This window comes from uncultured Mediterranea sp. (genome assembly GCF_902493215.1).
GTDB lineage: Bacteria > Bacteroidota > Bacteroidia > Bacteroidales > Bacteroidaceae > Bacteroides.
This window is the reverse complement of record NZ_CABUOL010000011.1, coordinates 57672-98617: the sequence shown is the minus strand read 5'-3', so window position 1 is coordinate 98617 and position 40946 is coordinate 57672. Positions and strand designations below refer to the sequence as shown.

Annotated in this window: 35 protein-coding genes, 2 tRNA genes and 1 pseudogene (1 of these 38 only partly in view); 21 read left to right on the top strand and 17 right to left on the bottom strand. The window is 52.6% G+C overall.

Features of this window, described 5'->3' with window-relative positions; all coding sequences use genetic code 11:
* Nucleotides 1-64: 64 nt before the first annotated feature.
* Nucleotides 65-388 (bottom strand): BACON domain-containing protein, encoded by a 324-nt coding sequence (locus RDO88_RS08495; RefSeq protein ID WP_307758961.1) that lies wholly within the window; start codon nucleotides 386-388, stop codon nucleotides 65-67.
* Between the two features lie 625 nt (nucleotides 389-1013).
* Here RDO88_RS08495 and RDO88_RS08490 point away from each other — a divergent pair.
* The 3 genes from RDO88_RS08490 (at nucleotide 1014) to RDO88_RS08480 (ending at nucleotide 3454) form a co-directional block, all read left to right on the top strand.
* Complete coding sequence (locus RDO88_RS08490; RefSeq protein ID WP_307758960.1) at nucleotides 1014-1943, top strand: LD-carboxypeptidase; 930 nt, start codon at nucleotides 1014-1016, stop codon at nucleotides 1941-1943.
* Between the two features lie 61 nt (nucleotides 1944-2004).
* Nucleotides 2005-3012, top strand: a complete 1008-nt coding sequence (locus tag RDO88_RS08485) for a M28 family peptidase (protein ID WP_307758965.1) — start codon at nucleotides 2005-2007, stop codon at nucleotides 3010-3012.
* Between the two features lie 19 nt (nucleotides 3013-3031).
* The gene (locus RDO88_RS08480; RefSeq protein ID WP_307758959.1) at nucleotides 3032-3454 is read left to right on the top strand and encodes a SufE family protein; all 423 of its coding nucleotides are present in this window, start codon (nucleotides 3032-3034) and stop codon (nucleotides 3452-3454) included.
* Between the two features lie 63 nt (nucleotides 3455-3517).
* Here RDO88_RS08480 and RDO88_RS08475 read toward each other — a convergent pair whose 3' ends face one another.
* Genes RDO88_RS08475 through RDO88_RS08450 form a run of 6 tightly spaced genes read right to left on the bottom strand, consistent with a single transcriptional unit; the run spans nucleotide 3518 to nucleotide 6396 of the window.
* Nucleotides 3518-3730: a helix-turn-helix domain-containing protein gene (locus tag RDO88_RS08475; RefSeq protein WP_307758958.1), complete on the bottom strand. Its 213-nt coding sequence runs from the start codon at nucleotides 3728-3730 to the stop codon at nucleotides 3518-3520.
* 11 nt (nucleotides 3731-3741) lie between these two features.
* On the bottom strand, nucleotides 3742-4188 hold the full coding sequence (locus RDO88_RS08470) for a DUF2975 domain-containing protein (RefSeq protein WP_307758957.1): 447 nt from the start codon (nucleotides 4186-4188) through the stop codon (nucleotides 3742-3744).
* A 20-nt stretch (nucleotides 4189-4208) separates the two neighbouring features.
* Nucleotides 4209-4436, bottom strand: a complete 228-nt coding sequence (locus tag RDO88_RS08465) for a hypothetical protein (RefSeq protein ID WP_307758956.1) — start codon at nucleotides 4434-4436, stop codon at nucleotides 4209-4211.
* 14 nt (nucleotides 4437-4450) lie between these two features.
* Nucleotides 4451-4918 carry a DUF2975 domain-containing protein gene (locus RDO88_RS08460; protein WP_307758955.1) on the bottom strand — a complete coding sequence of 156 codons (468 nt, stop codon included), beginning with the start codon at nucleotides 4916-4918 and terminating at the stop codon, nucleotides 4451-4453.
* A 12-nt stretch (nucleotides 4919-4930) separates the two neighbouring features.
* Nucleotides 4931-5614: a DUF2975 domain-containing protein gene (locus RDO88_RS08455; protein WP_307758954.1), complete on the bottom strand. Its 684-nt coding sequence runs from the start codon at nucleotides 5612-5614 to the stop codon at nucleotides 4931-4933.
* Nucleotides 5611-6396 (bottom strand): type II CAAX prenyl endopeptidase Rce1 family protein, encoded by a 786-nt coding sequence (locus RDO88_RS08450; RefSeq protein ID WP_307758953.1) that lies wholly within the window; start codon nucleotides 6394-6396, stop codon nucleotides 5611-5613. Before RDO88_RS08450 ends, RDO88_RS08455 begins: the two co-directional genes overlap by 4 nt.
* Before the next feature lie 576 nt (nucleotides 6397-6972).
* Here RDO88_RS08450 and RDO88_RS08445 point away from each other — a divergent pair.
* Complete coding sequence (locus RDO88_RS08445) at nucleotides 6973-9333, top strand: glycoside hydrolase family 3 N-terminal domain-containing protein (protein WP_374043927.1); 2361 nt, start codon at nucleotides 6973-6975, stop codon at nucleotides 9331-9333.
* A gap of 63 nt (nucleotides 9334-9396) precedes the next feature.
* Here the strand turns inward: RDO88_RS08445 and RDO88_RS08440 are convergent, their stop codons facing one another.
* Nucleotides 9397-10086 carry a cyclic nucleotide-binding domain-containing protein gene (locus RDO88_RS08440; RefSeq protein ID WP_307758952.1) on the bottom strand — a complete coding sequence of 230 codons (690 nt, stop codon included), beginning with the start codon at nucleotides 10084-10086 and terminating at the stop codon, nucleotides 9397-9399.
* A gap of 285 nt (nucleotides 10087-10371) precedes the next feature.
* On the opposite strand from RDO88_RS08440, the gene RDO88_RS08435 reads away from it, so the two are divergent.
* Both RDO88_RS08435 and RDO88_RS08430 read left to right on the top strand, forming a co-directional pair.
* Nucleotides 10372-10887 (top strand): pyridoxamine 5'-phosphate oxidase family protein, encoded by a 516-nt coding sequence (locus RDO88_RS08435; RefSeq protein WP_307758951.1) that lies wholly within the window; start codon nucleotides 10372-10374, stop codon nucleotides 10885-10887.
* A gap of 66 nt (nucleotides 10888-10953) precedes the next feature.
* Nucleotides 10954-12132 (top strand): aminotransferase class III-fold pyridoxal phosphate-dependent enzyme, encoded by a 1179-nt coding sequence (locus RDO88_RS08430; RefSeq protein WP_307758950.1) that lies wholly within the window; start codon nucleotides 10954-10956, stop codon nucleotides 12130-12132.
* Here the strand turns inward: RDO88_RS08430 and ribF are convergent.
* The 3 genes and pseudogenes from ribF to RDO88_RS08415 form a co-directional block, all read right to left on the bottom strand.
* Complete coding sequence (ribF, locus tag RDO88_RS08425; RefSeq protein WP_307758949.1) at nucleotides 12084-13043, bottom strand: riboflavin biosynthesis protein RibF; 960 nt, start codon at nucleotides 13041-13043, stop codon at nucleotides 12084-12086. The two genes, RDO88_RS08430 and ribF, sit on opposite strands and share 49 nt — an antisense overlap.
* An 8-nt stretch (nucleotides 13044-13051) precedes the next feature.
* Nucleotides 13052-13672 carry an HAD-IA family hydrolase gene (locus tag RDO88_RS08420; protein WP_307758948.1) on the bottom strand — a complete coding sequence of 207 codons (621 nt, stop codon included), beginning with the start codon at nucleotides 13670-13672 and terminating at the stop codon, nucleotides 13052-13054.
* A gap of 15 nt (nucleotides 13673-13687) precedes the next feature.
* Nucleotides 13688-16362: pseudogene (locus tag RDO88_RS08415) on the bottom strand (calcium-translocating P-type ATPase, PMCA-type).
* A gap of 192 nt (nucleotides 16363-16554) precedes the next feature.
* On the opposite strand from RDO88_RS08415, the gene rd reads away from it, so the two are divergent.
* A complete protein-coding gene (gene rd, locus RDO88_RS08410; protein WP_204969526.1) occupies nucleotides 16555-16716 on the top strand; it encodes a rubredoxin in 162 nt (53 codons plus the stop codon).
* A 30-nt stretch (nucleotides 16717-16746) separates the two neighbouring features.
* Here the strand turns inward: rd and RDO88_RS08405 are convergent, their stop codons facing one another.
* A complete protein-coding gene (locus tag RDO88_RS08405) occupies nucleotides 16747-18444 on the bottom strand; it encodes a Na/Pi symporter (protein WP_307758947.1) in 1698 nt (565 codons plus the stop codon).
* 81 nt (nucleotides 18445-18525) lie between these two features.
* Between RDO88_RS08405 and RDO88_RS08400 the strand changes: the two genes are divergently transcribed.
* Nucleotides 18526-20199 carry a nucleoside kinase gene (locus RDO88_RS08400; RefSeq protein WP_307758946.1) on the top strand — a complete coding sequence of 558 codons (1674 nt, stop codon included), beginning with the start codon at nucleotides 18526-18528 and terminating at the stop codon, nucleotides 20197-20199.
* A 98-nt stretch (nucleotides 20200-20297) separates the two neighbouring features.
* On the opposite strand, the gene RDO88_RS08395 is transcribed toward RDO88_RS08400, so the two are convergent.
* The 3 genes from RDO88_RS08395 to RDO88_RS08385 all read right to left on the bottom strand — a co-directional run bounded on the left by RDO88_RS08395 (nucleotide 20298) and on the right by RDO88_RS08385 (nucleotide 25588).
* The gene (locus RDO88_RS08395) at nucleotides 20298-21467 is read right to left on the bottom strand and encodes a DUF418 domain-containing protein (protein WP_307758945.1); all 1170 of its coding nucleotides are present in this window, start codon (nucleotides 21465-21467) and stop codon (nucleotides 20298-20300) included.
* A 40-nt stretch (nucleotides 21468-21507) separates the two neighbouring features.
* Entirely contained in the window at nucleotides 21508-23610 is a 2103-nt protein-coding gene (locus RDO88_RS08390; RefSeq protein WP_307758963.1) for a M3 family metallopeptidase, read from the bottom strand.
* Between the two features lie 604 nt (nucleotides 23611-24214).
* Nucleotides 24215-25588 (bottom strand): aminopeptidase P N-terminal domain-containing protein, encoded by a 1374-nt coding sequence (locus RDO88_RS08385; protein ID WP_307758944.1) that lies wholly within the window; start codon nucleotides 25586-25588, stop codon nucleotides 24215-24217.
* A 128-nt stretch (nucleotides 25589-25716) separates the two neighbouring features.
* Between RDO88_RS08385 and rpoN the strand changes: the two genes are divergently transcribed.
* The 6 genes from rpoN to RDO88_RS08355 all read left to right on the top strand — a co-directional run bounded on the left by rpoN (nucleotide 25717) and on the right by RDO88_RS08355 (nucleotide 32300).
* Entirely contained in the window at nucleotides 25717-27216 is a 1500-nt protein-coding gene (gene rpoN / locus RDO88_RS08380) for an RNA polymerase factor sigma-54 (protein ID WP_307758943.1), read from the top strand.
* 38 nt (nucleotides 27217-27254) lie between these two features.
* The gene (locus tag RDO88_RS08375; RefSeq protein WP_307758942.1) at nucleotides 27255-27932 is read left to right on the top strand and encodes a hypothetical protein; all 678 of its coding nucleotides are present in this window, start codon (nucleotides 27255-27257) and stop codon (nucleotides 27930-27932) included.
* Between the two features lie 52 nt (nucleotides 27933-27984).
* Complete coding sequence (gcvH, locus tag RDO88_RS08370; protein WP_307758941.1) at nucleotides 27985-28365, top strand: glycine cleavage system protein GcvH; 381 nt, start codon at nucleotides 27985-27987, stop codon at nucleotides 28363-28365.
* Nucleotides 28366-28477: 112 nt separating this feature from the next.
* The gene (purE, locus tag RDO88_RS08365; protein WP_021848852.1) at nucleotides 28478-28987 is read left to right on the top strand and encodes a 5-(carboxyamino)imidazole ribonucleotide mutase; all 510 of its coding nucleotides are present in this window, start codon (nucleotides 28478-28480) and stop codon (nucleotides 28985-28987) included.
* Nucleotides 28988-29296: 309 nt separating this feature from the next.
* A complete protein-coding gene (locus RDO88_RS08360) occupies nucleotides 29297-31132 on the top strand; it encodes a 4-hydroxy-3-methylbut-2-en-1-yl diphosphate synthase (RefSeq protein WP_307758940.1) in 1836 nt (611 codons plus the stop codon).
* A 154-nt stretch (nucleotides 31133-31286) separates the two neighbouring features.
* On the top strand, nucleotides 31287-32300 hold the full coding sequence (locus tag RDO88_RS08355) for a hypothetical protein (RefSeq protein ID WP_307758939.1): 1014 nt from the start codon (nucleotides 31287-31289) through the stop codon (nucleotides 32298-32300).
* An 86-nt stretch (nucleotides 32301-32386) separates the two neighbouring features.
* Here RDO88_RS08355 and RDO88_RS08350 read toward each other — a convergent pair whose 3' ends face one another.
* Both RDO88_RS08350 and RDO88_RS08345 read right to left on the bottom strand, forming a co-directional pair.
* Complete coding sequence (locus RDO88_RS08350) at nucleotides 32387-34069, bottom strand: S41 family peptidase (RefSeq protein WP_307758938.1); 1683 nt, start codon at nucleotides 34067-34069, stop codon at nucleotides 32387-32389.
* 28 nt (nucleotides 34070-34097) lie between these two features.
* Complete coding sequence (locus RDO88_RS08345) at nucleotides 34098-35081, bottom strand: PfkB family carbohydrate kinase (protein ID WP_307758937.1); 984 nt, start codon at nucleotides 35079-35081, stop codon at nucleotides 34098-34100.
* 81 nt (nucleotides 35082-35162) lie between these two features.
* On the opposite strand from RDO88_RS08345, the gene RDO88_RS08340 reads away from it, so the two are divergent.
* The 7 genes from RDO88_RS08340 to RDO88_RS08310 form a co-directional block, all read left to right on the top strand.
* Nucleotides 35163-35236, top strand: a tRNA-Asn gene (locus RDO88_RS08340).
* A 25-nt stretch (nucleotides 35237-35261) separates the two neighbouring features.
* Nucleotides 35262-35335: transfer RNA gene (locus RDO88_RS08335), tRNA-Asn, on the top strand.
* A 724-nt stretch (nucleotides 35336-36059) separates the two neighbouring features.
* Nucleotides 36060-37535: a VapE domain-containing protein gene (locus RDO88_RS08330; RefSeq protein WP_307758936.1), complete on the top strand. Its 1476-nt coding sequence runs from the start codon at nucleotides 36060-36062 to the stop codon at nucleotides 37533-37535.
* A 94-nt stretch (nucleotides 37536-37629) separates the two neighbouring features.
* Complete coding sequence (locus RDO88_RS08325) at nucleotides 37630-38901, top strand: glycosyltransferase (protein ID WP_307758935.1); 1272 nt, start codon at nucleotides 37630-37632, stop codon at nucleotides 38899-38901.
* A gap of 31 nt (nucleotides 38902-38932) precedes the next feature.
* The gene (locus RDO88_RS08320) at nucleotides 38933-39511 is read left to right on the top strand and encodes a hypothetical protein (RefSeq protein WP_307758934.1); all 579 of its coding nucleotides are present in this window, start codon (nucleotides 38933-38935) and stop codon (nucleotides 39509-39511) included.
* 518 nt (nucleotides 39512-40029) lie between these two features.
* Nucleotides 40030-40275, top strand: coding sequence for a TIGR04149 family rSAM-modified RiPP (locus tag RDO88_RS08315; protein WP_307758933.1), 246 nt, complete (start codon nucleotides 40030-40032; stop codon nucleotides 40273-40275).
* 156 nt (nucleotides 40276-40431) lie between these two features.
* Nucleotides 40432-40946, top strand: the 5' portion of a protein-coding gene (locus RDO88_RS08310) for a 6-bladed beta-propeller (protein ID WP_307758932.1). 808 nt of this gene lie beyond the right edge of the window; only the first 515 of its 1323 coding nucleotides appear in the window; it begins with the start codon at nucleotides 40432-40434; its stop codon lies off the right edge, out of view.

The following is a 40946-nucleotide window of genomic DNA, read 5'->3' as shown; positions in this document are numbered from 1 at the left end:
TACTTATAAAGTTACGAAAAATATTTCAATTAACCTACTGATTTTTAATTAATTACAAAGAAATTTAAACAGCTTCTTTATATTCTATATTAATTATAGCACTTCGCTCAGCATCATAGTTTTCGGCTGCAGTAAAGGAGATCGTGCCAGAGGTTGGTTCAACGCTAATGTCAGACAACCAAGTTGCATCAGAAGCAGCCGTTACCTCTGCTCCCTGCACACGGTTCTGAATTTTGTAGTTAATACTATATTTTCCTTGCGAAGATTCGATATTAACAGATTCTTCACCATCGAAATTCAATGACGGCGAAATATCCTCATCGGATTCGCAACCTACAACACTTATTGCAAAGGCAAGTAGTACAAATTTCAAAAAACGATTTTTCATGTTTTTAAAAATAATAAATATAAACATCATTTAAACTATAAGTCAAAAGTAGAAAATCACTATTTAAAGAATGCATAATAAAAAATATAAGAAAATATTTACCGATAATTACAAACTCCCCAAAAATCAGTCATATTACTTAGCAAAAGTATAAATTAAATCAATAAAACTAATAACCAGATTTCTTTTTAAACTAGTTTAACGGAACGAAAACGGTTTCACTTTTTGCATTTGAATTTACAAATTCAGTCAGATTGAGTTAACCATTGGTATAGTAAGTATCGTCAAACACCCCAAAACGATATCATTGAGTGATGAAATCTATATTTAATTCCCGCTAAACTAACATTATTTCAGCCATGGTTCAATGGATACCAACAGAATGGAGTGGCAATAGAATTGCCTACATATCTATTCAGCAAACTGCATCAAAAACAAATTGACCAATATGAAACAAACTCAGACAATTCACATCACCCTTGGGGAATCCATCCGTAATCGGACAACTTCCGTGTTTGAATAAGATTAGGGCATAGGATAAAAAAACAACTGAAACAAGTTTCAATATTTTGTTCTCCTCTCACCTTTCACTATTTTTGCAGCAACATAGATTTGATGAACGCATATGGACAAGCTGATTATTCCCCCTTACCTGCACGAAGGCGACAAGGTTGTCATCCTCTCGCCCTCCGGCAAGATAGACAAGTCGTTCCTGAAGGGAGCCGTCAAGCGGCTGGCCTCATGGGGCCTGCATCCCGTGTTGTCACGCCACGCAGGCAGTTCCAACGGTGTCTATGCAGGCACCATCAGCCAACGGCTGGAAGACTTGCAGGAAGCGATGGACGATGCTGACACACGGGCCATCTTATGCAGCCGCGGCGGATATGGTGCAGTACATCTGGTAGACAAGCTGGACTTCAGCCGCTTCAAGGAGTCACCCAAGTGGCTCATCGGTTTCAGCGACATCACCGCCCTGCACAACCTGTGGCAGAAGGAAGGTTTCGCTTCGCTGCATGCGCCCATGGCACGCCACCTCACCGTGGAACCCGAAGATGATTTCTGTACGCAGGCTCTGCGAGACATACTGACCGGAGCCATCGTCGCGCCCGAAGGAAGCTTCAGTTATACCTGCGACGTCCACAAGCTGAACCGCCGTGGTACAGCCGAAGGCATCCTGCGCGGAGGTAACTTTGCCGTCTTCAACGGCCTGCGCGGTACACCCTACGACATCCCGGCCGACGGTACCGTGCTCTTTATAGAAGATGTGGGCGAACGTCCCCATGCCATCGAGCGTATGATGTACAACCTGAAGCTGGGTGGCGTGCTCGAACGCCTGTCGGGCCTCATCATCGGCCAGTTTACCGAATACGAGGAGAAGAAACAGCTGGGCAAGGAGCTTTACGGCGCCCTGGCCGACCTGGTAAAGGAATACGATTACCCCGTCTGCTTCAACTTCCCCGTGGGGCATGTCCCGATGAACCTGCCACTCGTCAGTGGCGCGCCCGTCCGTCTGGAGGTCGACAAGAAAGAAGTTCGGCTTACCTTCCAACTGTAATCCGCTGCTTCCCCAGTTAGAGAAAAATATTTTCCCAATCAGAAACAAAAAAATTCCCATGATGAAAAGAAAACAATACACTTCAATTTCCCTGTTCCTGCTGATGGTTGTGGCTGCCGTAGCCTGCGGCAACAAGAGCAATGCCTCCAGCCAGGAAGAAGACAAGGACAAGACGGAAACGGTCAATGTTCCCCCGTTCAATGCCGACAGTGCCTACACCTACGTCCAAAGGCAGGCCGATTTCGGTCCCCGTGTACCCAATACAGCCGCCCACAAGGCCTGTGGCGACTATCTGGCTGCCAAACTGGAACAGTTCGGCGCCAAGGTCTACAACCAGTATGCCGACCTTGTGGCCTACGACAACACCATTCTGAAGGCCCGCAACATCATCGGTGCCTACAACCCCGACAGCCGCCGCCGCGTGCTGCTCTTCGCCCATTGGGACAGCCGCCCCTATGCCGACGAGGACAAGGACCCGTCGAAACACAAGACCCCCATTCTGGGCGTGAACGACGGAGCCAGCGGCGTGGGTGTGCTGCTCGAAGTAGCCCGCCAGCTGCAGAAGCAGGCACCGGTCATCGGCATCGACATCATCTTCTTCGATGCCGAAGACTATGGTATCCCCACCTTCTACAAGGGCCAGTACAAGCCCGACACCTGGTGTCTGGGTTCGCAATACTGGGGACGCGTACCCCACGTGAACAACTACAATGCCCGCTTCGGTATCCTGCTGGACATGGTAGGCGGCAAGAATGCCACCTTCTACCAGGAGGCTTTCTCCAAACGTACGGCCGGCAAGCAGGTCAAGAAGATCTGGGATGCCGCCCACCGGCTGGGCTTCGGCAGCTTCTTCCCCAAGGAAGACGGGACGGAAGTGACGGACGACCATCTCTATGTGTACAATCTGCGCAAAATTCCCTGCGTGGACATCATCAACTACGACCCGAAGTGCGACACGGGCTTCGGCGACTTCTGGCACACCACGGACGACAACATGGACGTGATAGACAAGAACACCCTGATGGCTGTGGGACAGACCGTACTGGAAGTGATTTACAACGAAAAATAATCTCTAAAAACTGAAATATATGACCATCAACGAAATGCAAGACGAAGTCATCGCCGAGTTCAGCGACTTCGACGACTGGATGGACCGCTACCAGCTGCTCATCGACCTGGGCAACGAACAGCAACCGCTTGACGAAAAGTACAAGACCGACCAGAACCTGATAGAAGGCTGCCAGAGCCGCGTGTGGCTACAAGCCGACGAAAAGGACGGCAAAATCATCTTCCAGGCTGAAAGCGACGCCCTGATTGTGAAAGGCATCATCGCCCTGCTCATCAAGGTCCTCTCAGGACACACTCCCGACGAGATACTGGAAGCCGACCTTTACTTCATTCCCCAAATCGGCCTGCAGGAACACCTCTCACCTACCCGCAGCAACGGCCTGCTGTCCATGGTGAAGCAGATGCGGATGTATGCGCTGGCGTTCAAGGCGAAGGAAAGCTAAATAAATAAAGGATAAGGAATGAGGATGTATCAAGACAAGAATTCGCTTTCTTCTGATATATCCTCATTCTTCATTTTCCCTATACTCCAATAAATCTCCCGGCTGGCAGTCGAGCACCTTGCAGATGGCTTCGAGGGTGGAGAATCGGATGGCCTTCGCCTTGCCCGTCTTCAGGATGGAAAGATTGGCGGGAGTGATGTCAATCTTCTCCGCCAGCTCGCCCAGCGTTATTTTCCGGCGGGCCATCATAATATCCAAATTCACTACAATCGGCATAGGCAAGGGGATTAAATGGTTAAGTCCTGTTCTTCCTTCAGCTTCACCGCACGGCGGACGATCTTGCCGACAAACTGCAACAGGAAACCGAACAGCAGGATGGTCATCCCATCCAGCGAATAGTTCCAGCTGTCGCTCAAGGCATCACTCCTGCCTACAATCCAATTGCGTATCAGCATCATCAGAATGATGAAATAGCCGCTGAAATCCAACGAATCGGCTGTCTTATGGCTCAACAAGTTTCGACAATCCAGCCGTAGAATGCTTACGCAAAGCGCCACCAGGGCCAGCAGGTTGCAGACATACGCCCAACCCTGCAGCCGTTCATCACCCCCAGCCTGTATCAGATCGATTATCACCGATATAAAACAAACGATTGAAAACAATATGATACATACTACCCAAAACAGGGTACCCATGCCCTTATAACGTTGATACCAACTCTTTAATCTCTTCATAACTGTAGTCCTCCTTTTAATCATGCCAACCACGTGGTGCAACGCCTCACCCAGCGGTGATACAGATACGACCAACCATAAATCCAGGCCATCCACCCGAGAATACGAACAGACTTGGCATCTTTATCTACCCACAAATTCATCACCAGAAAAAACACGAACGCCGCCAGCATCAACGTCAACAGCAGAAAACCGACGTAGCAGATACCTGCCACCCATTTGCGATCTGTATGAAAAATACTACTCATGTATGCCTCCTTCCTTAAATTGTCAAATCCTGCTCTTCCCTCATCCGTATGCCGACCTTGAACAGGCAGGCAATGAAAAGGAAGAATACGCCCAACAACAGATAAATCATCGGAATGGTATTCCCAGCCTTCGTATCGGACAAAAAGGCATTGAATATCATCTGCAAGATGCCGTTGCATTCCAGCACTATCCCAATTGTCATAATCAAATCTGAATTCTGCTTGGTAAAGACCAACCCTTTTTGTACGTTGCGCAGCATCAGATAAATGAGTACGCTACATACAGCCATTGCCAACAACGTTACATTTTCGGGCAGCAGCTTTGCAATCAGGCCGCCGGTATCGTCCTTCCCCAAATCATAACATAAGTCCAGATTACGGAAAAAGACGAAAAGCAGACAACAGGCACACACCACCATCAGGCAAAACATCACGTTTTCCAGTTCTTCTTTCGAACTTTTCTTTCCAAATATATTTTTCATATTCCTATCTTCTTATATCGTTAAATCCTGCTCCTCCTTCATCTTCAGCCCGATGGCAAAGACTTCCGCCACGATGAGCGCTATCAGTCCCAGCAGCAGATTCGTGACCTTGACCGAATCGGAGAGTATCAGGTCATAGGACTCCAGCGCAAAAGCCTCGCGCAGGCTACAAAGCGACAGGTATTCGGGCAGCAGCACGCAGACAAAACCTACGATGAGCAGCACGCCCAAGCGGCGCAGGCGACGGACGTTGCGCCAGTTGAAGATGTCCGAACGGTTGACCGACACCACCAGACGGATGAACAACACCAACGCCCAGACGTTCGCCACCAGCACCAGGAGGCCCATCAGCGTGGATGCCACCTTCTGCCAGGCAGGCGTCTCCACCGGGACGCTGACCATCAGGTTGGTATAAGCCATCGGGACGTAGCGGCCCGTCTTCTCGTTGCGTACCGAGTCGGTGAACAGGTCTCCCTCCCATTCATCCAGAAACTTGGGAAGCACGGAGACCGTCCGCAGATTGCTCACCCGCTCCAACTGGGCGCTGTTTCCATCTTCCAGCTTCTCGCGCGCAGCGTCCATCCCCATCTGGACACCCTTTGTCATGCCCAGCCCCATGTAATAGACCGATACGCCTACCGACCAGCCCATCACCAGCAGGACGATGGCACAGAGTATGTTCAATCTTCTTTTCATAATTCCTCCGGTTTAAAATGATTCTGCCTGCGCAACAGCCAGGCCATCGAAAGTATCAGTACCACTGCCGACACAGCCAGCAGCACCGCATAACCCGTAGTGCCCAGCAGCTCACCCGCCGTCTCCATTTCGGGATACGTGCGCATCAGATAGACGGACAAGCCGTTGTTCAGGATGTGAATGAAGATACCCGGCAGAATGCTGCGCGTACGGGCATACAGCCAGGCGAAGAAGAAACCCGAGATGCAGGCTCCCACCACCTGTGCCGGATTGATGTGGATGACGCCGAACACCAGGCCCGAAAACAGTATGGCCGTCGCAGGCTTATAGCGTTTCAACAATTCGCGGGTCAGCACGCCGCGGAAGAACACTTCCTCGACCACCGGTCCCAGCACCGCCATGCAGAGCACGCCCAGCCAACCGGCCTGAAGCGTCTGGAACGTCTGTTCCATCCAGTCGGGCAGGAACGTGAGCTGCGCCACCAGGAAGTCGGCCCATACGATGAGCGAAACACCCGCCAGTACAGCACCTGTCGTCCAACCCGCAGAGACGGGCGAGAACATCCGGCCGAGGTTCGTCAGATAGCCCGCCTTCCACACGAAGACAGCAATGAACACAAAGCCCAGCAGCATGGCCGGAGCCATCACCTGAGCCTGTGCCGCAGCCATATCGAGCGTGCCGGTCGTGGCAAAGTCGTAAATCATCACGCAGGGCGCGGCCACCAGCGAGCCCAATATCTGCAACAGATAATAAATCAGGATTAATTTGACAACGGTCTTCATGGCGTATTTCTCCTCCATCCGTTATTAAATGCCGGCTATCAGCCCGCTGACAAACGCTACCAAAATGGTGAACAACATAACCAAGACCGTGATACACATGCTGACTGCTTTCATAACTCAAACCTTTTTTAGATGATACAATTTCTGTTTTTCAATAAGCATTTATCGTTTTTCGATATGCAAAGAAAGAATGTTTTTCTAAGATAACCAAATAAAACGATAAAAATTTATCGAAAAACGATAAAAGTGCCGCCGCCCGATTCTTTAACTACGCATGCAGGCCGGTCTTTCCCTGCCGGTAAGCTACCGCAGGATTGAAGGATATCCTGCACAAGATACCATCTTATATTACACAAGATGACATCTCATGCTGCACAAGATGGCATCTCATGCTGCTCAAGATGGCATCTTGTGCTACTCAAGATGGCATCTTATGCAAGGACAGATAGAACCTTAGGGCAAACGACCTGCTGAGATACCTCCCGAATCATGGTAAATGATGGAGAAAAACATCTTTCATGTCAAAAAAAAGACGTAACTTTAAGCCCGTAAACAAACGTATCCATTCTTCTGAATATGAAAACATTCTTTCTTATATGCGGGATTGTCTTGTCAGCAGGGACTGTCCATGCACAGAAAAACGACCCTTGTACGTATCGCCAGGCATCGGCTCCCATCGAAGAACGCGTGGACGACCTACTGGGCAGAATGACCCTGAAAGAAAAAATAGGCCAAATATGCTGTCCGCTGGGCTGGGAAATGTATACCAAAATAGGGAACGACAGCGTAACCGTTTCCGAAAAATACAAGGAACAGATGGCAGAAGCCCCCATCGGCTCCTACTGGGCCGTCCTCAGAGCCGATCCCTGGACACAGAAGACACTCGAAACAGGACTGAACCCGGAACTGGCGGCCAAGGCTCTGAACGCCTTGCAAAGATATGCCGTCGAAGAAACCCGCCTGGGCATCCCCATCCTGTTTGCGGAGGAATGCCCGCACGGACACATGGCCATAGGCGCGACCGTATTCCCCACTTCCCTGAGCCAAGCCTCCACCTGGAACAGGCAGCTGATTCAGGGGGCCGGACAAGCCATCGCTCTGGAAGCGCGTTCGCAAGGAGCGAACATCGGCTACGGGCCTGTACTCGACCTGGCCAGAGACCCCAGATGGTCGCGCGTGGAAGAGACGTTCGGTGAAGACCCCTATCTGACAGGAGCCTTGGGTACCGCGCTGGTCAAAGGCATGCAAGGCACGGAAGCGGATATAAGGGACGGCAGGCACGTCTATTCCACCCTGAAGCATTTTGCCGCCTATGGCATTCCACGGGGAGGGCACAACGGCAATCCGGCCGACATCGGCTACAGAGCCCTGATGGACGAGCATCTGCCCGCCTTCCGGCAAGCGGTAGAAGAAGGCAAGGCGGCCACCGTCATGACTTCCTACAACAGCATAGACGGCATACCCTGCACATGCAACGCCTTCCTGCTGGACTCGGTACTGCGGAAGAAATGGGGATTCGAAGGAATGGTATACTCCGACCTCACCAGCATCGACGGGATAGCGGGCGCCCACGTGGCTGCCGACATAGAGGATGCAGCCATACAGGCCATCAAGGCCGGTACGGACATGGACCTGGGGGCCAATGCCTACAAGAAACTTGCGGCTGCCGTGGAAAAAGGTCTGATACAGGAAAGCTATATCGACCGCGCCGTGAAAAACGTGTTGCGGCTGAAGTTCAGGATGGGATTGTTTGAGAACCCCTATGTATCGCCCCGACAGGCCAAGCAGACCGTCAACTGCGAAGAGCACCGCATGCTGGCCCGGAAGGTGGCACGCGAAGGTACGGTGCTGCTCAAGAACGACGGCATCCTGCCCTTAAACCCCTCCGCACTGAAACGTGTCGCCGTCATCGGTCCCAATGCCGACATGATGTACAATTACCTGGGCGACTATACCGCTCCCCAGGAACGGAAGAAGATTGTAACCGTGCTCGACGCCATACGTGCAAGACTGCCCCACGCTACCGTGACCTACGTCAAGGGCTGTGCCATCCGCGACACGACCCAGAGCGACATCGAGGTAGCCGTGAAGGCCGCCCAAGGTGCGGATGTGATTATCCTGGTGGTAGGCGGATCGAGTGCCCGCGACTTCAAGACCCAATACATACAGACCGGTGCCGCCACCGTTTCCGATGCCGGCAAGGACCTCCTGCCGGATATGGAATGCGGCGAAGGTTTCGACCGCGCCACCCTGAACCTGCTGGGCGACCAAGAGAAACTGATCGGTGCACTGGCTGCTACCCGGGTACCACTGGTTACCGTCTATATTGCCGGCCGTCCGCTGAACATGAACCTAGCCAACGAGAAATCGGATGCACTGCTCACCGCATGGTATCCCGGAGAACAAGGAGGTCATGGCATAGCCGACATACTTCTGGGAGACTACAACCCCAGCGGCCGCCTGCCCCTATCCGTGCCCCGCAACGAAGGACAACTGCCCGTACACTACTCACAAGGCCCCCAACGGGACTATATGGACAGTCCGGGCACACCTCTTTTCAGCTTCGGTTACGGCTTGAGCTATACGACCTTTGCCTATAGCAACTTGCGTCTCGAGGAGGGGAACGGGAAGGACATCATGCAGAAAGTGACCTGCACGGTCACGAATACAGGCAACAAAGACGGCGAAGAGGTCGTACAGCTTTATCTCAACGACCCGGTGAGTTCGGTTGCCGTTCCTCCCATCCGATTGAAAGGTTTTGAGAAAATATTCCTGAAGAAAGGGGAAAGCAAGGACGTCAGCTTCTTCCTTACGCGGAACGACTTGTCCATCACCGACCGGAATCTGCACTTCGTGGCCGAACCGGGCCGCTATAAGGTAATGATAGGAGGCACCTCGGACAACCTGCCGCTGCAAGGTGTTTTCGAAATCGAATAGTTTCCACCACGATATGCTGGCTCATAAGAACTATGGATATTCGTCGTATACAAATGACTCATATCAAATGGGCTTCTTTACTTTTGCTAAGTTCAATTCTATGTTGCCATTAGATATTCTCCTAATCAGACCTTCCTTTTCCATTTTATTAAATTCTGTAGACAATGCAGGTCTGGTTACATTCAGATATTCTGCCAGTTGTGTCAGAGTATGAGGCATTTTAATGACATTAGAATTATTGGCCCTCTTTTTAAACAGATAGACCAAAAGACGTTCCCTGATTGTTTTTCTGGATAAGACATCCAGTCTCACTGTCGTGCATACATTGCAGTTCCCTGAGACACAAAGGAAATTCCTCAAGACATCAGGACATTCACTAATGAGACGAAAGGTAGATTCTTTGGTCACGGTCAAGAGAACAGACTCTTTAACTGCCGTAAATGTTGCAGGAAACCTATTGTCTTCTTTAAACAAATGAGGTGTTGCAAATGCACGTGGAGCAACAATGTTTTCTATCAGAACTTCATTTCCGTTTGCATCTATGATATTGGCTTCCAGCTCACCTTTCAAAAGGATATAGAGTCTGGAGCAGATTTCTCCCTGCTTCACAATAATTTCATTGTCAGGAAAACGAAACAGTCCAAAATCCAGTTCTCGGATGAGCCTTTTCTTTATATGGAGACTCAAATCACAAAACAATGGTATTGAGAATAATATGTCCTTATAATAATCATTGAAATCTATTACTTCCATACTAGTCTATTTTGAGGGAACTTACAAAGTTAATGATTTCTCCAACATCATGAAACTTGCTCCGTTTTTATATTAATCCTGATTGCAGGATTCTCCTGGTTCATACACATCATATTTTCATCAAATATTTCCGAAGAAATAGCAATATTGTCATTTTTATTACATTCTATTACTTTTCTCTATAGTAACTTTGCAAGATAGATGAATGTATTACCTACCGTCAGTGACGATGATATCTATTCTTATTACAAATACAATTAACCATTTAACTATCTTGAGATAAATATGAGAAAAAAAAGTCGTGAAATGGATTCGCAGTGGGCGATTGAAGTAATGCGCAAGGCGCCTTATATTACTGTAAGTTTTACCCGGGCAGACGGTACAGCATACGGTGTACCTCTTTCTCTGGCAAGTAAAAATGATCATGTATGGTATTTTCATTGTGCGTCAGAAGGAGATAAACTGAATGCCATAGCAGAACATCCTGAAGTATGCCTTTCAGCCGTGACAAAATGCCAACCCACAATTGGCCCCAAAGACGGTAGCTTCACTCTTCAGTATCGCTCCGCAATAGCATTCGGAAAGGCTGAAATCGTAACTGATAGTGATGAGAAAATCCTGGCCTTGAAATTAATAAGCGAACGTTTTCTCCCTAAACACATGGCTGCTTTCGAGGCTGCAGTCGAAAGAAGTCTTCATCGTACAGTTGTAGTAAGAATAACACTGTCAGCTCCTCCAACAGGTAAGCGAAAACAATACGACAAAGACGGTGAAGAAATGAAATACGGAAGAATGAAGTAATACAAAAAAAATGAGAAAACACACCAAAACGGGAGAACTAATTTAGAAATAAAAAAAGAATTTGCCATGAATTTATTTGATGTATATTCTGTATTCCCCATAAATATAGTTCGGGGTAAAGGATGCTATGTTTACGACGAAAAAGGAAAATCATATCTGGACTTTTACGGTGGACATGCTGTCATATCAATAGGACATTCTCATCCATACCTGATTAAATGTATGTACGAACAGATGCAGAATTTAATGTTTTACTCTAACTCCGTAATAAACAAACTACAAGAAAAACTAGCTTATGAAATAGGAAATATATCCAACTATCCTGAGTACAGTGCTTTTTTTGTTAACTCGGGCGCCGAAGCAAATGAAAACGCCCTCAAACTTGCTTCTTTCCATACAGGGAAGAAAAAAGTAATCGCATTCAAAAATGCTTTTCATGGCCGAACATCGGCAGCGGTAGAAGCGACAGACAATCCTTTGATTACAGCTCCCCTAAATTCCAACGATAATGTATATTTTTCCAACATGGATATAAATGAGGTGAAGAATGTATTACAAAATGGAGATATTTGCGCTGTAATTATAGAAGGAATATCAGGGGTTGGAGGAATCAGGATACCGAAGGCTGATTTTTTAATAGAATTACGAAATATTACCCAACAATATGGGACAATACTTATTCTGGATGAGATTCAATCGGGATACGGCCGTACAGGTCGATTCTTTGCCCATCAATGGTGTAGCATAAAACCGGATATCATCACTATAGCAAAAGGTATAGCCAACGGATTTCCATTTTCCGGAGTTTTGATCAGCGATATTTTCACCCCTAAAAAAGGAATGCTCGGAACGACCTTCGGCGGAAATCAGTTGGGATGTGCCGCTGCTTTGGCAGTAATACAAATCATGAAAGATGAAAATTTAATAGAGAATGCCAACAATACAGGAACCTATTTTATACAACAATTACAATTTCTGAAATCACCTTTGATAAATGAAATAAGAGGACGAGGACTTATGATAGGAATCGAATTTACCATTCCTATCTCTAAGATTCGTGAATCGTTACTATTTGAGCACCACATTTTTACCGGATATTCAGGGACGAACATTCTGAGAATATTACCTCCACTGTGTGTCACAAAGCAACAAATTGATTATTTTATTGAAAGATTAGCTTACTGCTTAGATAACTATCAACAAGAAAGGGCAAGCAGTGCACGTGCCTCGGCGGCATCGCGATGAAGCTGTGCCGCCAGTTCGTCGAGCGAAGCGAACTTCCGTTCAGGACGGATGCGCTGCACAAAGGTGAGGCGCAGGGGATGGTGGTAGATATCGGCGTCGAAGTCGAAGATATGCACCTCGATGGTGCGGTTGGTACCGTTGTCCAGCGTGGGACGGCAGCCGATGTTCAACATGCCGCCATACGACTGCCCGTCTACAAGCGCCCGGACGGCATAGACGCCATGCGCCGGGATGAGTTTGCAGGAATCATCCACATCGAGATTGGCCGTCGGATAACCCAGCTTGTGCCCGATCTGAAAACCGCTCACCACCGTTCCGTTCAGAAAGTAACGGTAGCCTAAGTAATCGGCCGCACGGCCTACCTCACCTTCGTGAAGCAGACGACGGATACTGGATGAACCCACACGCAGACTGTCGTCAGTCTCTCCCGAAACGCCCAACGACGAGGGCAGACAAGCTTCGCCGGGCAAAACCTCAATGCCCAGTTCACGGCCATAGCGCACGTAGTCGTCGAATCCCTCGCAACGGTCGTGCCCGAAGCGGTGGTCGTAACCGATGAAGAGTACACGGATGTTATAACGGCGCACCAGCAGTTCCATGAACTGACGGGCGGAAAGCGCAGCCAGTGCGGGCGTAAAGTCGAGCAACAGGCAATAATCCAGTCCCGCTTCGTCCAGCAAAGCCAGCTTTTCGGCACAGGTGGTCAGCAGCTCGGCACGGAAGTCGGGCTGCATCACGCAACGCGGATGAACGGGGAAGGTGATGACCGTCGAAGCCAGTCCACGCTCCGCCGCCACAGCCTGCACCTGGCTGAGCAGGTAGCGGTGACCGCGGTGCACGCCGTCGAAGAAGCCGATGGTTGCCACGCTGGGGCGAATCCTATCTACAGGGATATCGGAAATCTGCTGCACGGCCTGCTTCAGTTTTTGAACAAATGACTCCAGTCTTCGTGCGCCTTCGGCATGTAGGTTCGGATACCCAAGGTTTCGGCTGCACGGCAGTTACCCTCGGCATCGTCGATGAAGAGCGAACGGGACGGATCGGCTCCTGTATCGGCCAGTACTTGCTTGAAGATAGCCACGTCGGGCTTGGCCAGCTTCATCTCGTAGGAAAGAAAGATACGGTCGAAGAAATCTTCCACCCGATGACCGTTGTAGGAGAAAGCGTTGCGTAACGCCCACTGCCAGTGGATGTCGTTGGTGTTGCTCAGCAGGTAGACGGTGTAACGCCGGCGAAGCTCCAGCAGCAGGTCGAGCTTATAGGCAGGAATGCCCACCAAGAAGCTGTTCCATGCCTCGTCAATTTGGGCATCGGTCACAGAAACGCCCGCCATCTTTCTGATTTCATCGCGGAACTCCGCATCACCGATCAGCCCCTTCTCGTGAAGCAGAAAGAAGCCCTGCTGATGGCACACGTCGAGCATGGCCTGCACGTTGGGAATGCCCAGCTCGTCGAAACGGTCGAGGCAGCGCTGACGGTCGAGGTCGATGAGCACGCCGCCAAAGTCTATTATCAGTGTATCTATTCCTTGTAAATTCATCACAATCATCTTTTGTTATTCATTATTCTTCCGCAGACGCTGTATCCAGCGCACCAATTCGCCCACCCAAAGCACCAGCGACGAGGAGGCAATAATCAACAACCACGTCGGCCCATCGAGCGGAACGGTACGGAACACGGCTCCACCAAACTGCACGATAAGGAACTGCCCCACCAGAATGGCCAGCACAATGAATTCCATACCGTAGGATTTCGAAATGCCCTTGAAGGCAGAATCGGTCGTGCCGAACACGCGGCATTGAAAAGGTTCCAGAACTGAAGCATCACGAAAAAGGTGAAGAAGATGGTCAGCTCGCGTACCGTCATGCTTCCTTGTTCGAAATAGAGCAGCATGCCCATCAAGACACAGGCAAAGAGCAAACCCACACCAAAAATCATCACCTGCATGGGCTTGGTGATGATGAAATCGGTCGGCTTGCGGGGTTTCTCCTTCATCACGCCCTCGCTGGGCGGAATGGAAGCCAGCGCCAGGGCGGCAAAGGTATCCATGATGAGGTTCACCCACAACATCTGCGTCACGGTAAGGGGCAGGTCGGTACCTACCAGCGAGCCGAGCAGCACGATGAACAGAGCCACGAAATTGATGGTAAGCTGGAAAACGATGAAACGCTGGATGTTCTTGTAGAGCGAACGGCCCCACATGACGGCGGTACCGATGCTGTTGAACGAGTCGTCCAGCAAGGTAATGTCACTGGCTTCCTTGGCCACGGAGGTACCTGTACCCATGGAGAGGCCCACCTGGGCGTGGTTCAGGGCTGGCGCGTCGTTCGTTCCGTCGCCCGTCACGGCTACCACGGCCCCTTTCTGCTGGAGCAGCTGCACGAGGCGTTGCTTGTCCGTGGGGCGGGCGCGCGACATAATCTTCAGGTCCAGTACACGTTCCAGAGCCTCTTCGTCACTCAAGGCGGCAAAGTCGGCACCGGTGATGCGGTTGCGTTCGGTGTCTTCGGGCTTCCACAGGCCTATCTGGCGGGCAATCTCGGTCGCTGTGCCCGGTGTGTCGCCCGTCACAATCTTCACGCCGATGCCGGCCGACTGGCACTTCTGCACGGCGGCAGGCACATCAGGGCGGATAGGGTCGCTGATGGCCACTACGCCCACGAATGAGAGGTCGCCGTCGGCTGCGAGCGAAGCACAGTCGCGTGTATCGTCGTCGGCCACCACCTTATAGGCGAAGCCCAGGGTACGCATGGCCATGTTCTGATAGCCCAGCAGCTGGGCCTCGACGGTGGAGCGGTAGGCAGCGGCATCGGTACGTCCGTCGGCCAGCACCACATCCCGACACTTACCCAGCACGATTTCGGGGGCACCCTTCACGTAGAGCACTTTCTTGTTCAGCAGCGGAGACTGCACCAGCGTAGCCATATACTTGCGTTCGGTCGAGAAGGTCAGCTGATCGACCACCTGCGCCGCCTCGCGCAACTTCAAGTAATCCTGTCCCTGCTTGTTGAGCCACAGGAGCAGGGCCACTTCAGTGGGATTGCCTACACCCTTCACTTTTCCGTCGGCCGCAATTTCCTCGAGGAAGGCGGTCGAGTTGGCGCTGATACCTTCCTTCACGGCACAACTCAGTTCGTCGTCGGCCAGCTCGCCCCGGTTCTTCAGTCCGTAGAAGCTGGGCTCGTACACCTGCATCTGGTTCTGTGTCAGCGTACCCGTCTTGTCGGTACAGATAACGGTGATGGCACCCATCGTCTCGCAGGCATGCATCTTGCGCACCAGGTTGTTGGTGGAGAGCATGCGGCGCATGTTCAGCGCCAGGCTCAGGGTGACACTCATCGGCAGGCCCTCGGGTACGGCCACCACAATCAGCGTGACGGCCATCATGAAATACTTCAACGTGGCTTGCAGGGCAGGCAGCCAGTCGGCAAAAGTATGGAAGGAAGAAAAGTCGTAGAAAAGGATGACATCTTTCACGAAGAAGATGACGAAGGCCAGTCCGGCAGCGGTAAAGCCGATCTTGCCAATCAGGTTGGCTAATTTGGTGAGCTGGATATTCAGCGGAGTAGGCTCAGTGGTCTGCTCCGTGCTCTGGCGGGCTACCTTACCGATTTCGGTAGCGTCGCCTACGGCCTCGACACGCATCATACCATGCCCGTCGACAACGGTTGTGCCGCGCAACACGCGGTTGGAAGCATACGTAGCCTCTTCGTCAAAGTCGGCTTCGAGGGTCGTTTTGGAAACCACCGGTTCGCCGGTCAGATTAGACTCATTTACCTGCAACGAAACAGCCTCGAGCAACGTACCGTCGGCCGGCATTTCCTCGCCCGTCTCCAGAATGACGACGTCGCCCACCACCACATCTTTGCGGGGTACTTCCTGTACGTGTCCGTTGCGGATCACCTTGACCAGCGTTTCTTCGTTGACGGCGTTCAGCAGGTCGAACTTCTTGTTGGCATCGTATTCAAAGAAGAAACCGATGCCCGTAGCCAGCAGAATGGCGGCAATGATACCGATGGTTTCGGCATATTCATTCTCGACAATCGAGATGACCAGTGAAAACAATGCGGCCACCAGCAGTACCTTGACCACCGGGTCCTGAAATTTCTCCAGATAAAGTTTGAAAAGGGAGGGACGTTTGGGCGGAGTCAACAGATTCACTCCATGCTCGACACGGCTGCGGCGTACCTCTTCGTCGGTCAGTCCGAAATGATTGGTATTCTCTTTCATTGTGCTCATGCAGATTGTTCATGCTTTAATTAACCGAGCACAAAAATACAACAATAATTCAGACCGTTAACATTATTAAATCTTTTTAGGAAAGAGAGACGAACCTCCAACCGAACAATCGGGCAAGGTCTTGCGTTTACTTATGCGAGAGAAAGATTGCAACTATTCAAGAACCAAACCAAAGAAAGAAGTATGGACAAATACATCTGCACCGTATGCGAATACATTTATGACCCCGAATTGGGTGACCCCGAGAATGGCATTGCGCCAGGTACCTCCTTTGAAGACCTGCCCGACGACTGGGTATGCCCCCTCTGTGGCGTAGGCAAGGAAGACTTTGAGGTGACTCATTGATCAAAAAGAAACAGGAAGAAGGCTTCGTGATTACGAAGCCTTCTTTTCTTTGATATCGCAGCTGGCTTCCACCACATTCACCACATAGTCGCCCAGTTTCTCACACTCGGCAATGATGTCCATGTAATAGACGCCCATCTGATAACTGTATTCCTTGTTGTTCACATCAATGATGTTCTGGTTCTTCAGCTGGTTACGGTAGTTGTTGATTTCGTTTTCCAGATTGTAGGACTTGTTCACGTCCACCGGATGATGTTCGGTACGCTCTACCACTGCAATCATCTGTGAAAGAGCCTCATCGGCCAGTTTCATCATGCAGTGGATATGATCGTACTGCTTTTCGTTAAAGTCCTCATTGGACTGGCGCTTGCGGTTGATTGTACGCGCCAGGTTATAGCAGCTGTCTCCGATGCTCTCTATTTCGGTCACCTCGCGGAGCATGCCACGTATCTGCAACTTACTTTCCGAGCTCAGACGGCCTTCTGACACCTGGTTCAGGTAGTTGGCAATCTCCAGTTCCATGCTGTCACTGATATTCTCGTACTTCTCCACGCGACTGAAGACACGGTTGAAGTCATCGTCCTTCTCCGTATGGAGCAGGTCGCGCACCATGCCGAACATGCGGTGCGTACGCTCGGCAAACAGGTGAATTTCCTTGCTGGCCTGCAGGATGGAAAGCTCGGCCGTAGACAGCATACCGCCCGAGATGAAACGCAGGCGGTATTCCTCGTCCTGCTCCTTGAGCGGAATAATGGCACAAACTGTACGTTCGATAAAGGGAACGAACCAGATCAGTATCAACACGTTGCAGATATTGAAAGCCGTATGGAAGGCAGAGAGCTTGAAGGAAACCGCCACGGCAGGATCGGTAGAGCCCATCACGTTCTCGACGAACCAGGAAACAGCCTCCGTGAAAGGAACAAAAAGGACAAGTACCCAGATAACGCCAAACACATTGAATGCCAAGTGAGCCAGTGCCGCCCGCCGGGCCTGCGTATTACCCGTAAGTGCCGCCAGATTGGCCGTAATCGTCGTACCGATGTTCTCACCCAGCACCAGTGCGGCACCCAGTTCAAAGCTGATCCATCCGTTGGCACACATAATCAGCGTGATAGCCATCGTAGCGGCCGATGCCTGGACTACCATCGTCAGAATGGTACCGATAAAAACAAACAACAGAATGGAGAAGAAACCCATATCCGTATAGTTCTGCACAAAGGCCAGCATATCAGGATTTTGACTCAGGTCGGGAGCATTGCTTTTCAAGTAGGAAAGCCCCATAAAAAGGAAGGAGAAACCGAAAATGAATTCACCGACGGACTTGCGGTTGCTTTTTTTGGAGAAGAGAAGAGGAATGCCAAAGGCCAGCAGAGGAAGGGCGAAGGCGGCGATATCGACCTTGAAGCCCAAGGCGGAAATAATCCAGGCCGTAACCGTAGTACCGATGTTGGCACCCATAATGACGCCGATGGATTGGGAAAGGGTCAGCAGACCTGCGTTGACGAAACTGACCACCATCACTGTGGTAGCCGACGAAGATTGTACCAGGGCTGTAATCAACACACCGGTCAGTACACCGGTCACCCGATTGGTCGTCATGGCTGTCAGGATTTTCCGGAGCCGATCGCCGGCAAACTTCTGAAGACCTTCACTCATAATCTTCATTCCATAAAGGAATAAAGCCAAAGAACCGAACAGCTTTAATAAATCATAAAAAGAATACTCCATCTTTAATAATTTAAGGGGTTTCTTTGCTTCATCTGTTATTAAGCTTATCTTTAGTGCCATCAAACTCTAAAAAGAAGACTTATGAAACACATGTTACAAATCTGTTGCAAAAATAATAATATTTATAAAGAATTCCCTATCGGAAGCTCACTTTTGGATATTTATTCCGAACTTAATCTTGATTTTCCCTATCAGGTGGTTAGTGCGAAGGTCAACAACCGCTCCGAAGGGCTTAACTTCCGGGTGTACAACAACAAGGATATCGAGTTTCTCGACGTGCGCGACCCGTCGGGTATGCGTACCTACGTCCGTTCACTCTGCTTCATTCTCTACAAGACGGTCAGTGAGCTGTTTCCCGAAGGCAAGCTTTACGTGGAACACCCTGTATCCAAGGGCTATTTCTGCAACCTGCGCATCGGGCGTCCCATTGAGCTGGAAGATGTGCAGGCCATCAAAAAACGCATGCAGGAAATCATAGCCGAAGACATTCCCTTCCACCGCACCGAATGCCACACCAGCGAAGCCGTCCGCGTATTCAGCGAACGGGGCATGGACGACAAGGTAAAGCTGTTGGAAACATCGGGGTTGCTCTATACCTATTATTATACATTGGGCGACACGGTAGACTATTACTACGGCAACCTGCTGCCCAGCACAGGATTCATCAAGCTGTTCGACATCATCAAGTACTATGACGGCCTGTTGCTGCGCATCCCCAACAAGGAGAACCCCAACGTACTGGAAGACGTGGTGAAACAGGAGAAAATGCTCGACGTCTTCAAGGAACACCTGCGCTGGAACCACATCATGGGCCTAAGCAACGTGGGCGACTTCAACCTGGCCTGCCAGAACGGACACGCCACCGACCTCATCAATGTGGCCGAAGCCCTGCAGGAAAAGAAAATCGCACAGATAGCCGACGACATCTTCCAGCGAACCCAAAACGGCACCCGCGCACAGCTGGTCCTGATATCGGGGCCTTCGTCCTCTGGAAAAACCACCTTCAGCAAACGCCTCAGCGTACAGCTGATGACTAACGGCCTGCACCCCTACCCCATTTCGCTGGACAACTATTTCGTAGACCGCGAACAGACCCCGCTCGACGAGAAAGGCAACTACGACTACGAATCGCTCTACGCCCTCGACCTCAAGCTGTTCAACGAACAGTTACAGGCCCTGCTGCGCGGCGAAGAAGTGGAATTGCCCCGTTTCAACTTCACCACTGGCAAAAAAGAGTTCAAGGGAGACAAACTCCGCATCGACGAACACACCATCCTCATCCTGGAAGGCATCCATGCCTTGAACCCCGAACTGACGCCCCATATTCCTGCCGAAAACAAGTACAAGATTTACGTGTCGGCCCTGACCACCATCTCGCTGGACGACCACAACTGGATACCTACCACGGACAACCGACTGATACGCCGCATCATCCGCGACTACAACTACCGCGGCTATTCGGCTCAGGAAACCATCTCCCGCTGGCCCAGCGTACGGGCAGGCGAAGACAAATGGATTTTCCCCTATCAGGAGAATGCGGACGTGATGTTCAACTCGGCCCTGCTTTTCGAACTGGCCGTGCTGCGCAGCCACGCCGAGCCTATACTGAACAGCGTACCGCGCAACTGCCCCGAGTATGCCGAAGCCTACCGCCTGCTGAAGTTCATCAAATACTTCACCCCCGTGCAGGACAAGGAAATACCGCCCACCTCACTGCTGCGTGAATTCCTGGGCGGAAGCAGCTTCAAGTATTAAGGTGACTCCAAGTTTTCAAATAAAGAGACGGTCTCAAAATGACTGCATATCAGCAGCTCTTCATTTTGAGACCGTCTCTTTACTATACCCTACCAGAGTCACTTCAGCCAGGTAGCCCGCTTCCACAGATACTCCATCGGGCCATGACTGTGACGGCGCATCCACCAGCGGCAGAAAGCCAGCTGTACCACGAAAATCAGGGCACCGACCAGCACACTGGCCGTGATGCCCAACTTGTCGTGCAGGCCGAAACCCCAGTTATAGAACAGCATGGAGCCGATAATGCTCTGCGTAATGTAATTGGTCAGACTCATGCGGCCATAGGGGATGAGGTAATCAAGCCGCTCCTTCAGACGGGTACGGTAATAACCGTTGAGAACGGCCGATACCAGCAACAGCATGAAGGCAAACTTGTAGAGCGAGGATACCACAAGCAGCAACGGCGTACGTACCGAGGGATTCTGCACAAAATCGGGCAGCATGTTACCCAATCCGTAGAGCGGGAAGAAGGCCACCAGCGAACCGCACAGCACCTTGTTCCAGAATTTCAGATTCTCCTTCAGGAACAAGCCCCGACGGCCTACCAGATAGCCGAAGATAAAGAGGGCTGCCGTCTGGAGCACACGTCCGTTGTCCCACGCCCAGGCCAGACTGGCCAGCTGGCCTTCCCACAGATTGACACGCAGGGTGTCGAGGAAGGTGCCATGGCTTTGTGCCTCGAACGTAGCGGCCCACAGGCTGCCTGTAGGCAAGGCAGGCGTCACAAACGCCGGGTCGAGGGCGGCACGGATCACATAGTAGAGCGGCAGCGGCTGTACCAGCAGTACGCAGGCCACGATGAACAGCCACTTGTCGCGCAGGCGGCATACCAGCGGCAGGATGAAGCCCACCAGCGAATAGAGCACCAGCACCTCGGCCGTGAAGAACGAAGCGTTCAGATTGCCGATGAGGAAGAGCAGCACCAGCCGCCAGCAGAAGCGCAGGCGGAAATCACGCCCGCGCAGACGCTGGTTGTCGTACTGTATGAAGTAGCTGAAGCCGAAGAGCAGGGCAAACACGGCATATGCCTTGCCGCCGAAGAGGAAGAAGAGGCCGTCCCACACGGCACGGTCCGTAAAGGCCAGCCAGGCACTCCGTCCCGCCTCGTCGGGAAAAGAGTAGAAATTGAAGTGTTCAATCGAATGCAGCAGGATGATGCCCATCACTGCCAGCCCACGCAGCACGTCGGCCACATCGACCCGCGCATGTCTCTGCATCTGTTGTTCCATCGGTTTGTATCGGTTTAAAGACTGTTTTCCGTTCATTCTGTCATTTCTCCGGCTGATACAGACCACGGTTGATCAGCAGCCACTTCACGTCGGGCTCCTGCCCGCGGTAGTTCTTGTACATGTCCATGGCGTCGTCGATGCCGCCGGGCGTCAGGATATAGCGGCGGAAACGGTCGGCCAGTTCGGGGTTGAAGATGTTGCCGCTCTCGGTAAAGGCACCGTAGGCATCACAATCCAGCACCTCGGCCCAGATGTAGCTGTAGTAGCCCGCCGTATAGCCGCCACCCATCGTGTGGTTGAAGTAGGTGGTGCGGTAGCGCGAAGGAATCTGCTTCAGCAGCTTGCGCTTGCCCAGTGTCTTGGCCTCGAAAGCCATCACGTCCATATCCTCGGGGATGGATTTCAAGGTATGGAAGTCCATGTCGAGATACGAGGCAGCCAGGTATTCCACCGTGGCGAAGCCCTGTCCGTACTTGCCGCTCTTGGCCAGCTTCTTCACCAGTTCGGCAGGCATCATCTCCCCCGTCTGGTAGTGACGGGCATAGTATTTCAGCACTTCGGGTTCGAAGGCCCAATGCTCGTTGATCTGCGAAGGAAGCTCCACGAAATCGCGGGGTACCCCACTGACCCCGGCATAGTGTACGTCGCGGAAGAGGCTGTGCAGCCCGTGGCCGAACTCGTGGAAGAGGGTCGAAGCCTCGTCGGCACTGAGCAGGGCAGGCTGGCCTTCAGTGGGCTTGGTGAAGTTGCAGACGATGGTCACCACAGGAATGATGCGGTTGCCGTGCTTGTCATACCCCTGCGGACGGTAGCTGCCACACCAGGCGCCACCACGCTTGCTGGCACGGGGGAAGAAGTCGAAGTAAATGATTCCCAGCGTCTTGCCGTCCTTGTCGATACACTCGAAGACCTGTGCCTCGGGATGGGGCAGCGGCATGTAGGTGAGCGGGCGGAAACGGATGCCATACAGGCGGGTAGCCACATAGAAAGCTCCCTCGCGCACGTGGTTCAGCTCCAGATAGGGACGCACCTCGTTCTCGTCGATGTCGAACTTGGCCTTCCTGGCTTTCTCGAAGTAGTAGCGCCAGTCCCAGCCTTCGGCCTTGAACTTCTTGCCGTCCTTCTTGATTTCGGCCTGGATGTCCTTCAGCTCTTCCTTGGCTTTCGCCAGCGCAGGTTCCCAAATCTGGTCGAGCAGGGCATACACCTTGTCGGGTGTCTTGGCCATGCGCGTCTCCAGCGCCAGCGAGGCATAGTCTTCGTACCCCATCAGGCGGGCCTTCTCCAGGCGGGCCTCCAACAGTTCGCGCACCACGGCCTTGTTGTCGGCGTCATTGCCATTGTTGCCGCGGTTGGTGTAGGCCTTGAAGATCTGTTCGCGCAGGGCACGGTTGTCGGCATATTGCAGGAAGGGCATCACACTGGGATTCTGCAGGGTAAACACCCACTTGCCCTCCAGTCCCTGCTGACGGGCCGTCTCGGCGGCCGAGGCTACCAGCGTAGCGGGCAGGCCGGAGAGGTCAGCTTCGTTGTCGATGACCAGCTTGTAGGCGTTCGTTTCCTGCAGCATGTTCTGCCCGAAGGTGAGCTGAAGCAGGGCGATGCGGCTGTTCAGCTCGCGCAATTTCTGCTGGTCGGCCTCATTGAGGTTGGCGCCGCTGCGCACAAAATCCTTGTAGGTTTCTTCGAGCAGTTTCGTCTGCTCCTTGTCCAATCCCATGCGTTCGCGGTTGTTGTACACCTGCTTGACGCGGGCAAAAAGTCCGGCGTTGAGCGAGATGTCGTCGCGATGGGCCGAAAGCAGGGGCGAAAGTTCCTTGCTCAGGGCCTGCAGCTCGGGCGAAGTATTGCAACTGTTCTGTCCGCCAAAGACGAGGGAGACGCGCGTGAGCAGCGCGCCGCTACGGTCGAGGGCAGCGATGGTATTGTCGAAGTCGGGTACGGAACGCTGGCGCACGATGGCGGCGATTTCCCGTTTCTGTTCCTCCATACCCTTGAGGAAGGCCTCGCGGTAGTCGGCCAGCGTAATCTGTTCGAAGGGCGGCACGCCGTAGGGGGTGGTGTACTCGGTGAGGAAAGGATTCGTCCGTGCAGCATCAGTCTGGCCGTAGGCAGCCATCGAGGCGCCCAGCAGGGCAGCCATGCACAGGTTTCTGTAGATGTTTGTCTTCATGCAGCTGTATGTTTTTAGAATGAATATTATTCAGGTTTTCTGCGCAAAGATAAGATTTCTGTCCGAAAAAGCGAGCATATCCGCCCTGCAAGTGGTACAGAGTGGAAGCAAAAGACGGACAAAGCGCTGGTACAAAGCAGACAAAAGGATGGTTTCCTCCGTACAAAGCACAGCTTTACCCGTGCAGAAAGTTATATCTTAGCTGCTCAGATGTACATCTTGGCACGTCAGATGCATATCTTAGCCCGCAAGATGTACATCTGAGCGGCCAAGATATAGAATTTCTACGGACTTATGCGGTTCTTTCCCGCAGGGAAGGGAAAAGGAAGACGGGAGGAAGGGGAAAGAAAGCTGGGAGGGATGAATACAGAAAAGATGAGGAGGCTCAAAACAGAAAAGTGTAATCAAAACGCAATGTCATCCTGAACGCAGTGAAGGATCTCAATACACAAACAGATGTTTTCGAGATTCTTCACTTCGTTCAGAATGACAAAATGTTAGCACTTCTCTATTTTGAGCCTCCTCAAAACATCAGGTGTTTCCACGACTTGTGCCAACACCCGTCAGACGGCAATCAGCGCAAGGCTTCCACCTCGTCGGGTGTCAAGGGGATCTTCTTGCCGAGGCGGCGGGCACCGTCGGCGGTGATGAGGTAGTCCTCCTCGTTGCGGATGCCGCCGAAGTGGCGGTATTCCTCCACCTTGTCGTAGTTGATGAAGTCGGTAAACTTCTGCTGCCCGCGCCACAGGTCGATGAGTTCGGGGATGAAGTAGATGCCCGGCTCCACGGTATGCACGAAGCCCGGCTCCAGCGGAATGGCCAGACGCTGGCTCTTGCGGCCGAACTGTGTGCTCTTGGGCTGGCCGTTGTAGCCCACCCACTGCTCGCCGAGGTTCTCCATGTCGTGCACGTCGAGGCCCATCATGTGGCCCAGGCCGTGCGGATAGAACAGGGCATGGGCGCCTTCGCGGACGGCATCTTCGGCGTTGCCCTTCATCAGGCCCAGCTCCTTCAGTCCTTCCACCATGACACGGGCCGAAAGGTCGTAGACATCCATGTAGGGGATGCCGGGCCGCAGGGCCTTGACGCTCTCCAGATGCATGGCGTTCTGAATCTCGTAGACGGCGCGCTGGCGGGGCGTGAAGGTCTTGTCGGCAGGGATAGTGGACGACATGTCGCCACAGTAGCCCGAAGGCAGTTCGGCACCGGCGTCGATGAGGAAGAGGTCGCCCGGCTTGATTTTGTTGCCGTGGTAGTGGTTGTGCAGCGTCTGCCCGTTGATGGTGGCGATGGTAGCGAAGGAGAGTTCGCAATTGTTACGCTCGGCCACGTGGTTCATCTCGGCCACCACCTCGTATTCGTACATGCCGGGACGGATGCACTTCATGGCGGCGATGTGCATGTCGGCCGTCACGTTGCAGGCCTTCTCGATTTCTTCTATTTCCTCAGCCGTCTTGTAGTTGCGTTGCGCCACCACGGCACGGATGAAGGGAACGGAGCCTTCCTGACGGGCAGGCGGTATACCCAGCCAGTCCATCAGCTTCAGTTTGTGCTCGGCACGGTAGGGCGGCAGGTAATGGATGCTCTGACCGCTCTGCACGGCCTTGTGCAGGTAGCTGACGATATCGGCCGCAGGGCGCGTGTCGGCAATGCCCACGGCCGAAGCCTTTTCACGAAGCGTGGGTTGTGTACCCATCCAGACGATGTAGTCGATACTCAGTTCGTCGCCGAAAATGATTTCCTTGTCCTCGTCGATGTCGATGATGGCCGAGAGGCCGGCAAACGAAAGTCCGAAATAATAAAGGAAAGTAGAGTCCTGACGATAGCGGAAGGTGTTGTCCTCGTAGTTCAGTCCCTGTTCGTCGTTACCCAGGAACAACAGGACACCCGAGCCCACGGTTTTCTTCAGCTGGGCTCTGCGCTGTACATAAGTTTCTTTCGCAAACATGGCGTTTCTTGCTTTAAAGGTTGATTGGGTACAAAGATAGCGAAAGGTGAGAGTATAAAAAAACAAGTTTCAATATTTTGTTCTCCGCTCACCTTTCACTATTTTTGCACTGACATTCAAGAAAAGATATGGCACAAAGCTCCCGACAGATACAGACCCAGGCACAGCAACAGATACAGACGCTCTCGCCCCAACAGATTCTGGTAGTGAAACTGCTGGAACTTCCCGCCGTGGAGCTGGAAGACCGCGTGAGAGCCGAACTGCTGGAGAACCCCGCCCTCGAAGAAGGACGCGAGGAAAGCCACGGAGAGGAAGAAGACGTACGCACGTCCGAAGAATCGACCATCAGCGAAGAGGATGGCGGAAACACCGACTATGACTCGCTGAGCGACTACCTCAACGAGGACGACATCCCCGACTACAAGCTGCAGGAGAACAACCGCAGCCGCGACGAGCAGGCGGAAGAAATCCCCTTCTCCGACTCGACCTCGTTCTACGAGACACTAAGGGAGCAGATGGGCGAACGCAACCTCACTCCCCACCAGCGCGAACTGACCGAATACCTCATCGGCTCGCTCGACGACGACGGCCTGCTGCGCAAGCCGCTGGACAGCATCAGCGACGAACTGGCCATCTACTCGGGCATCGAGGCCACACCCCAGGAACTGGAAGAGGCCCTCAAGGTGATACAGGACTTCGAACCTGCCGGACTGGGGGCACGCGACCTGCGCGAATGTCTCCTCATCCAGCTGCGCCACAAGAAGGAACAGCTGCCCGCCAAGGCCGACGACAGCCTGCTGCGGCTGGAGACCGCCATCATCAGCGACTGCTACGAGGAGTTCACCCGCAAGCATTGGGACAAGATACAACAGAAGCTCGGCATCGGCGAAGACGAGCTCAACCATGCCATCAAGGAACTGTGCAAGCTCAACCCGCGCCCCGGCGCCTCACTGGGCGAAGCCGTGGGACGCAGCATGCAGCAGATTGTACCCGACTTCATCGTCGAGACCGAGGACGACGGCACCATCAACCTCTCGCTGAACAATCCCAACGTGCCCGAGCTGCGCATCAGCCGCGACTTCTCGGAGATGGTGGAGGAACACACGAAGAACAAGGCCAACCAGTCGAAGGAATCGAAAGAGGCCATGCTCTTCCTGAAGCAGAAGATGGATGCCGCACAGGGCTTCATCGACGCCGTGAAGCAACGGCAGAATACGCTGCTGACCACCATGCAGGCCATCATCGACCTGCAGCGCCCCTTCTTCGAGGAAGGCGACGAATCGCTGCTCCGCCCCATGATTCTGAAGGACGTGGCCGAACGGGCCAAGCTGGACATCTCCACCATCTCGCGTGTGAGCAACAGCAAGTATGTGCAGACCAACTACGGCATCTACCCGCTGAAGTTCTTCTTCAGCGACGGCTATACGAAGGAAGACGGCGAAGAGATGTCGGTGCGCGAAATCAAGAAGGCCCTGAAGGAATGCGTCGACAACGAGGACAAGAAGAACCCCTACACCGACGACGAGCTGACCGAAATGCTGGCCGCCAAAGGCTATCCGATAGCCCGCCGCACCGTGGCCAAGTACCGCCAGCAACTGAACATCCCGGTGGCCCGCCTGCGAAAATAGACGACTCTCGTATATACATTAATATATAAGCAAGAAAGATGGAAGTACACCTCATAGAAGACAAGACACTGATCCGGATAGCCCGCATGGTATCGGCCCTGTTCACGCCGTTCTCCATTCCCTTCCTGGCTTTTCTGGTGCTGTTCCTGTTCTCATACCTGAGCATCATGCCCATCCAGTACAAGCTCATCGTACTGGGCATCGTCTACTGCTTCACCATCATGATTCCCGTCCTGACCATCTTCATCTTCAAGAAGATCAACGGGTTCAGCGCGCAGGAGCTGGGCGAGCGCAAGAAGCGCTACATGCCCTTCTTCTTCACCATCATCTCCTACGTCTTCTGCCTGCTGATGATGAACCGCCTCAACATACCCTGGTACATGAGCGGCATCATTCTGTCTGCCCTTATCGTGATGATGATCTGTATCGTAGTCAACCTGAAGTGGAAACTGAGCGAACACATGGCCGGTGCAGGCGCCGTCATCGGTGGTCTGGTGGCCTTCAGTGCCCTGTTCGGCTACAACCCCGTGTGGTGGCTCTGCCTCTTCATCCTGGTGGCCGGCATGCTGGGAACTGCCCGCATCATTCTGGGCCATCACACGCTGGGCGAGGTCATGGGAGGATTCGCTGTAGGCCTCGTCTGCTCGCTGATGGTGCTCCACCCCATTGCCAACAGCTTCTATTTCTTTTTCAGGCAGCTGCTGTTCAACTATTAACCGACAACAATCAATGATATAACTATATTTTTAACCTCTAAAACTAAAAATCATGAACTTTCCAAGCAACGTAAAGTACACCAAAGAACATGAATGGATCCGCCAGGAAGGCGACGTAGCCTATGTAGGCATCACCGACTATGCTCAGGAACAGCTGGGCGACATCGTATTTGTAGATATCCAGACCGAAGGCGAGACACTGGAAGCCGGCGAGACATTCGGCACCATCGAAGTGGTGAAGACCATCTCCGACCTCTTCATCCCCGTATCAGGTGAAGTGCTGGAACAGAACGAAGCCCTAGCCGACCAGCCCGAGCTCGTCAACCAGGACCCCTATGGCGAAGGCTGGCTCATCAAGATCAAGCCTGCCGCCGATGCCGACTTCGACAGCCTGCTCGACGCCGAAGCCTACAAGGCGCTGGTCAATGAATGATACATAGCGGTTAGTGGTGAACGGTTAGCGGTTAGTATTCCATGCGGATGGACGCCAACGGTTCACCACCCACCACTAACCGCTCACCACTAACCACTAATCACTTATTATTATGACTCCAATCGTAAGCATCATCATGGGCAGTACGTCCGACCTCCCCGTCATGGAGAAGGCCGCCCAGCTGCTCAATGACTTCCACATTCCGTTCGAAATGAACGCACTCTCGGCCCACCGCACTCCGGAAGCCGTAGAAGAGTTTGCCAAGAACGCCCGCAAACGTGGCATCAAGGTCATCATCGCTGCCGCAGGTATGGCCGCAGCCCTGCCGGGTGTCATTGCCGCCAACACTACCCTGCCCGTCATCGGCGTACCCGTCAAAGGTGCCGTGCTCGATGGTGTGGATGCCCTCTACTCCATCATCCAGATGCCTCCCGGCATCCCCGTAGCGACGGTGGCCATCGACGGTGCCATGAACGCCGCCATCCTGGCCGTACAGATTCTGTCGCTGAACGACACAGCTCTCGCGCAAGCTTTCGCCGCCTACAAGGAAGGCCTGAAGAAGAAAATCACCAAGGCCAACGAGGACCTGAAAGACGTGAGATACGAGTACAAGACGAACTGAGAGAATAGAGTTTGCTTTCCTTAGGCACAGATTACACGGATTTCACGGATTACTATCTATACACACTCCATGTTTTTCCGCGTAATCCGTGCCAAAAATAACAAGAGATCAGCCTCTCTTTATTTCAGTCTCCCTATGGGTGTGTCCCATAGCCCTATGTGGCAGTGTTCCATAGCCCTATATGGCGGTCCCCCATAGCCTCGTATGGCGATGTCCCATAGCTCCCTATGGCAGTCTCCCATAAACTTCCTTATGCGGAGGCACCATCGGGAGCCTTTTTCATTCTTCACTTTTAATTCATCATTGCTTATGGATTTATTCAACTATTCCCGCAGGGAAACATCCGTTGTCAACATCGGAGGTACTCCGCTGGGAGGCGACAACCCCATCCGCATACAGAGCATGACCAACACCGCCACACAGGATACCGACGCCTGCGTGGCCCAGGCCAAACGCATAGCCGATGCGGGCGGAGAATACGTGCGGCTCACGACACAGGGCGTGAAGGAAGCCGAAAACCTGCGTAACATCAACGCCGCCCTGCGGCACGACGGATACATGACGCCGCTGGTGGCCGACGTACACTTCAATCCGCGCGTGGCCGACGTGGCCGCCCTCTATGCCGAGAAGGTACGCATCAACCCCGGCAACTACGTGGATGCCGCCCGTACCTTCAAGCACCTGGAATATACCGACGAAGAGTATGCACAGGAACTGCAGAAGATACGCGACCGCTTCGTCCCCTTCCTCCGCATCTGCAAGGAGAACCACACGGCCATCCGCATCGGTGTAAACCACGGTTCCCTTTCCGACCGCATCATGTCTCGCTACGGCGATACGCCCGAGGGCATGGTAGAATCGTGCATGGAGTTCCTGCGCATCTGCGTGGACGAACATTTCACCGACGTGGTCATCTCCATCAAGGCCTCGAACACGGTCGTCATGGTGCGGACGGTCCGCCTGCTGGCCGCCGTCATGGAAAAGGAAGGCATGCACTTCCCCCTGCACCTGGGTGTGACCGAGGCGGGCGACGGCGAGGACGGCCGCATCAAGTCGGCCCTGGGCATCGGTGCCCTGCTGGCCGACGGACTGGGCGACACCATCCGCGTATCGCTGAGCGAAGCTCCTGAGGCTGAGATTCCCGTGGCCCGCAAGCTGGTGGACTACGTGACACGCCGCAAGGGCCACCCCTACATCCCCGGCCCGAACGTCCCTGCGTTCAACTACCTGGCTCCTTCGCGCCGACAGACCACGGCCGTGCGCAACATCGGCAGCGACAACGTGCCCGTCGTCATTGCCGCCCGTCTGGACGGCGACCTGACGACCGACCCGCAGTTCGCTCCCGACTATATCTACACCGGCCACCAGCTGCCCGCCGACGCACAGAAAGGCGTGCAATACATTGTCGATGCCGACGTGTGGGAAGGAAAGCCCGACACCTGGCCCGCCTTCAAAGGCGACCAGCTGCCCTTCGTAAGCAGTTGCAACGCTGCGCTGAAGTTCCTCTTCATCACCTACATGGGGCTGAACGACGAAGCGTTGGCCTGCCTGAAGTATCACCCCGAAATTGTGCTCGTGGCGCAAAGCAACCATCCCAACCGGCTGGGTGAACAGCGTGCGCTCGTCCACCAGCTGATGCAGGAAGGCCTGTCCAATCCGGTTGTCTTCTTCCAGCACTATGCCGAAGAAGAGAAGGAAGACCTGCAAATCAAGGCGGCGGCCGACATGGGCGCCCTCGTCTTCGACGGCCTGACGGACGGTATTTTCCTCTACAACCAGGGCAGTATCCCCGCCACCACGCTGGACGCCACCGCCTTCGGCATCCTACAGGCCGGCCGCCTGCGCACCAGCAAGACGGAGTACATCTCCTGCCCCGGCTGCGGACGCACGCTCTACGACCTGCAGAGCACCATCGCCCGCATCAAGGCAGCCACGTCGCACCTGAAAGGACTGAAGATAGGCATCATGGGCTGCATCGTCAACGGTCCGGGCGAGATGGCCGATGCCGACTACGGCTACGTGGGTGCCGGGCGCGGCAAAATCAGTCTCTACAAGAAGAAGGAGTGCATCGAGAAGAACATTCCCGAAGAAGAGGCGGTGGAGAAGCTCATCGAACTCATCAAGGCCAACAGAGACTGGCAGTAAATGCAGGACAAAGGAAGTATGCCATAACGAATCGAGGGTGTGTCAAAACTTAGTTATAGTACCTGACTCCCCTCCTTTTGGAAGGAGGAGAGTTTTAGATGCCTTTATTTTGACACACCTTCATTATATCCAATTACCTTAAAAACAGATACCTATGTTCACTACTACCATGACCAACAACGAGATAAGGCAGGAAGCGAAGAAAGACTTCCTCGAACTGTCCGGCAAAATAAGAATGGCACTCGAACGCTTCAACAAGAGTAACTGCAACAGAGCCATCAACAGCGGACTGACCATCAACGACGTCCCCCGCAGCCTGATAGCGCACATCGTAGAGCAGCGCAAGTGGGTTACCCGCCGCCACAACACATGGTACACCTATTTCCGCTTCGACAATCTGCCCGGCGGGGAAGGGCTCATGAACAGCCAGTACTTCATTTACACCCCCGTTTACCGTGAGACAGGCATCGAATACATCTTCCTGAACAACCTCAACCACTTGTTCGTGGAACGATTCACCCTCCACTTCACCGACCGCTACAAGGAACGCCACCTCACTCCCCGCGGCATCGACACGAAAGGCCTGCCCGTGCCCCTCCACTTTAATCTGCACAACTCCGACAGCTTCCCCGGGAAATACTACAAGAACTCCGACGTAGGCGTAGAAGAAGGCGGGAACCACCGGTTCTGGATAGCGACCGAGGGCATCGTCGTCACCGACTACATAGACGACATGCTGACCTACCTCACCTTTATGGACCGCGACGACCTCTCGCCGCTGAAAGCCCAGGTGTATGAAGAAGAGAAGGTGTGGCACTACATGAAGATAGCCACCGACAACTCATACGACGAAGACTCCCGAACGCACGCTATCACCTCCCTGGCAGCCATGCCCGACTTCGGCGACATCATGCAACGCTTTGCCCAGCGCAACCTTGAGGACAAGGGCGACGGCAGCAAGCAGGCCACCATCGAAAACATGCGCCAAGTGTGGGAAAATCTGAAGAAGCGGATGCCCGAATGCCGCAAGACGGGCGAACGCAACAATAGCGAAATCATGCGCCTCAACCGCACCACCGACAGCCTCTTCCTCAACAGCCTCCGCGAGACGCTCGACATCAAAAGCTACCACCTGCCACCCGGTGCCAAGCGCGAGGAGAAGAAATAAAGAGAATTGGGAATGGGAGGATGACGTGTGAAGCGCGAAGGCCCATGATATTTTAACGCGAAAGAGGAAGGGAGGTCAAAATCCCTTCACTCTCCTTCCTTCACCTTCGGGCTGAGCAGGCTGTGATACTTGTCCGCATCGCCCAGCACCTTCAAGGCTTCTTTCAGGTCGGGGTCATCCTTCAGCTGCTGGATGATGCTGCCTTTCTGATAATAGTAACGCCTCAGGATTTCGATGGATATCATGTTCTTAATGTCTTTCGAGAAATAATCCAAGTCGTGGTCCAGGTTGTGCTGGAGCTTCTTCTCCAAGGCCTCGAACTCACCGGAGGCATCTTTCAGGTAGCCTTCGAACTCGGCCATCTCCTTCAGGCTCTTCAGCATCTTCTCCGTCTGCTGGTCGTACTTGAAGTCGGCCTTCCGCACCATCTCCTTGAAGTCGGCATAGTCGGCGTCGGTCAGTTCGAAGTGCTGCGCGTCGGCAATGGTTTCGTGCTTCAGGCAATACTGCGTGGTGTAGTCGAAAATCAGGTTGTCGTTCACCAGGTAGAACAGGATGTTGGGCAGCTTCTCCTGCTTCACCTGTATGTCCGGCGTCACACCGCCACCGTCGCGCACCTCTCGTCCGGCCGCCGTATGGAAGACCGTCGTCAGACTGTCGGGGATGCGGCCCACACTGCCGTCGGCATTGCGGTGCTGGTAGTCGATGGCCTGCACGCAACGTCCGCTGGGAATGTAGTATTTGGAAGTCGTGATTTTCATCTGGCCGCCATAAGGCAGGTTACGGGTCGTCTGTACCAGCCCCTTGCCAAAGGTGCGTGTACCGACAATCACAGCGCGGTCCAGGTCCTGCAACGATCCGGCCAGGATTTCCGAAGCCGATGCCGTGGCACTGTTGACCAGCACCGCCAAGGGGATATCCAGGTCGATGGGTTCGCGCAAGGTCTTGTAGGACATATTGATTTGTTCGATTTTGCCTCGGGTGGTGACCAGTGTCTTTCCGCGAGGCAGGAAGTAGTTGGCAATGTCCACCGCCTCGTCCAGCAGACCGCCTCCGTTGTTGCGCAGGTCGATGACAAGCGAGGTGATGCCCTGCTTCTTCAGGTCGAGGAACGCCTGCTTGAACTCGCGTGCCGGCTTGCCGGAGAAGGTGCTGAGGTTGATGTAGCCCACATTATTCTCCAGCTTCGCATAATAAGGTATAATAGGCAACTCGATGGCCCGTCGCACCAGTTCGAACTCCAGCGGTTTCTCCACACCCGGACGCTGCACGGTGAGCTTGAAGCTGGTACCTGCCTGTCCGCGGAGCATCTCGCTGATTTCCTGGTTGTTTTTCCCTTCCAGGTCCTTTCCGTCGATGGCCATCAGGATATCGCCCGCCTTCAGCCCGGCCTTGTCTGCCGGCATCCCTTCGTAGGGCTCGCCGATCATGGAACGCTTCAGCTTCGTGTTCCAGGTGATGATGGAGCCGATACCGCCATACGTATTCTTCAGCATCTGTTCCAGTTCGCTCTGGTCGTCTTCGGGGTAATAGGCCGTATAGGGGTCGAGCGAATAGAGCATGGCGTCGATACCCTCGCGGATGGTCTTGTCGGCATCAATGGTGTCTACATAAAGCAAGTCCAGCTCCTTCACGATCGAGCTGAAGATATCGATGTTCTTGGCCAGCTGAAAACTGCGGTTATCACTGTTCTTGAAGCCCACGAATGCCATACCGGCCACAACCAGCAGCAACAAGGCAACCCAACGTACTTTACAAAATCTTTTCATATTCATATCCGTCATACAATGTTCTTGTTCATAAGTTCTCTATCTCTGTTCTGATTCTTTTCCAGCCGTCAGCCGTAAGTTCGGCACCCACAACCTGAATGACTTCCGCTGCAAGAGCCGAAGCGATGCGGGCACATTTCTCAAGCGAACGGCCGGTCACCAGGCCATACAGGAAACCGGCGGCAAAATAATCGCCCGCCCCCGTCGTATCGGCCACCTCGGACACCAGTACGGGAGCCACCTCCAGTACCTGCGTCCCCTTACGCACCAACGAACCGCGCGCACCCAGCTTCACCACCGCGATGCTGCATGCGTGCGCCAAGGCTTCCAAGGCCTCTTCGGGCGTTCCGCCGGCAAAAGCCTTCGCTTCCTCCTCGTTGGCAAAAACGATGTCCACATACTTGTTCAGCAGCAAGGAGAAGAATTCCCGCTCTGCATTCACTATATTATAGCTGGCCATGTCCAGACAAACCTGCAGCCCCGCTTCCTTGGCCAGCTCTACGGCCCGGAGAATCATGCCGTGGTCCTGCACCAGATAGCCTTCGACAAACAGATAGGTATATCCCTTGAACATGTCCAGCGACAAATCCTCGGCCCTCAGTGTAGCCGCAGCTCCCAGATAGGTGCCGAACGTGCGCTCTCCATCGCTTCGGGATATAAAGGTAGACGCAATCCCGGTAGGCAGGGCAGAAGAGACCAGCAAATGGTCTTCGATGCCCTTGGCCTCCAGCGTTCCTTTCAGAAAATCTCCATAAGAATCGGCCCCCACCTTTCCGATAAATCCAGTGGAAGCCCCCAAACTTGCCAAAGCGCCGATGGCATTGCCGGCCGAGCCGCCTGCCGCCTTATATGTCTTCAGATTCTTAAAATATGCCGTGATAAGGTGGAACCGTTCTTCGTCGACCAGCGTCATGCTACCGCGTGGAAGTCCCATCTGTTTGAGGACCTCATCACTCTCAAAAGTAGCCAAAACATCGACCAAAGCGTTGCCTAATCCAATAATTTTCTCCATTCTGATAAATTTTTCTGCAAAGATATTGCATATTTCAAAATATCCTATTAATTTTGCAGCGCATTTGAGAAAAAACAACACTCTTCGTTAGCTCAGTCGGTTAGAGCATCTGACTGTTAATCAGAGGGTCCTTGGTTCAAGTCCAAGACGAAGAGCACTTTTAAAGTCAAATGCAAATTTTCTTCGTTAGCTCAGTCGGTTAGAGCATCTGACTGTTAATCAGAGGGTCCTTGGTTCAAGTCCAAGACGAAGAGCAGAAAGTCCGCGAATGCGGACTTTTTTGTTTTCCGGCCTCTTCCTTTCACTCCCCCTTGATTGTTCCGGTCCCTGACAAGGTATGTTTCCGTGCATAAGATACCATCTTGTGCATGCTAACTATGAATGTTATTTCGCTAACTATGGATGTTGTCGGGCCAATGTAGGTAGTTGTTTAAGCTGGGCAAAGCAACCGTTTACTCAGCTTAAACCAACGCTTTGCCCGGCTTAAAGCATAGCTTTTCCCAGCTTGAACGGATGGTTTGGGCTGGGAAAAACGGGGTCGCATCAGAACTCACCACAGATTACCCGGATTCACACAGATTGTTTCTGAAGCTCTGATTGTCAGATTCGGATAATCTGTGGCAAAAGTCTTTCGATATGCCCCTTCTGCCTTCACGGCTTCACGGAACTCTAAACAGCTGTCAATGAGACGGATTTTGTGAAGGATGAGGTGAAAGAGTGAAAGAAATGCTGCAATTCAACTCCCCTCCTTCGGGAAGGAGGGGTGCCCCAAGGGCGGGGTGGTAGGTAAACACAGCATCCTTGCTTTCAACGCAATCTGCTTACATTCAGCGCCTTCCGGTGAAACTTCACCGGGCCGAACCGCTCATTTTCGGTGAAAGAGATAAAAGATTCTAAAGGCCCCCCGTGAAGCCTCCGGAGGTCTTGACAAAGGCCTCGAAATGTTGTATCTTTACGGAAAAATAAACGCATCCGCTTATGAATCTGATTTATCAGTTACGCAACCTGTTTACCCCTCGTTGGGAGGCAGACCTGCCTGCTCCCGCCAATTCCTGCAAGGAGCTGCTTTCGAACCTCGACCAGCTCTGCGCCCGCCTGCCGGAGGGTGAAGCCTTCCTCATTACCGGCGACGGCGAGTTCACCGTCCGCCTCACCTGGAAACCGCAGACAGAAAAGCCTGCCAGACGGACTTTCAGCCTGAACGGACACAACGAGGCGGTGGAATGGATAGAGGACGGCGACACGACAGAAGAAAATAAAACAGAAGAACAAAAGGACAAAAAGGAATCGAAGCAGCGGCAGATGATGCAACGGCTCTCGCGCTACCTGAAGCTGCACTACGCCTTCCGCTACAACCTGCTGACGGAGCGCACGGAGTGTGCCCGCCTGGATACTGAAGAATTAGAAGATTCCCACCACCTTATATATACACCCGTGGACAACCGCACGCTGAACGGCATCGCCCTCGGTGCCATGGAGGAGGGCGTGGACTGCTGGGACCGTGACGTCAAGCGCTACGTGGAGTCCGACCATGTGCAGGCCTACCATCCCTTTGACCTGTACTTCCACAACCTGCCTGAGTGGGACGGCAAGGACCGAGTGGAAGAACTGGCCCACCGTGTCTCCGACAAGGACGTATGGATACGCTCCTTCCACCGCTGGCTGCTGGCCGTCACGGCCCAGTGGACGGGCACAGGCGACCGCGGCCGACGGGCAAACAGCGTGGCCCCGCTCCTCGTCAGCACCACACAGGGCCTGGGCAAGTCCACCTTCTGCCGGATGCTGCTGCCCAAGGAATTGCGCAACTATTTTACGGAAAGCTTCGACCTGACCAACGCCTCGTCGGCGGAGAACAAGCTGGCTTCCTACGGCTTAATCAACTTGGACGAGTTCGACCGCCTGCCCGCCAGCCGTATGCCCCAGTTGAAGAACCTGATGCAGATGGAGGACCTGCGGGTGCGCCGTGCCTACCGCCGTTCGGCGGAAGCTCTGCCAAGAATCGCCTCCTTCATCGGCACCAGCAACCGCCTCGACCTGCTGACCGACCTCTCGGGCAGCCGCCGCTTCATCTGTGTGGAAGTGGAGCGTCCCATCGATTGCACCACCCCCGTTGACCATGCCCAGCTTTACGCCCAGCTCCTGCACGAGCTGAATAGCGGCGAGCGTTGCTGGTTCAGCAAGGCCGAGGAAGCGGAAATCCAGGTCGCTAACCGTCCGTTCTACCGCGTGACACCCGCCGAGGAACTCATCGGCAGCTGCTTCGAGCTGGCGGAAGCGGGCGAACAGGGCGCGCATCTGATGTCGGCGGCGGATATCTACGCTGCCTTGAAGAAGAAGAACCCGGCGGCCCTGAAGGACTGTTCGTGCACCACGTTCAGTCGCCTGCTGGCGCAGATGGGAAGGCGGGTACATACGCGGTACGGCAACGGGTATTGGGTGAAGAAGAAGGGATAAGCCCGATGTTTTCATCTATAGATATTGGTTAAGCCAATCTTTTTTCTTAACTTGCGGGAGTCTTGTTTTTCACAGTTCACAATAACAGAGCCGTATGAACGAAGTATTTGTTTCCGTCATTATGCCTGTCCATAACGAAGAAGCCTATGTACAGGAAGCCGTCTCCAGTATACTGGAGCAGACCCTTACCGCACTGGAGTTAATTGTAGTCAACGACGCTTCGACTGACCGGAGTGATGCACTGATCCGCTCTTTCACCGATTCCCGGCTTGTCTATGTCAATAACCCGGTCCAGACCGGAAACTATTCTTGCCGGAACCAAGGGGCGAAACTGGCGAGGGGGAAATATCTGGCGGTGATGGATGCCGACGATGTCGCCTTTCCGGAGCGGCTGGAAAGGCAGTACCGCTATCTGGAAGAACATCCGGAAGTGGTGGCTGTAGGTTCAGGATGCATTTTCATCCCTCAACATTCGCCTCGGAAGTCCTTGCAAACTCACGAAGAAATACTGTTGGGTCTATTGACCGGCAATACATTTGTCCATTCCTCTCTGATGTACAGGGCTGAGGCTTTCCGTTCGCTGGGTGGTTATGATGAAACATATTATTATTCGGCGGACTACGATCTGGCGTGCAGGCTGGCCTTGTACGGACCGGTGGTGAACCTGTCCGCCCCGTTGATCTATTATCGCTGGCATCCGGAGCAAATATCACAGAAACATGTGGCGGAACAGGCCGGTTTTGCCGAAAAAATCCGCAAAAAGTATTGCCTGAATTTCATCAATCATTTCAAGGGACCGGAACAGGAGGAAGCCGGTTATCCGGATGTGGCCGTCGCCCGGATGGGACGGATTATCGCTCTTTATACATACGCGCGACATTCTGCTGGTGAGGCCTGCCTGCAACTTGCAGAAAACGAGTTGGACAGACTTCTTTCCTCCTTGTCGACGAACGCACCCTGCCAGTTGGATAACGGGATATTGGGAATAGCTTGTGGTATTGTCTATCTGCTGCGTAACGGTTTTGTCGAAGGCGACGAAAACGAAGTGTTGGAAAGCATCGACACGTTGTTTTTCCGCTGTTTGGATGCTTGGACCGATACGGATGAAATAGACTGTTATGGTTGGCTTCATTATTTTCGGCTCCGTTTGTCCTGCCGGTTGTCAGATCGGCAGGACGGAACAGAACGGATGTGGCGGGAGCGTCTTGCCCGTTTGTTGAACCGTCTGGCGGAGGGCTGGTGGCAAAGGCATGGCATGAAACGTGAAGAGCGGACAGAAGTGGAATGGTTTCATCGGCAAAACATTTGTCCGGAAGTTATAGAGGGTGTTATGGGTTTGACCGAATGGACACCTGACGAGGAGTAGCGAACGAAATGAAAATTGAAACCTTGATGTTATGACAGCACATGAATTGAACCTCTTGCAGGGGGAATTGCTACGCGCAAGAACCTATTTGGAATTCGGCTCCGGAAACAGTACCCGGATGGCGGCTTCCCTGCCCCATTTGCAGAAGATGACGGTGGTAGAGTCGGATGACGCTTTCTTCCAGATACAGGTCCGGACGGACGAGGCCGTGCGGAAAGCCATGGAGTCCGGACGCTTGGACTACCGTTATATCAACGTAGGAAAGACCGGTGCCTGGGGGTATCCGCTCACTGCGGAACGGATGAACACCTGGCCGGACTATTCTTCGGCAGTCTTCCGCCGAAGGCCGGACTACGACCTGATTTTAGTGGACGGTCGTTTCCGCGTGGCCTGCATCCTGCAAGCCTGCCTGAAGTGTGGAGACCGTTCCCGCATTTTGGTCCACGACTTCTTCAACCGGCCCGCCTATTTTGTCGTGCTTCCCTTCCTGAACCTTGTCTGCCGGGTGGATACCTTCGGGTTGTTCAAGCCCGATGTCCGCCGGGTGAAGCGGTACCGGTCGTTGATAAGGGCCTATATCGGCCTCTTCCAATACCAACCCGACATGTGATAAATATAAAGAATGTTAACGCCAAGAAGCCTTCGAAAAAATCGTATTGCATATTCGAAAGAAATGGCTAAATTGCAACCGAAGTATTAAACTCATATTGTTATGGCTTCTATTCCCTTTAAACCAAGTGTCATTCCGATGCGTAACGATCGGGAAAGTACTTTGCGGGTTATCAGTCCCATGTTTGGGAAGTCCTGTGGGGAGTTAGAAGCACTGGCGGTGAATGAAGGTTCCGATGACGGCGGTCCGAAACGGGAGAATATGATACGTTCCTGTCAGAGAAAAACCATACAATACCCCCATCTATTTTCTTATATAAATTACCTGTCTTTACGGTATCCCCAAAACGGTCGGGATGCTTGGCTCCTAAAAATGTGACAGGTATATAGAATTTCACTTGTCAAAATTGTCTAAATAGAGGTCGAATTCCTCGAAAAGAGTCTTCTATCGTATATAACACCATCTGGGATGGTTTATATAAAAATAACCTTATTATTAACACTAAAAACGTTTCAATCATGAAAGAAATCAACAAGAAAATTAAGCTTACGCAACTTAACAAAGTTGTTCTCAGTGAGAAGGAACTCAACCGCTTGTTGGGCGGTGAAGACGAGAATTGTTGTGTTTGTCACGACAGAGGAAGTGCCACAATCTATGAAAACAGCAAGGCTAACGTACAGGGCGGGACTAGCGGTTTATTTCCAGGTGATGGAGGTGGTGGATGGGGTGTTGGTGCTTTCTATATCCCTCCTGAGGAAAAATAATAGGAAACGTGAACAATTTATATAGAATTAGGAGGATACTGAGATAAATAGTACCACTATATAATCTTAATCCTATATACAAGTGAATGAATTTGCTTCACAAATTTTCAATTTGTGAGCAGATTCTTTTTAAACAGAATAATAAATCTTTTTATTATGAGATATAGTTGTTTACTATTTTTATTTTTGATTATTGTAAGTTGTTCTTCCAATAAACAAAAAAATAACCTGTCCGATTCAATTCTTCCTATCATCAACCTCTCTGACAATATACAGGAAGTAAAGTCTTTTCCGCTCAGTGATGTGGCAGACAAGGTTGAAATCGTGCCATTGGAAGTTACAGACAAATCTTTGGTAGGGAAAATCAGTAGTGTGTATGTAAGCGAGCATTATATCTGGCTCACCCAAACCAAGGATCAAAGAATCTTTCGTTTTTCCCGTGAAGGAAAATACCTCAATACGATAGGTAAAATTGGGCAAGGACCGGGTGAGTACACTTATCTAAATGATGCCTCTCCTTTTATCATTGACGAAAAAAATAGAGAGGTATATGCCATAACTTCTTTTCATGGGGTATTTGTCTATGATTTTGACGGAACCTACAAACGGAGACAAGCTACGTATCAAACGATATTCGAGCATGAAACCTGTTCCGCCATGCCATGCTATTA

Bases quoted from the DNA above. Each gene is read 5' to 3' on its own strand.
- RDO88_RS08495 (WP_307758961.1), bottom strand. From the start codon at position 388: ATGAAAAATCGTTTTTTGAAATTTGTACTACTTGCCTTTGCAATAAGT.
- RDO88_RS08490 (WP_307758960.1), top strand. From the start codon at position 1,014: ATGGACAAGCTGATTATTCCCCCTTACCTGCACGAAGGCGACAAGGTT.
- RDO88_RS08485 (WP_307758965.1), top strand. From the start codon at position 2,005: ATGAAAAGAAAACAATACACTTCAATTTCCCTGTTCCTGCTGATGGTT.
- RDO88_RS08480 (WP_307758959.1), top strand. From the start codon at position 3,032: ATGACCATCAACGAAATGCAAGACGAAGTCATCGCCGAGTTCAGCGAC.
- RDO88_RS08475 (WP_307758958.1), bottom strand. From the start codon at position 3,730: ATGCCGATTGTAGTGAATTTGGATATTATGATGGCCCGCCGGAAAATA.
- RDO88_RS08470 (WP_307758957.1), bottom strand. From the start codon at position 4,188: ATGAAGAGATTAAAGAGTTGGTATCAACGTTATAAGGGCATGGGTACC.
- RDO88_RS08465 (WP_307758956.1), bottom strand. From the start codon at position 4,436: ATGAGTAGTATTTTTCATACAGATCGCAAATGGGTGGCAGGTATCTGC.
- RDO88_RS08460 (WP_307758955.1), bottom strand. From the start codon at position 4,918: ATGAAAAATATATTTGGAAAGAAAAGTTCGAAAGAAGAACTGGAAAAC.
- RDO88_RS08455 (WP_307758954.1), bottom strand. From the start codon at position 5,614: ATGAAAAGAAGATTGAACATACTCTGTGCCATCGTCCTGCTGGTGATG.
- RDO88_RS08450 (WP_307758953.1), bottom strand. From the start codon at position 6,396: ATGAAGACCGTTGTCAAATTAATCCTGATTTATTATCTGTTGCAGATA.
- RDO88_RS08445 (WP_374043927.1), top strand. From the start codon at position 6,973: ATGAAAACATTCTTTCTTATATGCGGGATTGTCTTGTCAGCAGGGACT.
- RDO88_RS08440 (WP_307758952.1), bottom strand. From the start codon at position 10,086: ATGGAAGTAATAGATTTCAATGATTATTATAAGGACATATTATTCTCA.
- RDO88_RS08435 (WP_307758951.1), top strand. From the start codon at position 10,372: ATGAGAAAAAAAAGTCGTGAAATGGATTCGCAGTGGGCGATTGAAGTA.
- RDO88_RS08430 (WP_307758950.1), top strand. From the start codon at position 10,954: ATGAATTTATTTGATGTATATTCTGTATTCCCCATAAATATAGTTCGG.
- RDO88_RS08420 (WP_307758948.1), bottom strand. From the start codon at position 13,672: ATGAATTTACAAGGAATAGATACACTGATAATAGACTTTGGCGGCGTG.
- rd (WP_204969526.1), top strand. From the start codon at position 16,555: ATGGACAAATACATCTGCACCGTATGCGAATACATTTATGACCCCGAA.
- RDO88_RS08405 (WP_307758947.1), bottom strand. From the start codon at position 18,444: ATGGAGTATTCTTTTTATGATTTATTAAAGCTGTTCGGTTCTTTGGCT.
- RDO88_RS08400 (WP_307758946.1), top strand. From the start codon at position 18,526: ATGAAACACATGTTACAAATCTGTTGCAAAAATAATAATATTTATAAA.
- RDO88_RS08395 (WP_307758945.1), bottom strand. From the start codon at position 21,467: ATGGAACAACAGATGCAGAGACATGCGCGGGTCGATGTGGCCGACGTG.
- RDO88_RS08390 (WP_307758963.1), bottom strand. From the start codon at position 23,610: ATGGCTGCCCTGCTGGGCGCCTCGATGGCTGCCTACGGCCAGACTGAT.
- RDO88_RS08385 (WP_307758944.1), bottom strand. From the start codon at position 25,588: ATGTTTGCGAAAGAAACTTATGTACAGCGCAGAGCCCAGCTGAAGAAA.
- rpoN (WP_307758943.1), top strand. From the start codon at position 25,717: ATGGCACAAAGCTCCCGACAGATACAGACCCAGGCACAGCAACAGATA.
- RDO88_RS08375 (WP_307758942.1), top strand. From the start codon at position 27,255: ATGGAAGTACACCTCATAGAAGACAAGACACTGATCCGGATAGCCCGC.
- gcvH (WP_307758941.1), top strand. From the start codon at position 27,985: ATGAACTTTCCAAGCAACGTAAAGTACACCAAAGAACATGAATGGATC.
- purE (WP_021848852.1), top strand. From the start codon at position 28,478: ATGACTCCAATCGTAAGCATCATCATGGGCAGTACGTCCGACCTCCCC.
- RDO88_RS08360 (WP_307758940.1), top strand. From the start codon at position 29,297: ATGGATTTATTCAACTATTCCCGCAGGGAAACATCCGTTGTCAACATC.
- RDO88_RS08355 (WP_307758939.1), top strand. From the start codon at position 31,287: ATGTTCACTACTACCATGACCAACAACGAGATAAGGCAGGAAGCGAAG.
- RDO88_RS08350 (WP_307758938.1), bottom strand. From the start codon at position 34,069: ATGAAAAGATTTTGTAAAGTACGTTGGGTTGCCTTGTTGCTGCTGGTT.
- RDO88_RS08345 (WP_307758937.1), bottom strand. From the start codon at position 35,081: ATGGAGAAAATTATTGGATTAGGCAACGCTTTGGTCGATGTTTTGGCT.
- RDO88_RS08330 (WP_307758936.1), top strand. From the start codon at position 36,060: ATGAATCTGATTTATCAGTTACGCAACCTGTTTACCCCTCGTTGGGAG.
- RDO88_RS08325 (WP_307758935.1), top strand. From the start codon at position 37,630: ATGAACGAAGTATTTGTTTCCGTCATTATGCCTGTCCATAACGAAGAA.
- RDO88_RS08320 (WP_307758934.1), top strand. From the start codon at position 38,933: ATGACAGCACATGAATTGAACCTCTTGCAGGGGGAATTGCTACGCGCA.
- RDO88_RS08315 (WP_307758933.1), top strand. From the start codon at position 40,030: ATGAAAGAAATCAACAAGAAAATTAAGCTTACGCAACTTAACAAAGTT.